This window comes from Nesterenkonia sp. HG001, assembly GCF_034438835.1.
GTDB lineage: Bacteria > Actinomycetota > Actinomycetes > Actinomycetales > Micrococcaceae > Nesterenkonia > Nesterenkonia xinjiangensis.
On sequence record NZ_JAOSZD010000006.1, the window covers coordinates 171,107 to 227,589 of the forward strand.

Consider the following 56,483-nt stretch of genomic DNA (forward strand, 5'->3'; position numbering starts at 1 on the left):
GCCCGTGCCGGAACGGCGGCCCTGAGCCGACGGTTCACGTCGGGCGTCCCATCGCCACCCGGGCCCACCGATGCAGACCGTGGGAGACCTCTTCCTGGACCCGCGTGGCGAGTTCGGGACCCCATCGGTCCTGCGGCAGCACCTCGAACCCGAGCCGGGCGTAGTACGGCGCGTTCCACGGCAGCTCGGAGAACGTGGTGAGCGTCAGAATCGCCAGCCCCTGCCCCGCCGCCCAGTTTGCGGCGGCGTCGAGAAGGTCGGCTCCGATGCGCCGCCCGGCGAAGGCCGGGTCCACGGAGACCTGTTCGACATGCCCGGCCTCATCGAGGCGCTCGGCCAGCAGGTAGCCGACCACTGTCCCACCCTGCCGGTGGATCCATGCCGCATCGTCGTCGACGAAGGTGCGGAACTGCTCCAAGGAGACCGCCTCGTCAGCGGCGATCTCCTGCATCGGGGTGCCCAGGAACATCTCCCCGGCCCGCCGCTCCACGCGCACGACGGCGGGGTGGTCCATCAGGGTCGCCGGCCGGGTGCCGTCACGCATCTCTCCTCCTCAGCGGCTCTTCCGAGGAGCCTCGCGGTATGTCATGCTCACTTCATGATCACAGAGCAGGCGATCCTTCCGGTGCTCCCCGGCCGGGAGGCGGACTTCGAGGACGCCTTCCGTCAGGCGCGGCCGCTCATCAGCGGCATGGCCGGCTTCCTGGGCCTAGAACTGCTCCGCTCGCAGGAGACCCCGCACGAGTATCTGCTGCTGGTGCGCTGGGAGACTGTAAGACACCATACGGAAGGTTTCCGCGGGTCGCCGGAGTATGCCCGGTGGAAGGCACTGCTGCACGACTTCTATGACCCGTTCCCCCGTGTCGAGCACTTCGTCGAGGTGACATCATGAGTGATCCGTTCCGCATCGTCGCACTGCTGTTCCCCCATGTGACCCAGCTGGACTTCACCGGTCCGGCCCAGGTGTTCTCCAAGATGCCTGGAGCCGAGCTGCATGTGGCCTGGCACCGCGAGGAGCCGGTACCCACCGATGCGGGCTTCAGCATCCTGCCGACCACCACCCTGGACACCGCCCCACAGGCCGACGTGCTGTTCGTCCCCGGGGGCCGCGGCGCCTTCGAGCTGCTGGAGGATGAGGCCGTGCTGGACTTCCTGCGTCGCCAGGCGGCGGAGGCCAGGTGGATCACCAGCGTGTGCACAGGCTCATTCCTGCTGGGCGCCGCCGGGCTGCTGCGCGGACGGCGGGCCACCAGCCACTGGGGCTCCCTGCATCTGCTGGAGCGCCTCGGTGCGACGCCGGTCGCCGAACGGGTGGTGCGCGACGACCATGTGATCACCGCGGCCGGCGTCTCCGCCGGCATCGACTTCGCGCTGCGGCTCACCGCCGAGATCTACGGCGACGACGTGGCCAAGCGTCTCCAGCTGCAGCTGGAATATGACCCGGAGCCGCCCTTCGACGCCGGGGCGCCCTCCCGTCCGGACGCCGATCACGAGCTGGCGAACGCACAGATCGCCTCGATGACTGAGCTGCGCGGGGACGTGGTGGACCGTGCCGCGGCCCGCCTCGACGCGGACTGAGGGGTCAGTTCAGCGCCTTCTCCTCCGCACCCTCTGCTTCCCGCTGCGCTCCGGGATCGGTGCCGCGCAGCTTCGCGATCGTGCTCATCCCGTGATGGATGGCCAGAGCGGCGAAGCTGCCCAGGGCGATGCCTTCGAAGACGATGTCTCCGAAGACCATGGTGAAGTTCGCGACGGCGATGATCAACGGCACGCCGGCCACCGCGAGGTTGATGGGATTGGCGAAGTCGACCCGGTTCTGCACCCAGATGCGCACGCCCAGGATGCCGATCATGCCGTAGAGCACCGTGCCGGCGCCGCCGAGCACCCCGGCGGGGACCGTGGCGATGAGCGCGCCGACCTTGGGCAGCAGGCCGAGCGCGATGGCGAAGAGGCCGGCCACCCAGTATGCGGCCGTGGAATAGACGCGCGAGGAGGCCATGACGCCGATGTTCTCCGCATAGGTGGTGGTCCCGGAGCCGCCGCCTGAGCCGGCGAACATGGTGGCCACGCCGTCGGCCATCAGCGCTCGACCGGTGACCGGGTCCAGGTCCCGGCGGGTCATCAGCGCCACGGACTTCACATGGCCGACGTTCTCGGCGACAAGCACCAGCACCACCGGCAGGAACAGGCCGATCACTCCGATGTGGAACGTGGGGGCGGTGAAGTCAGGGAGCCCGAACCAGGAGGCCTCGCCCACGCCGGAGAAGTCCACCTCTCCGCGCAACCAGGCCACCAGATAGCCGACGACGACGCCGACCAGGATGGACAGCCGGCCGAGCAGCCCGCGGAAGAGCACCCCGGCGAGCAGCATCGACACGATGGTCACGGTGGCCGTGACAGGTTCGACGTTGACGTTGTCCCAGGCCGCCGGAGCGAGGTTGAGACCGATGAGCGCCACGATCGCACCGGTGACCACCGGAGGCATGAGCACCTGGATCCATCGGGTGCCGGCCAGGTGGACGAGGAGACCCACCAGGAACAGCCCGGCGCCGGTCATCACGATGCCGCCCAGCGCCCCGGACATCCCGTACTGCCCCATGGAGGCTCCCACCGGGGCGAGGAACGCGAACGAGGAGCCCAGGTAGGAGGGGACGCGTCCGGCGGTGATGATCAGGAACAGGATGGTGCCCAGACCGGAGAAGAGCAGAGTGGTGGCCGGAGGGAAGCCGGTGATCAGCGGCACCAGGAAGGTCGCGCCGAACATGGCCACCACGTGCTGCATGCCGATGCCGGTGGTGCGGCCCCAGCTGAGCCGCTCGTCAGGGGCGACGACGTCACCGGGACGGATGGTGCGGCCGTCGCCGTACAGGGTCCACCCGAGGCCTGGGATGAGAGTCTTGGTCACAGAAGAGAACCTTACCGGGGCTCACTGACGGTGGAGGCACGACCATGAAGCTTGAGATCGCGGTGCAGGATGTGGAAGGGATCGCCGTGGCGCGCCAGCAGGGTGCGGACCGGGCAGAGCTCTGCCAGGCGCTGGGCACCGGTGGGCTGACCCCGACCACCGGCATGGTCGGCCGCGCAGCAGAGCTGGGGCTGCCCGCCCGGGTGCTCATCCGGCCGCGCGGCGGAGGCTACCTCTACACCGGGGCCGAGGTGGCGGCCATAGACCATGATGTCCGTGCGCTGCTCGACGCCGGCGCATCCGGGGTCATCATCGGCGCCCTGGACGATCGCGGGCTGGACCACCGGACCCTGGACAGGCTCGTCCGGGCGGCCCAGGGCATGCCGGTGGTCGTGCATCGCTGCGTGGACGTGGTGCTCGCCGCCGGCCTCGCCGAGGCGGACTCCCTGGTGGCGCAGCTCGTGGAGCTCGGGGTCGACGGGCTGCTGACCTCCGGCGGGGCGCCCACCGCACCCGAAGGCGCGGAGACCATCGCTGAACTGGTCGGGGCCTCGGCCGGACGACTCGAGGTGATCGCAGGAGGCGGGGTGCGAGCGCAGCACGTGACGAGCCTGGCCGAGGCCGGTGCCGACGTCGTGCATCTGTCCGCCGGTGCGCCCACGTCCCACGGCTCTGCCGGGCCCGGCGGCGGGGAGGGAAGCTACATGACCACGAGTCCCGAGCTTGTGGCGGCGGCACGTGCGGCCGTCGACGCCCAGCCGGGGCGCTCGGCACGACCACGGCCCTGACCCCTGAGAAGCGGAGATCCACGCTCTCTTCATGACGTGGATCACATGCACTGCTGATCCCTATCCTGAACAATGATCACAGCACGATCACAGTATTTGATTTGATCTGCCATTCTCCGCCCGTGTCGGCGGATCCCTCTCAGGGCAAGGATGCCGCCCTTGCTAAAAAGGCTCAGAGAATGGATCGACGGGGTCGATTTCACCCCGATTTCACACCGGGGAGGCTTGATCCCTCCGTGTGGCTCACTACTGTGGAACAGATGCCACATTCCGCAGACACCCCTGCCCAGACCGGGGAACGTGTCGAGATCCGCGCTCTCGAGGTCGCCGACGGCGCCGCCCTGTGGCGGCTGGCCGCCGGCACCGGAGTACTGGATGTCAACACCCCGTACGCCTACCTGCTGTGGGCCCGCGACTTCGCCGACACCTCAGTGATCGCGCTCGTCGACGGCCGACCGGCAGGCTTCATCTCCGGCTACCGACGGCCGGACGACCCGCAGACGCTGTTCATCTGGCAGGTCGCGGTGGACTCCGCCTTCCGCGGACGCCGCCTGGCCTCCCGGATGCTCACCGACGTCGTCGCCCGCTCCGGAGCCTCCCGTCTCGAGACCACGATCACCGCGGACAATGCGGCCTCGATCGCGCTGTTCACCGGCCTGGCCCGTGACCAGGACGCGGAGATCACCCGCTCCGACTTCTTCACCGAAGACCTGTTCCCGACGTCCTCGGAGAGCGGCGAGGCGCACGCCGCGGAGGACCTGTACACGGTCGCTCCGCTGAACGCCCAGCAGGCCTGAGGGCCTGACCCTGACGTCCACCTGACCCCCAGCGGCGGAGAGCCCGCCGCATCACCGAGGAGACCCGCCACATGGCCACCGACATCTTCGAAACCCGTGAATCCCAGGTCCGCAGCTACTGCAAGAACTGGCCCGCCGTCTTCGAGAAGGCATCTGGCGCCTACCAGTACTCAGAGGACGGCTCCCGCTACCTCGACTTCTTCTCCGGAGCCGGCGCGCTGAACTACGGCCACAACCATCCGGAGCTGCGCGACCTCGTGGTCGACTACGTCGCCAACGACGGTGTCACCCACTCCCTGGACATGAAGACCCCGGCCAAGCGCCGCTTCCTGGAGACCTTCGAGCGGATCATCCTCGAGCCCCGGAACCTGGACTACAAGGTCATGTTCCCGGGCCCGACAGGCACCAACACGGTGGAGGCCGCGCTGAAGCTGGCACGCAAGGTGACCGGCCGCCAGCACATCCTGTCCTTCACCAACGCCTTCCACGGGATGACGCTGGGTGCGCTCTCGGTGACGGGCAACTCGATGAAGCGCCGCGGTGCAGGCATCCCGCTGACGAACTCCTCGAAGATCCCCTACGACGACTACTTCGACGGCGACATCCCGGACTTCATCTGGCTGGAGAAAGTCCTCGAGGACTCCGGCTCCGGCGTGGACAAGCCCGCCGCGGTCATCGTGGAGACGGTCCAGGGCGAGGGCGGCCTCAACACCGCCCGCATGGAGTGGCTCAAGGGTCTCTATGACCTGCTGCGCCGCCACAACATCCTGCTCATCGTGGACGACGTCCAGGCCGGCTGCGGCCGCACCGGCACCTTCTTCTCCTTCGAGAAGGCCGGAATCCACCCGGACATCGTCTGCGTCTCGAAGTCGATCTCCGGCTACGGGCTGCCGATGGCGCTGACCCTGTTCCGCCCCGAGCTCGACGTCTGGGAGGGCGGCGAGCACAACGGCACCTTCCGCGGCAACAACCTCGCCTTCGTGACCGGCGCCCGAGCCCTCGAGCTGTTCTGGGCCGACGACTCCTTCGAGAAGGAGCTGGCGGTCAGGATCGACGAGCTCACGGAGGGGCTGGAACAGATCGCCGAGCATGTCAGGGGCGCGACCCTGCGCGGGCGCGGCTTCCTCAGCGGCATCTGCTTCCCGGACCCGGACACCGCCGGCAAGGTGGCCGCCGAGTCCTATAAGCGGAACCTGCTGGTGGAGACCTCCGGTCCCGAGGACGAGGTCGTGAAGATCATGCCGCCGCTGACCATCGACTCCGAGGACCTGCAGAAGGGGATCAAGATCCTCGAGGACGCCGTGCTGGCGGCCACCGGCCAGATGGGCGAGCCGTCGCGGCTGCGCGCTCCGCACTGAGCCGATCCCCACTGGGCCGATCCCCACAGGCGGCTCCGCCGCGCTAGAATCCGGGCGAGCACCCGGTTCCCCAGATCCTCCCCGCAGACAGGAGACCCTGCATGTACACCCTGCACATCGACGACCTCAACGGCACCGAGCGCGACATCACGCACGGCAACTGGCGCTCACGCCGCATGGTCCTCGGCCGCGAGAAGGTCGGCTTCTCCTTTCATGAGACCACCATCTACGCCGGCACCACCAGCGAGTTCTGGTACGCCAACCACATCGAGGCCGTCTACTGCGTGGGCGGCAAGGGCACGCTGACCAATCTGGAGACCGGCGAGAAGCATGACGTCACCGACGGCTTCCTCTACCTGCTCGACGGCCACGAGAAGCATCGCGTGGAGGTCGAGGAGGAGCTGCGCATGATCTGCGTCTTCAACCCGCCGGTGACCGGCAAGGAGGTGCACGACGAGAACGGCGTGTACCCGCTGGTCGTCGAAGAGGCCTGAGCTCCGCCTCTCGTCATCTCACGACGGCGTCCGCCCCGGTGCTCACCGGGTCGGGCGCCGTCGTCATGTCCGGGGTCTGCCGACCAGGGCCGCGCCCCACGACGCCGCCTGGGATCCCGGCGGCAGCATCTCCACGCGCTCGTCGAGACGCAGCGACCTGAGGAAAGGTGAGCTGTCCGCCTCACGCGTGAGCTCCCCGGTGACCCGATCCAGCAGACGGGGCCCCATCCCTGCGACCCCGCCGCCGAGCACCACGACGGGCACATCCAGAGAGAGCACCATGAGTCGGACGGCGGCGGCGACGGCCCAGGCGAGCTCATCGCGCAGCCGCCGGGCGTGGGGGTCACCCGCCTCGGCCGCGTCGAACACCTCGTGGACCGCGCCGGAACCTGCGCCCCGCCACCGGCGGGCCACCGCTCCTCCGCCGGCGAAGGCCTCGATGCACCCCCGCTGCCCACAGGCACATCGCGGCCCCCCGGGGTCGATGGACGCGTGCCCGATCTCTCCGGCGGCCCCGCTCGCACCCCGCCAGATCTCGCCGCGCAGCACCGCCGCGGCCGCCACACCCGTCCCCAGGTTCAGGTAGCCGAGCGTCTCAGACCCGGATCCTCGCAGGGCATAGGCGCCGAGAGCAGCGGCCTTCACGTCGTTCTCGATGCTCACCGGAACGCCGAGCTCCGCCTCCAGCACGCCGCGGAGGTTCAGATCCGACAGGCCCAGGTTCAACGCGTGGCGCACGGTCGATCCCGAGGGGTCCACCTGCCCTGGGATGCCGATCCCGATCGAGAGGAAACCCCGGGCGTCGGTGTGGCTCCGCAGGGCGGACAGCGCCGCGCGCACAGTCTCCAGGACTCCCTCGACGCCCGGCTCCGTGCTGATCCGGACCTGGGCGATGACCCGCTGACGTTCATCCAGGACCACGGCATCAGTGTTGGTGCCTCCGATGTCCAGCCCGACCCGCAGCGTCGACGGCGGCGCGTCCTCCGCGGCCTGCACCAGGTTCATGAGATGCCGAGCTCCGACTCGAGGACCATCACCAGGCCACCACGGAGCACGATGTCATCGCTGTGTTCGGGAAGGCGGATCCGCACCTGGGTGTGGAAACGGCCCAGGATGTGGCTGCGCAGCGCCTCCTGGGCCGCGTCGAGGAACCGTCCCCCGAGGAGATCCGCCGGTCCGGCCAGCACGACGTCAGAGAGGTTGAGGGCACCGACGATGGGGGCGAGCATGATGCCCAGGCGGGTGCCTGCCCCGCTGAGGACGTCCTCCGCACTCCCCCCGTCACGGTCGGCTTCGTGCAGAAGTCTGGTCAGGCTCGGCACGGAGATCCATGCCTCCAGGCATCCACGCTTCCCACAGGCGCAGGGAGGCCCGCCGCCCTCTCCGACCGGAACATGCCCGATCTCGCCCGCCGCGTTGTACCGCCCGACGACGAGCTCTCCACGGACCATCAGCGCACCGCCGACCCCTCGTCCGACTCGCACCAGGAAGAGATCCGGGTCGGCGTCTCCGAGAGTGTACTCCGCCAACGCCGCGGCATTGGCGTCGTTGCGGACCACCACGGGATCCTCCAGGTCTCGCTGCAGGAGGTCCCGCAGCGGAACCCCCTCCCACCCGATATTGGGCGCCGCCAGCACGACCCCCTCGTCAGAGATCACGCCCGGAGAGCCCACCCCGACGCCGAGGACCCGACGGTCGGCCCGCCCTCGCAGGCGTCTCGCAAGCGCGAGCACGGCCTCCTGAGCCTGTCGGCTGCTCTCGCCGCTGCGGCGTGGCTCCTCCTCACGAGCCAGCACCTTGCCCGTGAGATCCATGAGGGCGCCCCGGTACGCGTCGACTCCCGAGAGGTCGAGGGAGATGACCTGGAGGCCTTCCCGATCCAGGTCCACCAGCACCCCGGGCTTGCCGGGCCCGGAGGGCGCACGCAGGCCCCTCTCCACGACCGTCCCGCGATCGACGAGCTCCCCCACGAGTGCTGACGTGGTCACCCGGGTCAGTCCAGTCGCCCGCGCGAGGTCGGCCCGACTCATCGCCCCGGCATGGAAGAGCTCCCGCTGGACGAGCGCCAGATTGTGGATGCGGGCGTGTCCGGGAAGCACGGGACGTGCGTCCCGGACACCGCGGGACAGGGCGCCGTGTGAGGAGGCCAGAGAACTCATGTTTGTAAGTATGACTTACAAAGAGGGGATTCGCCTAGCCCTTCACAGCAGTCCACACTCCCGTCAACCCTGCTTCTGATGGCCAGTCGCGATGTGTCGGTCCTCACCTGAATTTCCGATGAGCCCTTCCATTTTGTTAGTAAAGGACCCATACTTTTTCTACGACGGCACCGACGAGTGGCTGGTTCGCTCTGCGGCGTCCTTCTCTCCGCACCACGAAAGGAACCCCATGCGACGGCTCCCGCACCTGGCAGTTGCCTCCACCCTGACCATCGCCCTGGCCGCCTGCGGCGCCGGCGGCGGGGAGGAGGAGGCCGACGCGACCGGCTCCGCCGACCTCACCCTCTGGCTCATGGAGGACTCCGTCCCCGACGCCGCCCAGGAGTGGCTGGTCGAGGAGTTCGAGTCCACCCACGAAGGCTCCACCCTCACCGTCCAGATGCAGCCATGGGCGGGAATCGTCGAACTGCTGCAGACCTCTCTGCCTGACTCCTCGCAGACTCCCGACCTCGTGGAGATCGGCAACACCCAGGCCTCCACCTTCACCTCTGTGGGCGCCTTCTCCCCGGTCGACGAGATCCTCGAGGACCTCGGAGGGGACTCGCTGATCGAGTCAGGGCTGGAGGCCGGCACCTGGGAGGGAACCACATACGCACCGCCTCTCTACGCCGGATCCCGCATCATCTTCTACCGCCAGGATCTTCTCGACGCGGCAGGGATCGAGGTGCCCACCACGCTCGACGAGCTCAATGAGGCGGCAGTCGAGCTCAACGAGGCCAACCCCGAGGACACCGACGACTTCTCCGGCATCTATCTGGCCTCCTCCGACCCGAAGACCTTGGAGGGCTGGCTGTTCACCTATGGCGGCGACTACGCGACCCAGCAGTCGGACGGCACATGGGAGGGCGCGCTCTCGACTCCGGAGTCCCTGGAGGGGCTCCGAGCAGCCCAGGAGCTCATGGAGGACGGCTCAGAATACGTCTCCGACCCCAACGAGGCGGTGCCGGTGGCCTACGAGCTCTTCAACTCCGGCAGGATCGGCTTCTACTCGGGGCTCGCCCTGAAGGAGTACGACATCGACGATGAGCTCTGGGAGAGCGGCCAGGCTCAGGTGATGGCCCTGCCGGGCCCCGATCCGGAGACCCCCGGGACCACCTTCGCAGGCGGGTCCAACGTGGCGATCTCCGCGGCCTCCGAGAACCAGGAGCTCTCAGAGGAGGTCCTCAAGCTCATCTACTCCCCGGACTTCCAGACCCTGCTCGCGGAGGAGGCCGGCTGGGTGCCCGGCAACCTCGACTACGCCGACGCCCTCTCCGGTCACAGCGCCGACCCCTTCCAGGACGCGGTGGCGCACTCCCAGCTCACTCCCAACACTCCGTCCTGGGGCGTGGCGGACAGCGCCCAGCTTCCGCTGGAGATCTGGACCCGCATCGCCGACGGCGAGGACGTCGAAGATGTCGCCGCCGACGTCGACGCCCAGCTCGAAGAGATCCTGAACGACTGATGACCGCACTCGCACCGCCACGAACCACCCGGGACGGCGCCTCGGCGCCGTCCCGGGCCAGACCCCCTGGCCGAGCTGCCGCCACCCGCCGACGGCGCCAGAGCCTCACCCCGTACCTGCTGCTCCTGTTGCCCGCCGGGCTGGTGGTCCTCGCCCTGGGCTATCCGATGGGCCGTCAGCTGGTGATGTCCTTCCAGGAGTTCGGCATCGCGCAGCAGTTCGGCCAGCCGCCGGAATGGGTGGGTCTGAGCAACTACACCACCATCGTCACCGACACGTACTTCTGGACGGTCACTCTCCGGACGCTGGCCTTCACCGCGGTGGCGGCCGGAGCGACGATGGTGGTCGGCGTCGGCCTCGCCGTGCTGATGCAGCGTGTGGCGGCCGGCCTGCGCATCGCGCTGCAGCTGGCGCTGCTCTTCGCCTGGGCGACACCGGTGATCGCCGCCGTCGCGATCTGGAAGCTCATGGCCGACCATCGACACGGTGTCGTGAACACGCTCCTGACCGGCGTCGGCCTCAGTGGATTCGACGGCTTCCACTGGCTCCAGGCGGGGACGATCCCGTTCCTCCTCGTCGCGGCGACCGTGGTGATCTGGGCCAGCACCCCGCTGGTCTCCCTGGCCACCTTCGCCGCCCTCAGCCAGGTCGACGAGGCGACGGTCGAGGCCGCTCAGATCGACGGCGCCAGCACGCCGCGCATCCTCTGGCACATCGTGCTGCCCATCATCCGCCCCGTGCTGGTGCTCCTGGCCATCCTGCAGGTGATCTGGGACCTCCGCGTCTTCGCACAGATCTATTCGCTGCAGCAGAGCGCCGGCAACACCAGCGACACGAACCTCTTGGGGACCTACATCTATCAGACCGGCATCGCCGGCGGAGACTACGGCATGGCCTCAGCCCTGGCCATGATCATGCTGCTGATCCTCGTGCTGCTCACCTGGCGGTACGTCAGGATCCTCAGCCGACAAGGAGACCTGACATGAGCCCGACGACGACACCGATGCGTCCTCGTCGCGCCGGCGGCCGCCTCGCGCTGAACATCGTGGCGGGCGCGCTCGCCCTGGTGTGGATCTTCCCCATCTACTGGATGGTGAACGTCTCACTGCAGCCGAACGCCCAGATGAGGCTCGACGGGCCGACATGGCTCCCCTTCTCCTTCACCCCTGACGCGTATCTGGGAGTCCTGCAGGACAGCAGCTTCTGGACCGCTCTGCAGATGAGCCTTCAGGTGAGCCTCCTCGCGGTCGCGGTGGCACTGTGCTCAGCGACGCTGGCCGCCGTCGCCCTGAGCCGTTTCCGCTTTCGCAGCCGGACCGCCATCGTGGTGACCGTGCTGATCGTGCAGATGATCCCGGCCGAGGCGCTGTTCATCTCCCAGTTCAGGATGTTGTCCAACTGGGGCCTGGTCAACACCGCCCTGGGACTCTCACTCCTCTATGTGGGCACGGTCATGCCGTTCATCGTCTGGATGCTGAAGGGATTCGTGGACGGCGTGCCCGTGGACCTGGAGGAGGCTGCCATGATCGACGGCTGCACGAAGGTGGGGGCCTTCTTCCGGGTGACCTTCCCCCTGCTGGGGCCGGGCCTGGTCGCCACGGGGGTCTTCGGCTTCCTGGTCTCCTGGAACGAGTTCACGCTGGCCCTGGTGATCCTCTCCTCCGGGGGGAGAGTGACGCTGCCTGTCTGGCTCCAGGGCTTCCAGGAAGGGATGACCGGCACCGACTGGGCCGGGGTCATGGCAGGCTCCGCGCTCATCGCGGTCCCGGTGCTGATCCTGTTCTGCCTCGTCCAGCGACGCATGGCCTCAGGCATGGTCGCCGGTGCCGTCAAGGGCTGAGCCCCACCCCCGAACGCACGTCTCCACACCACAGCTGCCCCTGCAGCGACCGACAAGCGAGGAACTGACAGATGTCTCTGAAGCTCTACCCCATGCCGCGCCGCATCGACGTCCAGGACGGGCCCGCCCCGCGTCCGCAGGCCGAGGTCGTCGTCGCTCATGACCCGGACCTTCCGCCCCAGGGATACCGGCTGGACTACGGTCCGACCATCCGGCTGACCTACGCCGACGAAGCCGGACTGCGCTACGCGCAGCAGACCCTCGACCAGCTGCGCGGCACTCCGATGACCGAGCAGCAGGCGGTGCACATCGAGGACTGGCCCGATTTCGCCCGGCGTGGCTTCATGCTGGACATCAGCCGGGACCGTGTCCCCGCCCGAGCGGGCCTTCGCCGGCTGGTGGAGGTGCTCGCCCAGGCACGGTACAACCACCTCGAGCTCTACACCGAGCACAGCTTCGCCTACCCGGGGCACGAAGAGGTCTGGCAGGACGCCTCCCCGCTCACCGGGAAGGACCTGCGCTGGCTGGACGATCTCTGTGCTGCCCGCGGGATCGAACTGGTGCCGAACCAGAACACCTTCGGCCACTGGGAACGATGGCTCGCCCATGACAGCTACCGGTTCCGAGCGGAGAACCCGGAGCCCCAGGAGTTCGCCGGCACCCTGCGGCCGCCCTCCACGCTGGCGCCCACCGAGGAGAACGCCCGGTTCATCACCGGCCTGCTGGAGGACCTGGTGCCCCACTTCCGCTCTGACCGCCTCAACATCGGCGCCGATGAGACCTGGGAGCTCGGCACCGGAGAGAGTCGGGCACGTGCCGAGCAGGAAGGCCTGGGCACGGTGTTCCTGGACTATGTCGAACGCGTCGCGCGGCCCTGGACCTCGCGAGGGCACCGCGTGGAGTTCTGGTCCGACATCTTGGGAAGCCACCCGGAGCTCATGGCTAGGCTTCCGGAGGGGACGGTGCCGGTGGTCTGGCTCTATGACTCCCCCGAGCACATCGCGACCGTCATCGACCGGATGAGCGAGAAGGAGCTGGCCTTCTCCCAAGCCCACGGGGTGGATCCTGAGGAGCTGCGCAGCTTCGCGACGCGGGCTCAGGCGCTCATCGACGCGGACGTCCCCTTCTGGGTGGCTCCCGGGACGGGGACCTGGCTGTCCTTCGTCGGGCGGCTGGACAACGCTCTGGGCAACATCACCGACGCCGCCCTGACCGGGGCCGAACACGGCTCCGAGGGGTTCCTCCTCACCAGCTGGGGAGACTGCGGTCACTACGATCCGCTGGTGATCTCCTATGCGCCCATCCTCTTCGGCGGAGCGGCCAGCTGGTCTCTTGAGAGCAACCGCGAGCTCACCCATCACCTCGACGGGCTGCTCGATCGCCTCGTCTTCATGGATGAGGCCTGCGTGCTCGGCTCGGCGCTCGTCCAGATCGGACGAGTCGCAGACGCCCTCGATGCCAAGACGGCGAACTCGAGTCCGCTGTTCCGCGCCGTGCAGCAGCCAGGCACCCTGGAGCCGCACCATGTGCCCTCGGAGGACAGACTGGAAGCGGCCCGCAGGACTCTCGACACTGCTCTCGAGGCGCTGCAGGATGCCCGACCGGCCGCCCCGGAGGGCCCTGTCGCCGTCGCCGAGACGGCTCAGGCCATCCGGTGGGCGAGATTCGGCGTGGACCTGCTGCGCTCGGGGTTGGTCCCCGGCGCCGAGCAGAACCACGGCTCGTCGCGCGCCGCACGCCGCCTGCTCAGCCGCTTCGACCAGCTGGTCGCCGAGCAGCGACGGACGTGGCTGCTGTCGTCCCGCCCGGGCGGCCTGGACACCAGCATCGACCGATTCCAGCCCTTACGGCGCTTCCTGGTGGCCGCCTCCAGCGAGAGGTCCTGATCCGGGTCCACGCTCATCAACGCGTGCTGATCGTCCATCGCCGTCACCTGCCCCGAAGCGCTCCGGTGACGATGCCCACAGAGCAGTGGACAAGACCCACATACTATGATGTGATTCACATGGTTGTGTTGCAGATCACGCGACACGGCCTACAACTGAGCAGATTCGGAGAGCGCTGTCCGTCGTGGACGGCACTCACCGCACAAGCTCCCATTCACCACGGATCGTCGGGCACGTACCTGCCCGTGAAAGGGAAATACACCATGGCCTCTGTGACCTATGACGCCGCGAGCCGGATCTACACCCCCGGTGCCCGCCCCGCCATCAATCAGCTCCAGCTGGAGATCGCCGATGGCGAGTTCCTGGTCCTCGTCGGACCCTCTGGCTGCGGAAAGTCCACCGCACTGCGCATGCTCGCCGGCCTCGAAGAGGTCAACGAGGGCCGCATCCTCATCGGGGGCGAGGACGTCTCCCACGTCTCGCCCAAGGACCGCGACATCGCGATGGTCTTCCAGAACTACGCGCTGTACCCGCACATGTCGGTCTCGGAGAACATGGGCTTCGCCCTGAAGATCGCCGGAGTCCCGAAGGACGAGCGAGCCAGGCGCGTCAGGGACGCCGCCAAGCTCCTCGACCTCGAGCCCTACCTCGACCGCAAGCCGAAGGCCCTCTCCGGTGGTCAGCGTCAGCGTGTGGCCATGGGCCGTGCGATCGTCCGCTCCCCCAAGGTCTTCCTCATGGACGAGCCGCTGTCCAACCTCGACGCCAAGCTGCGCGTGCAGACTCGCACCCAGATCGCCGCACTGACCCGCAAGCTCGCGGTCACCACCGTCTACGTCACGCACGACCAGGTCGAGGCGATGACCATGGGCGACCGCGTCTGCGTGCTCAAGGACGGCGTGCTGCAGCAGGTCGACTCCCCCCGCAACCTCTATGACACCCCGGCCAACGTCTTCGTGGCCGGCTTCATCGGCTCCCCGGCCATGAACCTCTTCCAGGTCCAGCACGACGGCGACAGCCTCATCCTCGGCGGTGAGCGGTACCCCATCTCCGACGGCTCCCTGAAGAAGGCCAACGGCAACACGGTCACCCTGGGCGTCCGCCCCGAAGACATCCACATCGACGAGGTCCACGGCATCGAGATGATCGTGGACCTCACCGAGGAGCTCGGCGCCGACGCACACATCTTCGGCTCGCCGGAGGGCCTGGAGTCCTTCCAGCCGCTGGTGGTCCGCGTCGACGGCCGCCGCCCCCCGCTGAAGGGCGACCGTGTGAAGGTCGTCCCGCAGATGGACCACATCCACCTGTTCGACTCAGAGACCGGCCTGCGCCTCAACGGCGACATCCCGGACCACACTCCGCACGCCCAGCTCGCCGACGTCGAGGCCCTGCAGGACGAGGAGGAGTGAACGAGCGAAGCGAGTTCACTCCGACGAGCAAGTGAGCGTCAGGGACCCCATGCGGCGGCCACGCCGCTTGGGGCCAGGCGCGAACGGGAGTGAACGAGCGGCACTCCCACCTGAGCTGACCAACCGCTGAGGGCGGGTCCCGGAGATCATCCGGGGCCCGCCCTCAGCGTCGTTCGGGCTCATCGCCTAGGCTGACCTCATGAAACAGCTGCTGTCTGTCATCCTGACCATCATCCTGGTCATCGTGGCGATCCGCGTGGTCCTCTGGATCCTCGGCGCCGCGATGAGCCTGGTCGCCAACCTGATCTTCATCGCGCTGATCGCCGCCGCGGTCATCTGGCTGATCCAGGCGGTGAGGTCGAATCGCTGAGCGGCCCGCTCAGGACGAGCAGGCCTGAGGACCTCGTACACTGATCACCCAAGAGTGATTCAGGCCACATTCACACGGGGTCCAGGGGCTGCATCCAGCGAACACCCAGGCCCACCCTCTGTGCTGGAAGATCTGGCGGGTACACGCCAGCTGCCGTCGAGACACCAGAGAGGGTGACATCTATGCGCGGCATCTACATCCCCATCGGTCTGGGCACACTGATCCTGATCGTGGTCGTGATCATCCTGCTGACATGACGTGAACCCTCAACCCACCGACCTCTCCAGCAGAGCCCTGGCCCCCTGCTCCCGGAGGGTGGTCAGGGCTTCTGCGTAGGGGCGGGTGAAGGCCTGGTGCTCCACCAGGTCCCCGAAGAGCTCCTCATCGCGCAGAAAGACCAGGATGTCGTCGTCATGCTGAGCGGCGGCGGCCATCACCCGCTCCCGCAGGCGGTCCACCACCGGCCATTCCTCACCGTTCTCCCCGACGCCTTCGGCGTAGCGCGCCCAGGACGCGACGACGGCGGCGCAGGCGCTGACTTCCCGCCCGGCGGCCAGATTCTCGCGGATCACCGGCACCATCCAGGTGGGGATGCGGTCCGAGGACTCGGCGGCCAGCCGGGCCAGAGTGTCGCGGACGTGCTCATTGCCGAAGCGAGCGATCAGCTGGTCCTTGTACGCCTCCAGGTCGATCCCCGGCACCTCGGGCACCGTGGGAGTTCCCTCGCGGTCCATGTAGAGCTCGCGCGTGAATCGGACCAGGACCTCATCCTGACACGCCTCATGGGCATAGGTGTGGCCCAGCAGCAGGCCGAAGTAGGCGATCACCTGGTGACTGCAGTTGAGCAGCCGCAGCTTCATCAGCTCATAGGGTTCCACGTCGTGGACCATCTGCACCCCGACCTCCTCGAAGGCGGGGCGTCCGGCGGGGAAGCGGTCTTCGAGCACCCACTGCAGGAAATCCTCGCTGACCACCGGCCAGGCGTCGTCGACGCCGCATTCCTGCGCGACCATCGCACGATCCGCCTCGGTGGTGACCGGCGTGATGCGGTCCACCATGCAGTTCGGGAAGGCGACGTCCTGCCGGATCCAGGCCGCCAGCTCGGCGTCGCGGTGCTGGGCGAAGGCCAGGATCATGCGCTGCGCCAGGTCGCCGTTGCCGCGGATGTTGTCACAGCTGAGCACCGTGAACGGCTCCGTCCCCGCGGCCCGCCGGCGGCGCAGCGCCTCCACGATGAAGCCGAAGAACGTCTCCGGGTGCTCGCCCTCGCCCCGGGCGAGATCCCGAGCCGCCGCTGGGGTCTCCGTCAGGAACTCGCCGGTGGTGGGGCTGTAGTTGTAGCCCCCCTCGGTCACGGTCAGCGAGACGATCTTCACGCCCTCGTCCGTCATCCGCGCCAGAACGGCCTCAGGATCTTCGGGCGCATAGAGATACTCGGCGATCGAGCCGATCACCCGGGCGTCACGGGTGCCGTCCGGGCCGGTGGAGACCAGCGTGTAGAGGCCGTCCTGAGGCACCAGCGCATCCCGCATGCGCACATCCCCGGGCAGCAGGCCCACTCCGCAGACCGCCCAGTCTGCGCGCCCCGCGCCGGAGAAGAGACGATCCAGGTATAGGGCCTGGTGTGCCCGGTGGAATCCGCCCACGCCGAAATGGACGATGCCCACGCGCCGGCCCTCCAACGGGTAGTCAGGGGTGCGGAGGGCGACACCGGAGGGGGTGTCAGGGCCCAGCTCGGTGACGGTGCGTGCGGAGAGCGGAGTGGCGGCGGTCATGACGATCCTTCCACGACGGGTGGTCGATGTGATCGCCACCATATCAAATGAGTGTCCCTCGGCGCTCATCTGAGCATGGGGAGGTCGCCACTGTCAGTCCCAGGTGATGATCCACCAGATGATCCGGCACGGGCAGGTGGGACATCAGGATCACGCTGCGACCGCGGCCGCCATCTCGCTCCGGCGTGCGCGAGGCAGCCCCGAGCAGATCCCGGATCAGCTGATCGCCCAGCTCCGGGTCCACATGCGCGGTGGGCTCGTCCAGCACCAGTACGTCGGCCCGGGAGAGGAGCCCGCGAGCGACAGCGATGCGCTGCGCCTGCCCTCCGGAGACCAGGGCGCCCTCGCGGCCCACCCTCGTATCCAGACCGTCCCGGGATCGCGCCCACTCCCCCAGCCCGACAGCCTCCAGAACCTCCCAGAGCTCCTCATCAGCACACCTCTCAGGCCCTTCGGGGTGGGCGAAGCTCAGATTCGCGCGCAACGTGGAGTCGAACAGATGCGCCCGCTGCTCGATCAGGCACACGCGCCGCCGCACCGCAGCCGCGGACATCTCGCGGATCTCGACGCCGTCCAGCCGGCACGAGCCCTCATGCTCCAGCAGACGCACGAGCGCCTGGGCCAGCGCCGTCTTCCCCGCCCCGCTGGGACCGGTGACCAGCGCCCGCTCCCCCGGGCCGAGACGCAGATCCACCGGCGCCGCCGTCGCGACGCTCTGGCCCGGCCAGCGCACTGTCATCTGATCGAGCTCCAGCAGCACACCGCCGTCCGGATCCTCCGCCGAAGTGTGGGCGTCGTCGGCAGCTGAGTCCTCGCCGTCGTCGGCCGGGATCTCCTCCGGTAGGGGCCGTTCGGTCAGCTCTGCGATCCGCTCCGCGGAGGCAAGCACCCGGCGTCGGGCGGACCAGGCCGCGGGCACGGCGGCGGCGATCTCGAAGACCGCCAGCGGCACCAGGGCCAGCACCGCCAGCACCGGACCGTCCACCACCCCCGGGCTGAGCAGGAACTCCGGACCCAGCGGCGCGCTGGGCCGCAGAGCCGGGATGCCGAGCAGCAGCATCGCCAGCACGGCCGCCCCGGTGAGCCCGGTCAGCACCGCCGAGACCACCCCGGCCCCGACCGCGCTGCGCAGCTCCGCAGCCCGCAGCCGCGCATCGGCCCGCTCCACCCGGCGGACCTGCTCCCCCGCCGCGCCATAGGCCAGCAGAACGTCCACGTCGACCACCAGATCCGTGACCTCGTCGGCGAGCGCCCCACGCAACATGGCGGTCCGGCGCTCGGCGGACCCGCTGATCCTCGCGTTCAGCCAGGTCCCGGCCAGCAGAGCCAGCCACAGCAGCGCGGCGAGCGCAACCGCCGCCGGCGGGGAGAACCAGGCCAGCCCGGCCAGGGTGCTCACCACGACGACGCCGGAGCTCACCAGGGGCTGGATCACCCGTGTAGGCAGGTCGAGCAGCTGCTCCACATCCCGGACCAGCCGGGAGAGCAGGTCACCCCGCCCGCGGTCTGCCAGTCCTGCCGGGGCCAGCGGCATGAGCCGCTCGACCAGCCCCACGCGCAGGGTGCTCAGCGTACGGAACGCGGCGTCGTGGGAGCTCAGCCTCTCCAGGTAGCGGAAGAACCCCCGGGAGAGCGCGAAGGCCCGCACCCCGACCACCAGCAGGCCCAGGTACAGGATGGGCGGCTGCTCCGCGGCACGCGTGATCAGGTACGCCGAGAGCCCCAGCAGCAGGACAGCGCTCAGCCCGGAAAGCACCCCGAAAGCCAGCGCCGGGAGCATGGTACGGACTCCGGGGCGGGCCAGGCGGAGCAGGTCACGAGCGGGTGCAGAGCTCATCGGACTCCCTCCAGCTGATGGACGACGTCGGCGGACTCCAGCACCCCAGGCCGGTGGCTGATCACCAGGACCGTCCGGCCGGAATCGGCCTCGGCCCGCAGGAGCCCGATCAGCGCCTGCTCGGAGCGGTCATCCAACGCGGCAGAGGGCTCGTCGAGCAGCAGAACGGGAGCATTCCGGGCCCGAGCCCGATGCACGGCCCGGGCGACGGCGATCCGATGGGCCTGCCCACCCGAGAGCCCGGCACCGCGGACGCCCAGAGGGTGATCGAGCGGCAGTTCCGGCAGGTCCAGAGCGTCGAGGATGCTGCGCGCCTCACCGGAGTGCAGCTGCGGCTCGCCGAGCGCGATGTTCTCCCCCACCGTGCCGGAGCGCAGCCCATGGCGCTGCCCGGCCCAGGCGACGTCGTCACGGGTGATCGGCCTCGAGCCCCCCTCGCCGCTCAGCGTGAGCTCCCCCGTGTGCGCGACCAGCCCGACGACGGCGGCGGCCAGCGTGGACTTCCCCGATCCGGAGGGGCCGGCGAGCGCGGTGATCCGCCCCGGGGAAGCGGTGAGGTCGACGTCGTCGACGATGGCGGACCCGCTCCGGGCGACACCGACCCCACGCAGCTGCAGCTCGGAGCGCCGCCGCCGCGTGGCCTCCCCCGGTCCCGTCGGCACTGTCCGCGGCTCGCTCTCCAGCAGCGCGAACACCTCCTCGGACGCCGCGATCCCATCCGCCGCGGCATGATACTGGGCGCCCACCTGCCTCAGCGGAGCGTAGGCCTCCGGAACGATGAGGAGCACGAACAGCCCCACGAAGAGCCCCAGCTCGCCGTCGATCAGCCGGACCCCCACCGAGACCGCCACCAGCGCCACCGAGAGGCTGGCGGCCAGCTCCAGGACGAATCCGGAGAGGAAGCTGACCCGCAGAACCTTCATGGTGGCGGACCGGTGCTGCTCGGTGAGCCGGTGCAGGTTCTGCCGCTGCCGGTGCTGCCGGTTGAAGATCTTCAACGTGGAGAGGCCCTCCACCAGGTCCAGATAGGCGGTGCCCAACCGGTCCAGACGCCGGCGCTGCCGCAGCTGGGCGGACTGGGTGGACCAACCCACCAGCACCATGAACACCGGCACCAGCGGCATGGTGAGCGCCACGATCAGCGCCGTGGTCAGATCCTGGGTGGCGAGCACGCCCAGCAGGAACGGCACCGCCAGGGCGGTGAGCACCAGCTGCGGCAGATACCGGGAGAAATAGGCGTCCAGGACGTCCAGGCCGGAACCGAGGACGCTGACCGCATGGGCAGGGCCGGCGCCGCCGTCGTCGTCATCGTGGAGACCGCGGTGCACCAGCGCCTCGGCGGCCTGGCGCCGCAGCTGGGACTTCACCCGCGCCGCCGCCCGCGCCGCGACCCACTCCATCACCCAGGAGACCGCCGCACGGGCCGCCGCCACCGCCGCCAGTCCGCCCAGCAGCGGAGCGACCAGACCCAGCAGCTCCACCCCGGAGGCCGGCTCCTGGACGACCAGCTCCTCGGTCACCCAGTCCCCCGGAAGCACCCCGACGGCGGCGATCACCGTCGCCAGCACCCCGGCCAGCAGGGCGCTGAACGCCAGCACCAGCAGCACCTGCACGAGCCCCAGCGCCACGGACAGGGCGAGGAACCCGCGGGCGGCGTGGGCGTGACGGAGCAGGCGGGGGTCGAGGGGCTTCATGGCTGTCCTGTCCTCACGGGCGGGCTGTCCTCGTCACCGGCAGACTCAGTGCGCCGCGGTGGGGATGTGATCGCGGGTGAGGCGACGGCGGAAGACCCAGTAGGTCCAGATCTGATAGCCGATCACCAGCGGGGTGACCACCAGCGCCACCCAGAGCATCACCGTCAGGGTGTAGTCGGTGGAGCTCGCGTTCGCGATGGTCAGCCCACCCACCCCCGTCGTGGAAGGCAGCACATGCGGGAACAGGGAGAGGAACAGAGTCACCACGGCCAGCCCGATGGTCGCCGCCATCGCACCGAAGGCCAGACCCTCCCGCCCCAGCGCGTTGGCGAACAGCGCCGCCACCAGGGCCAGCGCGGCCCCGACGGCCGCGGCCAGCGCGGGACCAGGCTGCCCGGAGAAGGACTCCAGACGCAGAGTCCAGACCAGGAAGATGACGGCGATCAGCGCCGTCGGCAGCCCGGCGAGTCCGGCGAGCCGGCGGGCCCGCCCGCGGATCTCGCCGTCGGTCTTCAGCGCGATGAACACCGCCCCATGGACCAGACACAGCAGGGTCAGGGTGAGACCGCCCAGCAGGGCGTAGGGGTTGAACACGTCCCCCAGGCTCGCCACGACGTTGTGCCCCTCATCCATAGGCAGGCCGCGGACCACGTTGGCGAAGATCAGGCCCCACAGGAAGGCTGGGAGCAGCGAGCCGATGATGATCATCCGGTCGAAGGTCCGGGTCCACTGCGGATGTTTGCGCTGATGCCGGTACTCGAAGCTCACCCCGCGGGCGATCAGCGCCAGCAGGATCAGCAGCAGCGGGAGGTAGAACCCCGAGAACAGCGAGGCGTACCACTCCGGGAAGGCCGCGAAGAGCACCGCCCCGGCCACGATCACCCAGGTCTCGTTGAGGTCCCAGACCGGGCCGATGGTGTTGATCATGACCCGCCGGTCCGTGTCATCGCGGCCCAGCAGCGGCAGCGACATGCCCACCCCGAAGTCGAAGCCGTCGAGCACGAAGTAGCCGACGAAGAAGAACGCGACCAGCACGAACCAGATCGTCGGGAGGTCGACCTGTGAGAGGTCCAGCAGTGCGAAGTCCATGGATGGCTCCTGATCAGTACACGACAGCGAGGTCGTCGGAGTCGGCGTCGACATCCTCGTCCAGTTCAGGGGGCCCCTCCTGGGCGGCCTTGAGGATGAGCTTGAACTCGACGACGGCGAGGATCCCGTAGATGAGCGTGAAGGCGGCCAAGGAGATCGCCACGTCGAGGCCGGAGACGTTCGGGGAGACCGCGGCTTCTGTCTTCATCAGCCCGAAGACGATCCACGGCTGACGGCCCATCTCGGTGAAGATCCAGCCCACCAGGGAGGCGAGCAGCGGCAGCGGGGCGGCCCAGATGAAGATCCGCCACATCAGCTGCTCCTGGCGGGCCGGCAGCTGCCGCGCGTTCTTCCGGGTCAGCCACAGTCCCACCAGGGAGATCAGGGCGGAGACCGCCCCGAGGCCGATCATCCACCGGAAGGACCAGTAGGTGACCCAGATCAGCGGCGTGTAGTCCCCGGCTCCGAACTGGGTGACGTACTGGGCCTGCAGATCGTTGATGCCCTCCACCTCGCCGTCGAGCGTGTGGGTGGACAGCAGGGAGAGCAGATACGGGATCCGGATGGAGAACAGCTCGGAGGCGCCGTCGGGGGTGCCGAGGGTGAAGATCGAGAAGCTCGCCGCGTTCGTGGTCTCGTAGAGCCCTTCGGCGGCGGCCATCTTCATCGGCTGGGCGTCCACCATGGCCAGGGAGAGCTGGTCGCCGGAGACTCCCACCCCCAGGAAGGCCAGCACGTTGGCCCACAGGCCGGTCTTCAGCGCCGGGCGCATCGTCTCGGTGTGCTGGCCGCGGCGCAGGTGCCAGGCGGCGACGGCGATCATCACCGTGGCGGCGAACATGATCGCCGCGAAGATGGTGTGCGGGAACGCCGCGAGCACTACGGGGTTGGAGAGCACCTCCCACAGGCTGGTCAGCTCGGCGCGCCCGCGCTCGTGGTTGAAGCTGTAGCCGACGGGGTTCTGCATGAAGGCGTTGGCGGCCAGGATGAAGTACGCCGAGAGCGTGCTGGCGACGAACACGGTCCAGATGCACGCCAGGTGGGCCAGCCGCGGGATGCGGCCCCAGCCGAAGATCCACAGGCCGATGAAGGTGGCCTCGAAGAAGAACGCGGCCAGTCCCTCGATGGCCAGCGGGGCACCGAAGACGTCCCCGACGAAGCGGGAGTACTCGGACCAGTTCATCCCGAACTGGAACTCCTGGACGATGCCGGTGACCACGCCCATGGCGAAGTTGATCAGGAAGATCTTGCCGAACAGCTTGGTCAGCTTCAGGTACTTGACGTCGTCGGTGCGGTGCCAGGCGGTCTGCATGATGGCGGCCATCAGCGCCATCCCGATGGTCAGCGGGACGAAGAGGAAGTGGTAGAGCGTGGTCAGTCCGAACTGCCAGCGCGCCAGGGACAGAGGGTCGAAGAGTTCTTCCACGGGCTCACCTGAGTCTTCGCAGGGCCGCGTCACGGGGTCGTGGCGTGGAGGCGGCCGTCCTCGCGGCCTCGCCTCCCTCTGAATTCTACAGCTTGTAGAAGACTTTTCTACAAGTTGTAGAAATGTGACCTTCGGGACCTCTGGGCGATCAGCCCAGGGCGTCGAGCCGCTCGGCGGCCAGCAGGTCCATCAGCTGATCCGCCAGATCCGCCGAGATCACCAGATCGTCGACGAAGCCGCCCCGGGCCGCGGCCAGCACCGCCTCCGGGTAGCCGACGGCGGGGGCCACCGCGAGCACCCGGGTGCGCCGCAGCTGCTCCGGAGTCACCCCGATGACACGCTTCTCCATGCCGGTCCTCGCCACGCGCCCCTGCGCATCGAGCAGGATGCCGGAGCACTCCGCGATCGCTCCGGCGTCGCGCGCCAGCTGCTTCTCCTCGTCGCTCACCCTCGCCCAGACGGTCGAGATCCCCGCGTCCCAGGCGCCGATGGCGATCACGGCGACGTCAAGTTCATCGGCCGCATCCAGAGCTGAGCGCACCTCGGCGGAGGAGCGCAGCGCGGCAGCGACCTCCGGGGAGTCCACGATCAGCGGGGTCGGCAGCGGCCAGATCTGCCCGCCCGCCCGTGACGCCAGGCGATGGACGAGGGTCGAGGACTCCCCCGTGGTGGACCCCGGGGCGCTGACCGGCCCGACGAGCTGGACGACGTCCACCTTGGGCAGCTCCCCCAGATGCTCGGGCAGGTGCATCAGCGTACGCGACCACGCCACCCCGAGGCGCGCGCCGTCATGCAGGCGACGAGGGAGGAGGTCCGCGACCTGGCGGGCCAGCGCCGAGCGCAGCGTCTCATCTGAGCGCTGGGCGACCACGGTCACCGAGGAGACGCCGAGCCTCTCGGCGAGGCCGTCATGCTCGGTCCCTCCGTCGGAGGGGTTGACGATGGTGATCCGGACGATGCCCTCATCCCGGGCCTGATCCAGAAGTCGCGCGACCTGAAAGCGCGAGAGCCCATGACGACGAGCCATCTCGACCTTCGAGAGCCCCCCGAGATAGTACTCCGTCGCCAGGTCGGCCAGCAGCGTCAGATCACGCCGCTCATCCTGCGGGTCGGACGTCATGATGCCTCCAATGCTTGCTCATTCGAGCATATATGACTACGATCACGTATCAAATGAGCGATAGATCACTCTCATATGAGCATGGACATCGTGCCTCCGCGAAGAACGGACTCCCCATGACACCGCATCCTCCCTCCAGCAGGTCCTCCGGCTCGGCCCTGAGCAGACGCACTCTCCTCGGCGCCGGCTTCGGCGCGGGGCTCGGCGCTGCGACCCTCGGCCTGAGCGGCTGCGCCACAGGGACGGCCGCCGGCACCCGAGAGACCATCGTCGTCGCCATCGTCTCCAACCCCCAGATGCAGGACGCGATGGGGCTGATCGACCACTTCCGCGCGGCCCACCCCGACGTCGACGTCCGATTCGTCTCCCTGCCCGAGAACGAGGCCCGGGCGAAGATTACCGCCTCCGTCGCCTCCGGCGGCGGCGAGTTCGACGTGGTGATGATCTCCAACTACGAGACACCCATGTGGTCGGCGAACGGATGGCTCACCGACCTCGAGCCCTACATCGCAGAGACCCGGGGCTATGACGCGGAGGACTTCATCCCGACCATCCGTGAGGCCCTCTCTCACGAAGGGCGGCAGCATTCGGTCCCGTTCTACGGCGAGAGTTCGTTCCTGGCCTACCGTCGGGACCTCTTCGAGGCGGCAGGCCTCGAGATGCCCCGCCAGCCGACCTGGGATCAGGTCCGCGAGTTCGCCGCCGAGCTGAATGCCCCCGAGGACGGCGTCTCCGGCGTCGCGCTGCGGGGCCTCGCCGGCTGGGGCGAGGTCCTCGCGCCGCTCAACACGGTGGTCAACACCTTCGGCGGCCGATGGTTCGACATGGACTGGCGTCCCATGCTCGACTCCCCTGAAGTCCACGCGGCCGTGTCCACCTACGTCGACACAGTCCGCACCTGGGGCCAGCCGGGAGCCGCGACCTCCGGGTTCGGAGACTGCCTCACCCGCGTCAGCCAGGGCAACGCCGCCATGTGGTACGACGCCTCCTCCATGGTCTCCGGGATCGAGAACCCCGCCTCGTCCACCGTGGTGGGCGACGTCGGCTACGCGCTCGCCCCCGTCATGGAGAGCAACCATGCGGGCTGGCTCTACGCCTGGAGCCTCGCGATCCCAGAGACCAGCCAGCACAAGCAGGCGGCCTGGGACTTCATCTCCTGGATGACTCACCCGGACTACTTCCGGCTCGTCGGAGAGGAGCTCAGCTGGGAGGTGCTCCCCCCGGGTTCACGCCAGTCCACCTATGAGATCCCCGAGTATGCCGCGCTGGCCGAGAACTACGCGGAGCCCACCCTGTACTCGATGGATCACGCGACCCAGGAGAACTGCATGCTCCACGAAGTCCCCTACCCCGGACTGCAGTTCGTCGGCATCCCCGAGTTCCAGGACGTCGGCACCCGCGTGGCCCAGCAGATCTCTGCCGCGGTGGCGGGCCGGCAGAGCGTGGACGAGGCGCTGAGCCAGTCCCAGACCTTCGCCGAGTCCGTCGCCCGCACCTATGGATGGGAGGGATGAGCCATGGCCACCCCTGCTGACACCCGCATCGCTCCGCACAGCGGAGGCGACAAGGTCCGCCCACGGACCTCCGCCCTCGATGATCGTCTCCGTGCCCACCGCGCCGCAGAGAAGGCGGAGGCACGACGTCGTCGGCTGCCGCTGCTGCCGGCGCTGCTGTTCGTGATCGTCTGCACGCAGGTTCCCTTCCTGCTGACCATCTGGTACTCGCTGCGGTCCCGGAACCTGCTCCGTCCCGAAGGCGACCAGTTCGTCGGACTGCGCAACTTCGCCGACCTCTTCGTGGACTCCACCTTCCGCACCGCGGCGATGAACTCGGTGCTGATCACTCTCGGCTGTGTCTTCGTCTCCGTGCTGCTGGGACTCGGACTCGCCCTGCTGCTGGACCGGAGGTTCGTCGGACGGGGCCTCGTCCGGACCCTGCTGATCACCCCGTTCCTCATCATGCCGGTGGCCGGCGCGATGCTGTGGAGCATCTCGATGTTCAATCCCAGCTACGGGCTGGTGAACTGGCTGATCGGACTGGTAGGGATCTCCCCTGTGGACTGGACCTCCCAGTTCCCGGTCTTCTCGATCATCGTGGCCCTGGTCTGGCAGTGGACTCCCTTCATGATGCTTCTGCTCCTGGCAGGGCTGCAGTCCCAGTCCAAGGACGTCCTCGAAGCCGCCTCCATCGACGGCGCCGGCGCGTGGAAGACGTTCCTGTTCGTGACCCTGCCCCACCTGCGGTTCTACCTGGAGCTCTCGGTGCTGCTGGGGGCGATCTACGTGGTCAACACCTTCGACCACATCTACCTGATGACTGCCGGAGGTCCCGGCACCGCCAGCGCGAACCTGCCCTTCTACATCTACCAGCGGGCCTTCCTCGGGTTCGACATCGGTCAGTCCGCCGCCATGGGCGTGGTCACCGTCATCGCCACCATCGTCATCGCCATGTTCGCCCTGCGGCTGATCTTCCGCAGCATCAACTCCAAGGAGCAGTCATGACCGCCGCAGTCGAGACGCCCGCCGCACCCCGGAACCGCTCGGTCACCGGACCACAGGGTGGCAGCCGGCCCCGCGCCGTCGGGAACCTGCTCACCGGTCTGGCCTGGGCGGCAGCGTTCATCTTCTTCGCCCCGGTGCTGTGGATGGTGCTCACCAGCTTCAAGCAGGAGTCCGACGCCGCCTCCTCGCCCCCGACCTTCCTCTTCAGTCCCACCCTGGACCAGTACCGAGCAATCTTCACCTCAGAGGCCGGCGGTTACTTCCTGAACTCGCTGGTGGCCACCGCCGTCTCCACGCTGCTGGTCATCGCCATGGCCGTGCCGGCGGCCTATGCGCTGAGCATCCGCCCGGTGAAGCGCACCCAGGACGTGCTCTTCTTCTTCATCTCCACCAAGATGCTGCCCATCGTGGCGGTAATCATGCCGATCTACGTGATCGCCGGTCAGCTCCGCATGCTGGACAACATCATCACGCTGATCATCCTCTACACCGCGATGAACCTGCCGATCGCGGTATGGATGATGCGCTCCTTCTTCCTAGAGGTGCCCGGCGAGGTACTCGAGGCCGCCTCCATGGACGGAGCCTCGCTGATGCTGACCATGCGCCGGGTGCTCATCCCCATGGTCACCCCGGGAATCGCGGCCACCGCGCTGATCTGCGTGATCTTCGCCTGGAACGAGTTCTTCTTCGCGTTGAACCTCACCGCGGCCAATGCCGCCACCGTGCCGGTCTACCTGATGAGCACCATGACCTCGGAGGGCCAGTTCCTCGCTCAGCTCTCCGCCGCCTCGGTGCTAGCCTCCCTGCCGGTGGTCCTGGCCGGCTGGTTCGCCCAGAAGCAGCTCGTCCGAGGCCTGTCCATGGGAGCCGTGAAATGAGCCGCATGCGCGCCGCGGTGCTGCGCACCCCCGGTGACATCGTCCTCGAGGAACGCCGGATCCCCGTCCCGGGCCCCGGTGACGTGCTGGTCCGCGTGACTGCCGTCGGCATCTGCGGCTCTGACGTGCACTACTACAGGCAGGGCCGGATCGGACCGTTCGTCGTGGAAGACCCGCTCATCCTGGGGCACGAGAGCGCCGGGGTCATCGCCGCAACGGGAGACGGCGTGGACTTCTCCCGGCTGGGGGAGCGCGTCTCCGTGGAGCCCCAGCGCATCGACTGGTCCTCCCCCGAGGCGCGGGCCGGTCGCTACAACCTCGACCCTCGCGTGCAGTTCTTCGCCACACCTCCGGTGGACGGCGCCTTCGCCGAGTACGTGACCATCCCGTCGATGTTCGCCCACAGGCTGCCCGATGAGATCTCGGCGGAGGCCGGGGCGCTGCTGGAGCCGCTCTCTGTGGCGGTCGCGGCCACCCGCAAGGCGCGCCTCGGCATCGGCGACCGCGTACTGGTCACCGGTGCCGGACCGATCGGGCTGATCCTCACCCAAGTCGCCCGCGCGCTGGGGGCCTCCGAGGTCGTGGTCACCGACGTCTCCGAGGACCGGCTGAGGCTGGCGGAGACGTTCGGCGCCACACGCGCCGTCGTCGCCGACACCGACCTCTCGGAGATGCGCGCCGATGTCCTCCTGGAGGCCTCCGGCGCACCTCCAGCCATCCATGCCGGGTTGCGGGCGCTGGGCCCGGCCGGACGGGCCGTGCTCATCGGCATGGGCGCCGATGACGTCATGATCCCGCTCACCACGGTGCAAAACCGTGAGCTCGAGGTCACCGGAGTCTTCCGATATGCCAACACGTGGCCGACCGCCATCGAGCTGGTCCGTTCCGGACGTGTGGATCTGGACCGGCTGGTCACCGGCCGATTCAGCCTGGAACAGACCGCCGAGGCCCTCACGGCCGCGGCCGACCCGCGCACGCTGAAGGCGATCGTACACCCGTCCTAATGCGTTGCCTCCGGAGCCGTTGTCGCTAAACGTGGCTTAAGTGAGCGTATTCCGACAACGGTTCCGGAGGCAACGGGCGATGACCTCCTCCACAGCGTTCCCAACACGCCCGGGAGCTCCACAGCCGGGGCCTTGCCCCTCCTCACGTGCGACATTCACCCGGAGACTCCAGGGCATGCGTCGACCGTCGCCCCTCCCCACAGAACTCCTCGAGGGAGTCTTCTCTCGACGACGCGCCCTGGAGCTCGGGGTCTCGCCGCGGCGCCTCCGCGCAGGCGACATCACCCGCGTCGGCCATGGCCTGTACCGATGCACAGCCCAGCCAGTCTTCTCCCCATCGACCCAGCATGCGCGGTTCATGAGCACGCTGCGAGCCCTGCACCACGAGTACCCCGGATTCTGGTTCAGCCACGCGACCGCCGCGGCCCTCTACGGCCTGGACCTGCCGTCCTGGCTGGACGGTTCATCCCCGATCCACCTGAGCCGGGCCGAGTCCTCGACGACGACCCATCGCCTCCCAGGCCTCCGATCGCACGCGGTGGTCGTGGAGGACGGCGAGGTCACGGAGCACCTGGGGCTGCCGGTGAGTCGGCCGGCGCGGGTGTACTTCGATCTCATGCGGGACTTGCCCCTGAAGGAGCTCGTCGCCCTAGGGGATCAGCTGGTCCGACATCCCCGGCCGGCCCTCGAGGGACGCGACGATCCCTGGGAGACGCCGTCATCGTTGGCCGAGCTGGTCGGGGCGCACCGCAAGACCAAGGGCATCGTCAAGGGGCGCGCCGCACTCGAGCTGATTCGGATCGGTGCGGATTCCCGTCCCGAGAGCTTCCTTCGGCTCGCCCTGCTCGATTCCGGGCTCCCGGAACCGGAGCTCCAGGTCCGACCGCGGCCCGGGAGCCCCTGGTCGGGCGACCTCGGATACTCGGAGCTGAAGATCGTGATCCAGTACGACGGCAGCGGGCACTTCTCTGCGGCCGAGCAGGCGAAGGACCAACGTCGCGACCGTGCCTTCGAACAGGACGGCTGGCGGATCATCCACGCCAACGCGGAGGATCTCCGCGACGGGTTCCGCCGCATCGTCGCTCGCGTGGCCCACGCCCTGACGTTGCCTCCGGAGCCATTGTCGGAATACTCGCACTTACGCGAGTTTTAGTGACATTGGTTCCGGAGGCAACGCAGGCGCAGCAGGGGAGCGCTACTCCCGCGAGAGGCCCGCAGCAGGCTCGGTGCGACCCAGCGCGCGGGCCGGGATCGCCGAGGCGACGACGGCGGCGAGCAGCGTCGCACCGACGATCAGCCCCAGCCGGCCCCAGGGGACCGCGAGCGCCACGCCCATCACGTCCTCGGCCACCAGGGAGGACACTCCGGCCCAGCCGAAGAACACGCCCAGCCCACCGCCGAGCAGCAGCGCCACGACCGCCATCAGCACCGCCTCGGTGGACACCAGACGACGCACCCCGCCGCGGGTGAGACCCAGCGCCCGCAGCAGGGCGGCCTCGCGCCGGCGTTCGAAGACCGACAGCGCCAGGGTGTTGGACACCCCGATCACCGCCACCACCACGGAGGCGGCCAGCAGCACCAGCACCACCAGCAGCACGGTGTCGATCACCTCCGAGAAGGAGGCCCGCGACAGCGCCGCCTCCACCGTCGAGGGGGTCTGCTCCCCCACGACATCGGTGAGCGTGGAACCCACGCGCATCACCTCATCAGCGGAGGCCGCATCACTGATCCGCAGCCAGGTCTGTCCGGCGGCCTCCTCCAGGTCCCACCCGGATCCGGAGGCCACCAGCACGGTCCCGGCGGGCAGCCACCCGGCCAATTCGGCCTCCACCTGCAGCGACTCCTCCCCCGGGGTGCTCAGCGTCACCCGAGCGGTCTCGCCCCAGGCGGCCACCGGCTGCTCACCCTCATAGAAGGAGGACGCCATCAGCGCCTTCCCCGACTCGGGCAGCACCTCTGCGCGTCGAGCCACGGTCTCCACGTCCTCCGCGGAGCCGGACACCACCTGCACCGGGGCGGTCTCCCCGTCCTCCGTGGCCAGTTCGGCCTGCTCCCCGGCGAGGGTCACGCTGCCGGTCACGGCGTCATCTGCGGACAGGGCGGCGTCAGACTCGGTGGAGGCCACGGCGGCGTCGACCGGATACCGTTCCGCGAGATCCTTGTCCAGCGATCGCTGGGCGGTCGCCGCGCCGACCGTCATGGTCACGACCAGCGTCACCCCGATCAGCAGCGCAGAGGTCGTGGTGGCGAGTCGGCCAGGGGTCTGCCGGGCGTTCTGCGCCACCAGCCGGGGCACCTCTCCGCCGGTGATCCGCGCCAGCAGCAGTCCAAGTCCGCGCACCGCGGCAGGGACGATCGCCCGGGCGGCCAGCAGCACCCCGAGGAACCCCGTCATCGCCCCGGCGACGCCGAGCAGCGAGCTGTGGAGCAGCGCGGCGGCCACCACCGTGCCCAGCCCCAGCACGGCCAGCACGGCACCGATTGCGGTCCGCACCCGCGGCACCCCGCCCTCGGCGGGAGCGACGTCGACCGGGCGCAGCGCCTGCATCGGCGAGGTGCGCCCGGCACGCAGCGCGGGGAACAGGCTGGCCGCACTCGTCACCAGTGTGCCCAGCACCAATCCGACGACGACGGCGGCCCCGGTGAGCTGCACGGCCGCGAACTCCTCCAGCCAGAAGCCACGAGCCGCAGCACCCAGGCCGTAGGCGGCGCCGAGGCCCAGCAGCACACCCACCGCGGAGCCTGCCAATCCCAGCAGCGCCCCTTCGGCGATCGTCGCCTGCTTGATCTGGCGGGCGGTGGCTCCGATGGCGCGCAGCAGTGCCAGCGTCGACATCCGGGAGGCCACCAGCACCCCGAAGGTGTTGGTGATGACCAGCCCGGCCACGAAGACGGCGATCGCTCCGAAGCCCAGCCCGATGCTCATCAGAATGTCACCGCTGCCGGAGAGGTCCTCCAGCCAGGCTTCAACGATCTGTTCGTGGGTGAGCACCTCGAGCTCAGGGGCGAGCTGCTGGATCTGCTCCTGAGCGATCCGCTGCGCGGCCGGGTCCCCATGCAGATCCCCGGCGAGCACCACGCGGACGGAATCCGCGTATGCCTCCTCCGGGAAGGCGTCCATCCCCTCGGCGGTGACGAAGGCCGCACCGGCGCCCTGGACGCCGCTGATCAGCCCCACCACGGTATAGGGCACCCCCGTCGTGTCACCGTCGAAGTCCGAAGAGGTCACCGTGTCCCCGACGCTGAGGGCGTAGGCGCTTGCGAACTGCTCGGAGAGGACGATCTCACCGGCGGCCCGCGGCGCGTTCCCTGCGGAGAACTCCGTCGGGAGATGCTCGGGCAGCTCGGAGACGGACAGGTACCCGTCCCGCCCTCCCAAGTCAGCGGGAGCGAAGCCGGTGCGGATCAGCTGGGCGGAGGCCACCCCGTCGAGCTCCCCCACCTCCCCGGCCAGCTCCTCGGCTTCGTCGGGATCCTCGATCACGCCACCGACGCTGACCATCAGGTCGGCACCGGCGGCTTCGGCCTCCGCCTGGGACTCCATGGTGCGGCTGAAGGCGTCGACCATCAGCAGAGAGGTCACCACGAAGGCGACCGCCACCGCGATGGCGGCACCCGCCGCGAACAGCCGGGTGCCGCCCGAGCGCAGGTTCGTGCGCAGGATCGTGTTCATCGGCCGGCCTCGATCATCGCGGCCGCCAGCTGCTCGGCGGTGGGCGCCTCGAGGGTGTCCACCACTTGACCGTCGGCCAGCAGCACCGTCCTGTCAGCCCGGGCGGCGGCCGCGGCGTCGTGGGTGACCATGATGACGGTCTGCCCGAACTCGTCGACGGCGGCACGGAGCAGCTCCAGCACCTCGGCGCCGGCCGCCTGGTCCAGGTTGCCGGTGGGTTCGTCGGCGAAGATCACCTCAGGCCGGGAGACCAGGGCGCGGGCGACGGCGACGCGCTGCTGCTGCCCGCCGGAGAGCTCGAAGGGCCGGTGATGCAGCCGTCCGGTCAGTCCGAGCCGCTCCACCACGAGGTCCACGAACTGTCGGTCCACGGGGGTTCGTCCCAACCGGGAGGGCAGCAGGATGTTCTCCTCGGCGGTCATCGCCGGCACCAGGTTGTAGGCCTGGAAGATGAACCCGAGGCGTTCCCGGCGCACCCGGGTCAGCCGCTTGTCCTCCAGCCCGGTGAGCTCCACGTCCCCGACGACGACGCTGCCGCCGTCGGCGACGTCGAGGCCGGCGAGCACGTGCATCAGGGTGGACTTGCCGGAACCGGAGGGCCCCATCACAGCGGTGAACCGAGCAGCCGGGATCTCCAGGCTGAGGCGCTTCAGCGGCCGGACGGCGGTGTCGCCGGAGCCGTAGATCTTGGTGAGGTCGGTCGCACGGACGGCGACGGAAGGTGCGTGTGTCATACCTCCACGCTATGGTCCGCCCAGGTCAGCCCACATCGGAACAGAGGATGGTTCCCCTCTCATCCTGCAGGATGAGAGATCAGTCCCCCACCAGCCCGGAGTCGTAGGCGAACACCACTGCCTGCACCCTGTCCCGGACCTCCAGCTTGGTGAGCACATGCCCCACATGGGTCTTCACGGTGGCCTCGGAGAGGAACAGTCGACGGGCGATCTCTCCGTTGGAGTCTCCGGTGGCCATTTCCTGCAGGATCTCAGCCTCTCTTGCGGTGAGTGAGTCCAGCTTCGCCCGCTGTGCGGCGGTGGGCAGCCGGCGTCCGGCACCGGACAGCAGCGTGGAGTCGAGAAGACGCCGGGTGGTGGTGGGCGCGATCACCGCCCCGCCGGTGGTGACCGTGCGGATGGAGTCCAGCAGGATCTCCGGCTGGACATCCTTGAGCAGGAAGCCGGAGGCTCCTGCCCGCAGCGCCTCCACGGCGTACTCATCGGTGTCGAAGGTGGTCAGCACGATGATCTTCGGCGCATCCCGCCCCGCCGTCCCCGAGGTGAGTCGGCGGGTGGCCTCCAATCCGTCGAGCACCGGCATGCGGATGTCCATGAGCACCACGTCAGGGGCGTGCGTCGCCACCGCCTCGAGGGCCTGCTGCCCGTCACCGGCCTGGGCCAGGACCTGCATGTCGGGCTGGGAATCGATGACCATCGCGAATCCGGCGCGCAGCAGCGCCTGGTCGTCGGCCAGCAACACACCGGTGGTGGTCATCGGATCTCCTCGTCACTCATCTTGGTCTGTCAGCGGGAGCCGAGCGACGACGTCGAAACCTCGGGTGTGCGCCGTCGTCTCCACGGTGCCTCCATGGAGCCGGGCTCGCTCTGCCATGCCCAGCAGCCCGGAGCCGGCTCCGTCCGTCTCAGCCCGAGAGCCGCGGCCGGTGTCCCGCACCGCGACGATCAGCCAGCCGCCCTCGGCCTGGAGGGCCACCGTGGCCGAGGCCTCCGGGCCGCCGTGCTTCAGCGTGTTCGTCAGGGCCTCCTGCACGATGCGGTGCACCGCCAGCCCGGCGCCCTCGGGCAGAGCGGGCGGCCTGCCGAGAGTCTCGGCCACCCGGTCGTTCAGCTCCACGGGCAGGCCGGCGGCACGCACGTCGGCGATCATCCGGCCCAGGTCCTCCAGACCCGGAGAAGGCCGAAGCAGCAGGGATTCACGCTCCTCACGCAGGACACCGAGCATGCTGCGCATCTCGGTGAGCGCCTCCCGACCGGTCCGTCCGATGGTCTCGAAGGCCTCCCCCGCGCGCTGCGGGTCCTGGGCGACCACGTACCGGCCGCCGTCGGCCTGGGCGATCATCACCGACATGGAATGGCTGATCACATCGTGCATCTCCCGGGCGATGCGCATCCGCTCGGCGTCGGCGGCCAGCCGCGTCTCATGCTCACGCTCCAGCTCGAGCAGCTCGTTGCGCTCGGTGATGGCGGCGATCTCCCGACGGCGACGCCCCCCGAGATCGCCCAGCAGCCAGGCGACCATGACCACCGCCGCCGAGAATCCGGTGAGCAGCAGGACCAGGACGAACGTCATGGGGTCGACCGGCGGACCGCCGAGGAAGATCATCTGCTGGACGAAAACCTGCCCGCCCAGCAGGACGGCGCCGATCAGCGCCACGATCAGGTACAGCCGGGAAGCCCGCCGAGTGCCGAACTTCGCCACTGAGTAGAGCACGATCGGGACGGTGAGCGCGGTGTACCCGGGCCCGGTGAGGGTGAGCACCTGCCCGAGCGCGCCGAGGGCGATGAGCCCGGCGGCCCACGCCGGTCGGGAGCGACGGGCCGCCAGCGGCAGGGTGGTCATCAGGTCCAGGGACAGCACGAGCAGCCAGGGCCCCTGCCCGCCGAACAGCGTGCGTCCCTCCGCGCCCACGGCGGTCAGCACGGCGATCAGCGCCAGCGGGAGGGCGATCAGCCCCCCGTCGAGGATCCATGGGCGCCGGCCCAGCGTCTGCCAGAGCCGCACGTGGAGAGGCTGCATCGTCGTCATCGCTGGGGCCACACGGAGCGGGTGCGCATCACCTCGGCGAGCGCCTCGGCGTCGTCGGTCATCAGTCCGTCCACACCCAGGTCGATGAGCCGGTGCATCTCCTGCGCGTCGTCCACCACCCAGACGTGGACCTGCAGTCCGGCCCGGTGGCAGCGGCGCAGGAATCCTGGGGTGATGATCCGGATCGGGCCCTGCCGCACCGGCACCTGGAGACAGTCGACGGCGGCGATCCGGCCGGACATCGCGCGCATCAGCCCCAACGGGCCGAGCAGGACGAACGCGGCGGTGGAGGCCAGCCCGGCCGAGGTGAGCATGCGGCGGGTCAGCCGCCGGGTGACTCGCCGGCGTCGAGCGTCGTTGAAGCTGGCGACCAGGACACGGTCATGGGCCTGATGCTCCTCGACGATGCGGACGAACTCCTCCACCGCCTGGGCGTCCTTGAGGTCCACATTGAGGTGGACATCGTCCCAGGTGGTGAGCAGGTCCTCGAAGCGGACCAGCCGCGCGTCGTCGTCACCGGCGCGGCCCGTGACGCCGACGCGCAGCCGGGAGAGCTGCTCCCAGGTCTTCTCCCGCAGCTTGCCGGTGCCGTCGGTGACCCGGTCGAGGATCTCGTCGTGGAAGACCACCAGGGTGCCGCAGGCGGCGGTTCGGACGTCGATCTCCAGGTAGCGGAAGCCCAGCTCGACGGCGCGGCGGAAGGCACCCATCGTATTCTCCCGCTCGGGGTCCGCGCCTCGGTGGGCGAAGGCCAGCACCTGACCCTCCAGGGGCCCGGGCACCGTGTTCAGGAGGTACGCCACAGGACACCGTCCCCGCCGTCGAGCAGGTCCTCCAGCACCAGCGCGACGCCGTCGGCGTCGCAGTCCGCGGTGAGATGCCTCGCGGCCGAGCGGGCCATCGGGTGGGCCGAGCCCACGGCCCAGGAGGTGCCGGCCCATTGGAGCATCTCGATGTCGTTGGGCATGTCCCCGAAGGCGATGACCTGGTCCCTGGTGATCCCCTCGGCGGCGGCGAACCGCCTCAGTGCGGCCGCCTTGTCCACACCCTTGGCGGAGATCTCCAGGAGGCTGACCCCGGGGGCGGAGTGGGTCACGGTGACCAGCTGGCCGACCCGAGACCGGACCGTCTCCAGGAACGCGTCGGCGTCCATGGCGGTCGTCTTGGCCAGCAGCTTCACCACACCGGGGCGGGAGCGGCTGTCATGGCGACCGAGGGTGTCGTCGAGCCGCCCCAGGCGCAACATGTCGTCGGTGACACCAGCGGCGCGGCGGCGGTCCTCCTCGAAGAACAGCGAGTCCACCAGGAAGGGCGGCTCGGCGTGCAGGTTCTGAAGGGTCTCGGCGGCGAAGCTGGCCTGCGCATCGATCTCGAGGATGTGATCCTTCACGGCGAAGAGGGTGGCCTCCTCCATGGGGTCCTCGCGCAGCAGCCGCTGCTCAGCGAGGTCGTAGACCACCGCCCCATTGGAGCAGATGACCGGACCGATCCCGCCCAGCGCGTCGGCCACCGGCTTGAGCCAGCGCACCGGGCGACCGGTCACCAGCACGATGCGCACACCGGCGTCGCGGGCCGCGCGGAAGGCGGCCACGGTACGGTCGGTGACGATCCCGGTCTCGGCCGAGGCGTAGCTGAGGATGGTGCCGTCGATGTCGCTGGCGATCAGCCGGGTCCTCTCCAGCGTGGTCACCGGTGCGCTACGCAGGCTCTGCACCCTCTTCGAGCGCGGCCCCGAGCTCCGCGGCGGTGGGCGGCTGGGCGCCGAAGCGTGAGGACGTGATCGCGGCCGCGCGGGCGGCGGTGCTGAGCACATCGGTGAGCTGGGAGGCGGTGATGTCCTGCAGAGCCTCGCGACGGGCCGCCCCGAGGAGCCCCAGGCCGCGCAGCGTGGACAGGGTGGCCGCCATGAACGAGTCTCCGGCGCCGACGGTGTCGGCCACCTCGATGGAGAACGCCGGCTGGTCCACGAAGCCGGAACGGGCCAGGCCCATGGCTCCGGAGGAGCCACGGGTGATGATCACGACGCCGGGGCCCAGCTCCAGCCAGGCCCGCATGGTGTCCTCGTGGGTGCGCTCCGGGTAGAGCAGGTCGATGTCGTCGGTGGAGGCCTGCACGACGTCGGCCAGGGAGATGAACTCCTCGGCCTGGTCCCGGGCCTCCTCCCGGTTGGGGATGATGGAGGGCCGGTAGTTGGGGTCATAGCTGATGGTCGCGACGTCGCGCGCACGGTGCAGCAGACCCTTCACGGTCTCCGCCCCGGGCTGCATCATGGCCCCGATGGAGCCGGTGTGCAGCAGGTCCAGTGCGGGAGACTCCTCAGCCCGGGTCTCCTGCACCAGGGCGCAGAAGGACTTCTCCAGGGCGGCGGCCGGAGGCAGCGTCCAGTCCAGGGTGAACTCGTAGCTGGCCTGACCCGCCGGATCGAGCACGGCCTTGGCCACAGAGGTGGGGCTCGCGTCGGCGTCGAGCAGTGCGGTGATCCCCTGGGCGCGCAGACTGCGGGCGATCATCCGCCCATACTCGTCCTCACCGTGCCGACCGGCGAACACGACGTCATGCTCAAGCCTGGCCAGCCCGACGGCCACATTGAAGGGGCTGCCTCCGACGTGGGCTTTCGGGGCGGAGGTCTCCGAATGGACGACATCCACCAGGCACTCGCCGATGACCGCCAGGTATGCACTCATGCCCCCTAAACTACCGCAGTTGTGCGGACTTGCGGAGGTCGCCGACGGGCGGCGGGTGCTGACGGTAGGTGCGGAACGCCTTGCCCTGCATGGCACGGTGGTAGAGGGTCCGCCGCAGGTCACTGTCGACGTCGTAGAAGAAGGGATTGACGATGCGACCCTGCTCGGCGAGCGCGGTGATGCGTCGGAGCTGATCCGCGCTGGCGTGCTTCTTCACCAGCGGCAGCGGCAGCGTGGTGTGCAGGGCGGGCTGCTTGGCCACCTGGTGGTCCGGTCCGCCGAGACCGCCGCGCAGGTGCTCCTCCACGTAGAGCCGAGCCGGGTTCACTCCGGAAGCGGTGAGGTAGTGGTGGTTGCGCCCCAGCCGCGGGTTGAGCTCGAAGAACTTCGCAACGCCGTCGCGCGGGTCCACCTTGATGTCGAACATCGCGAAGCCCCGCCAGCCGATGGCGCGCAGCAGCGCCGCGCCCTGCTTCTCCACGGCCTCGTCCCGGGAGGTGAGCACCGCCGGGGAGTTGCCCTCCAGTCCGGGGGCGTGGTCCTCGACGATGACCTCCCCGAAGGCGGTGAGCCGCACCCGGCCGGTCTGGTCGGAGAAAAAGGTGGCCAGGCGCAGCTGGGAGTCCGGGCCGGGGATGTGCTCCTGGGCGATGAGCACGCCGGTGTAGCCGGCGCCTGCAGCCTTGCCCAACAGCCCGGTGAGCTCCTCGGCGTCGTCGACGTAGTGGACCTTGCGCCGTCCCTCGAAGCTGATGTCCGCCCAGGCTCCGCCGTCGCCGGCCTTGAGCACCAGGGGGAAGGAGACCCCCGCCTCGGCGAGCTCTTCGGCGGCAAAGGACTGTGCGCGCTGCTCGGTGTGCGCGGCGCAGTCGTAGGCGGCGGTCTTCGGGTAGGGGACCCCGAGCTCTTCGCAGAGCGCGTAGAAATTCTCCTTCAGCGCGACCCTGTCGAGCAGCTGGGCCGAGGGGTAGGGGATCGTGTAGCCGACCGCCTCCAGCTCGGCACGGTGGTCCACGGCGAAGCGGACGAGGTGGTCGTAGTTGGCCAGCAGGAGCAGCGGGCGGGGCCGAGCGCCGTCGTCGGTGAGGAGGGCGGCGACCTCCTTGAGCTTGGCGATGACCGGTTCGGCGGTGGTCATCGACCCGGCCGGGAAGGCCTCCAGGATACGGGAGTGCTTCAGGTTGCGATTGACCGTGGTCGGGATGATCGCCGAGATCGCCCCGAAGGCCTCATGGAACTCGCGCGCCAGGGAGTAGGTGCCCACGTCTCCACCGGTGATGACCGGGACGAAGGCCTGCTCCTGAGGTATCCGCATGGCCACGACGCTAGCAAAGAACGGTGGACGATTCCTGGATACGTCGCTGTTAGGGTCGGCCCATGGAGGACACCCCGCGAGAGACCCTTCCCGAGGATGCCCGAGACGCCCTGGTGCGGGCCCACCGGTCCTATGCGGAGGCGCCGATCCGATCGGCCGCACAGAAGGAGCGCGGGGCAGTGCTGGCCGAGCTGGCGGTGGCCGGGCGCGCCGCCGGATGGCCGATGCGCCTGCTGGCCGAGCCCTGCGGTGTCAGCGCGGAGCGGCTGCGTCAGCTGGCCTCCCGGCACAGCGGGGAGGTCGCCGACGCCGCCGCGGCCCTCTTCCCGCCCTATGAGCGCCCCGCGCCGGCCCGCCGCCGACCGGCACAGCACCCGCATCTGAGCCCGGCCGAGGCCGAGGAGCTGCGGGGTCTGGCCGCGCTGGCCACCCGGCGCACCGGCTCGCACGCCGCTGACGCGCCGGAGGCACTCGCCAGTGAGCGGTTCACCGCCATGGTCCGTGAGCACCACGCACGCGGAGTGATCTGGGCGGAGATCTCGGATGCGACGAAGCCGTGGTCGAGCTGGCCGCTGAGCGAGACGGAGCGGCAGCTGGAGCCGGTGGTGCGGGTCAGCGGACTGCGCCAGCGGGTCAGCCGCGCGGCACGGCGCCGATGAGCAGCACCGCGTCGAAGAGGCGGAGGCAGGGGGCCTCGACATCCTCCTGGCCCGCAGCGCCGGGGCCTGGACCTCGTTGCGGCAGCCGCGAGACCATGGCAGGCAGAGTGTCGAAGAAGGGAGCCCTCTTCTGTGAAGACATCGCTGACCTGTCTCCTGGTCGTCCTCGCCGGGTTCACTGTCGGCGTAGGGCGCGAGGCCGCCGTCGCCTTCCTCCAGGCCGAGCCGCTCACCGGGATCGTCTCCGTGCTCGCCCTCGCAGCCGCCGGGTCGGCCGCACTGTACGGCGCGCTTCGACGTGGCAGGCCGGACGCGGGACTGGAACGCATCCTGGCACGCCCTCTCGTCACGGCTGTGACGGCGGCGACGGCGGTGCTGGCCTTCTACCTGCCGAGGATGGTCTTCCGCGGTGAGGCGATCCTGGACCTGCTGGTGGCTGTCGCGGTGGCCACGACGATCGTCGTCCTGGCCGGCGTCACCATGAGCGTCTTCTACCGACGGATCGTCCTGGAGGACCCGGAGGGTTTCGACTGATCCTCGTCAGGCCCCGCGGACCGAGACGATCTCCCCGGTCTCCACGTCCATGGTCACGATGGTGGGGGCACCGGAGTTGAGCAGCTCTCGCTCGGAGGCGCTGAGCAGTCCTGGAGCGCCGGGGGCCTCAGGCACGGCCACGTCGGTGATCTGGCTGGACGCCACGTCCACGGTGACCAGCAGGTCCTCGTCGGTGTCCAGCAGCGACTGCTTCTCCGGGCTCAGCGAGGCCGTGACGGCCTCGGGGCCCTCCTGTGGGGAGACGGCGGCGGCCGACCCGCCGAACACGGCGGTCAGGCCCAGGGCGGCGGCGATCGCGGCGAAGCGGCGCGGCATCACGTGTTCAGCGTCAGTGCTCATCAGTTCCCCCTTTGAACTGACTGTACCCGATCACATCGGAGTCACATAGGCTCCCGCGATGCCGCCGTCCACCAGGAATTCGCCGGCGGTGATGAAGGAGGCGTCGTCGGAGGCCAGGAAGGCCACCGCGGCGGCGATCTCCTCCGGCTCGGCGAAGCGACCCATGGGGGCGTGCACCAGACGGCGGGCCGCCCGCTCCGGATCCTTCGCGAAGAGCTCCTGCAGCAGGGGCGTGTTCACCGGGCCGGGGCACAGGGCGTTGACCCGGATCCCCTGCCGGGCGAACTCCACGCCCAGCTCCCGGCTCATCGAGAGCACCCCGCCCTTGGAGGCGGAGTAGCTGATCTGGCTCGTCGCCGCGCCCATCACCGCCACGAAGGAGGCGGTGTTGATGATCGAGCCCCGTCCCTGGGCCTGCATGTACGGGATCACCTGCTTGCAGCAGTGGAAGACGCTGGTGAGGTTCACCTCCTGGACACGCCGCCAGGCGTCGAGCCCGGTCTCCAGGATGGATGCGTCGTCGGGTGGGGAGATCCCGACGTTGTTGAAGGCCACGTCCACAGCGCCGAGGCGCTCCTGTGTGGTCGCGAACAGCTCGATGACCTGCGACTCGTCGGTGACGTCGGTGCGCAGGAACAGCCCGCCCACCTCCTCCGCGAGACGGGCCCCCTGGTCCTCGTCGCAGACGTCGGCGATCACCACGGTCGCTCCCTCGTGCGCGAGGCGACGGACCGTGGCCAGGCCGATGCCGGAGGCCCCGCCGGTCACGGTCGCGACTCGGCCGGCGAGCCTGTTGGTGACCAGCCCACGGAAGGGGGACTGGGATGCGGTGTCAGTCATGGGTGCTCCTCACAGTGAAGCGGACGGGGTCAGCTGGTGGAGATGAAGACGTTCTTCACCTCGGTGAAGGCCTCCAGGGCGTCGGGGCCGAGCTCACGGCCGATCCCGGACATCTTGAAGCCGCCGAAGGGTGTGGAGTGGCGCACCGAGGCATGGGAGTTCACCGAGAGGTTTCCGGCCTCCACGGCGCGGGAGACCCGCAGCGCCCGGCCGACGTCGCGGGTCCAGATCGAGCCGGAGAGGCCGTAGTCGGAGTCGTTGGCGATCCGCACCGCGTCGGCCTCGTCCTCGAAGGGCACGACGGCGACCACCGGCCCGAAGACCTCCTCGGTCAGGAGCCGATCCGCCGGGCCCTGCGGCATGACCACCGTGGGAGGGAACCAGAAGCCCTCGCCGGAGGGCGCCTCCCCCTGGAAGGCGATGTCGGCCCTCGGGGTGCCGTCGGGAGCCTGGACATAGCCGGCCACCCGGTCCCGGTGCCGCGCGGAGATCAGCGGGCCCATCACGGTGTCCTCACAGCGGGGGTCCCCCACCCGGACATCCCGGACGGCGGGCTCCAGCAGCTCCATGAACCGGTCGAAGACGCTGCGCTGCACCAGGATCCGGGAGCGTGCGCAACAGTCCTGGCCCGCGTTGTCGAAGACCCCGCCGGGCGCCTGGGCGGCGGCCACCTCCAGGTCGGAGTCGGCGAAGACGATGTTCGCGCTCTTGCCGCCGAGTTCCAGAGTGACCCGGGTGAGCTGCTCGGCGCAGCCGGCCATGATCCGCTTGCCCACGGAGGTGGAGCCGGTGAACACGACCTTCCTCACCTGCGGGTGAGTCACGAAGCGTTCCCCGACGACGGCACCCCGGCCCGGCAGCACAGTCAGCACCCCCTCCGGGATTCCTGCCTGCAGCGCCAGCTCTCCGAGCCGGATCGCTGTCAGCGGGGTCAGCTCCGCCGGCTTGAGCACCACGGTGTTGCCGGCGGCCAGGGCTGGGGCGAACCCCCAGCCGGCGATGGGCATAGGGAAGTTCCAGGGGACGATGATCCCCACCACTCCCAGCGGCTCGTGGAAGGTCACGTCCACTCCGCCCGAGACGGGGATCTGGTGTCCGAGGTTCCGCTCCGGGGCGGCGGCGTAGTACTCGAGCACATCCCGGACGTTGCCGGCCTCCCAGCGGGCGTTGGTGATGGTGTGGCCACTCCCTGTGACCTCCAGCTGAGCGAGGTGCTCGATGTCCTCGTCCACCAGGCGCGCGAACCGGCGCAGCAGGCGGGCACGATCCTGCGGGGCCACGTCGCGCCAGGCGGGGAAGGCGGCCGCCGCACGGGCGATGGCCGCGTCGGCCTGCTCCAGGTCCGCCAGCGGGACCTCACGGACGGCTTCTCCCGTGGCGGGGTTGATGACAGTGTGCGTGCTCATGCTGCGACCTCCTGACGTGCGGCCTCGATGAATCCCTCGAAGAGGCGGATGTCGTGTGGATTCTCCTCCGGGTGGAACTGGACTCCGAGGACCCAGCCGGGCGCCTCAGGCATCTCCACGATCTCCACGGTGCCGTCGGCCGCCCGTCCGGTGACCTGCAGGCCCGGGGCGAGCCGGTCGAGGCTCTGGTGGTGGTAGCAGGGGGAGCTCGCCGTCTCACCGAGCAGTCCGGCGGCCAGAGAGCCGGGCTGCACCGTGAACTGGACGGCTCCGTACTGCCCGGGCGCCGGCTGGTACTGCGGCCCGGCCTCGGGGACCAGGTCCGGCAGGTGCTGATGCAGGGTTCCGCCGCAGGCGACGTTGAGGACCTGCAGGCCGCGGCAGATCGCGAAAAGCGGCAGGCCTCGCTCCAGGGCGGCGAGGGTCAGCCGCGCGTCGTGCTCATCCCGGTCGGGCTGGGCCACCGTGGTGGAATGGGTCGGGTGACCATACCGCGCAGGATCGACGTCGGTGCCGCCGATGACGACCAGCCCGTCCAGGACCTCCAGGACAGCGGGATCGGTGCCCACCGGAGGAAGCAGCATCGGCACTCCGCCGGCCTCCACCACCCGGCGGACGTAGTTTCCGGGCACGATGGCGGCGGTGTCCTCCCACACGCCCCAGCGTCCCTGCTGCCAGTACGTGGTGAGCCCGATGCGCGGGCGCGGGGTCGGCGTCCTCTCCTCAGTGTCGCTCGAACCCACGCGTCACCTCCCAGTCGGTGACGGCCGCGTGGAACTGCTCCAGCTCGACGTCGGCATAGTGCGTGTAGTGGGCGACGACCTCTTCGCCGAAGAGCTCCCGGACCGTCTCCGAGCCGGCGAACAGGTCACGAGCCTCGGCCATGGTGGAGGGGACCTGGTCGGCGTCGACGTCGTAGGCGTTGCCCGCGATGGCCTCCGACAGCTCGAGCTCCTGCTCCACACCGTGGAGACCACCGGCGAGCATGGCCGCCATGGCCAGGTACGGGTTGGCGTCCGCCCCGGGCACCCGGTTCTCCATCCGCGCGGAGGGGCCCTCCCCGACCAGCCGCACCGCACAGGTGCGGTTGTCGAGTCCCCAGCCGATCGTCGTCGGGGCGAAGGAGCCCTTGGCGAAGCGCTTGTAGGAGTTGATGTTGGGGGCGTAGAAGAGCGTCATCTCCCGCATCGTGGCCAGCACCCCGGCGATGAAATGGTCGTAGAGCCTGGTCCGGCGGCCGTGCTCCGCGTCCCAGAAGGCCAGCTCGCCGTCTAGCCCGCGCAGGGACATGTGGATGTGGCAGCTGGAGCCCTCTCTGGCGTTCGGCTTGGCCATGAAGGTGATGGACTGCCCACGCTGGGAGGCCATGTGCTTGGCGGAGAGCTTGTAGAAGGTGTGGTTGTCGGCGGTGGTGATGACGTCGTCGTACTTGAAGGCGATCTCATGCTGGCCGAGGTTGCACTCCCCCTTCGCCGACTCCACCGTCATTCCGGCCTGGTACATGGCGTTGCGGATGTCCCGCAGCAGCGGCTCCACGCGCAGGGACCCCAGGATCGAATAGTCCACGTTGTAGCGGTTCGCCGGAGTGAGGTCGAGGTAGTGCCGCTGTGAGGCCTCCTCATAGGAGTCCTCGTACATGACGAACTCCAGCTCGGTGCCGGCGAGCGCGGTCAGTCCCCGCGCGGCCGCCTTGTCCTGCTGGGCCTTGAGCAGCGAGCGCGGAGAGACCGGCACCGGGCGGCCATCGGTGGTGGCGAGGTCCACCTGCATGATCGCCGTGCGGTCCATGTAGGGGACGCGGCGGATGGTGCTGTGATCGAGGATGAACTCCATGTCCCCGTAGCCGGTCTCCCAGCTGGTCAGCGAGTAGCCGTCCACGGTGTTCATGTCCGTGTCGACGGCGAGCAGGTAGTTGCAGGCCTCGGTGCCGTGGGCGAGCACGGAGTCCAGGAAGAACCTGCCATGGATGACCTTGCCTTGGAGGCGGCCCTGCATGTCGGTGAACGCGAGGATCACCGAGTCGATCTCTCCGGAGGTGATGTCGGCGGCGAGCTGGGCGGCGCTGAGCATGCGGCCGTTGCGGGGTGCGGGCAGCTGGTCGAGGTCGAGGGGGTTCATGGTGCTCCTTGGGCCGTCTGTCGGCGGATGAGGGAGGGCAGGTCTGGGCTCGCTGGCCGGTCAGTGCAGCTGGCTCTCCTCCTTCTCCAGCAGCGCGAACTCCTCCTCCGGGGCGTCGGCCACGAGCCGGTGCCGGCTGTAGAACCAGAAGTAGGCCAGCGCCAGGCAGAAGACCCCGGCGGTGATGCCCGCGGCCCGCACGTCGACCACGAAGGTCGCCACGAGCGCGACGACGGCCAGCACCAGGGCGATGGAGGTGGTGACCACTCCGCCGGGGGTCCGGTATCCGCGCTCCAGATGCGGCTCCCGGATGCGCAGCACGATGTGGCTCAGGTTGAGCAGCACATAGGACACGGCGGCGCCGAAGACCGCGATGTTGATCAGCAGCCCGCCGTCCCCGATCACGGCGGCCAGGATGAAGCCGACGGTGCCCGGCACGATGAGCGCCACCCACGGGGTGCGGCGGGAGGAGGTCAGCGAGAGGAAGCGCGGCAGGTAACCGGCCCGGGAGAGCGCGAAGAGCTGCCGGGAGTAGGCGTAGACGATGGAGAAGAAGCTGGCCACCAGCCCTGCCAGACCCGCATAGTTCACGAAGGCCGCCAGCCAGGACCCTTCGCCGTACACGGCGCGGAGCGCCTCGGGCAGCGGGGACTCCGAGGAGCCCATCGCCTCGGCGCCGGCGGCACCGGGGACGAGGACCAGCATCAGGGCGCCGAAGACCAGCAGCACCATCATGGCGACGATGATGCCGCGCGGCAGGTCCCGCTTGGGGTCGGCGGTCTCTTCGGCGGCCAGCGGCACACCCTCGATGGCCAGGAAGAACCAGATGCCGAAGACCAGGGCCCCCAGCACACCGGTGATGCCGAAGGGCAGGAAGGCGCTGGAACCTGCTGAGCCGTCGGCGGCGATGTCGAAGAGGTTGCTGACCTCCACGTGGGGCAGCAGTCCGAAGACGGTGGCCGCGAGCGCGACGACGGCGATCAGAGTGATTCCGAGCATCACCTTCAGGGCCTCGCCGACGCCCCAGAGGTGGATGGCGATGAACAGCAGGTAGGCGGCCAGGTAGATGGGCCAGGAGTTGGTGAGGCCGAACAGCCCGAGGGCCTCCACATAACCTCCGATGAAGGTGGCGATGGCCGCGGGGGCGACGGCGTACTCGATGAGCACCGCCATCCCGGTGGCGAACCCGCCCAGTGGCCCGAAGGCTCGGCGGGCGAATCCGTAGCCGGCACCGGCGGTGGGTATGGCGGAGGACATCTCTGCCAGCCCGAAGACCATGCAGGTGTACATCAGGCCCATGAGGACGAAGGCGATGAGCAGCCCGCCCCAGCCGCCGACGGAGAGTCCGATGTTCCAGCCGGAGAAGTCTCCGGAGATCACGTAGGCCACGCCGAGGCCGGCGAGCAGGATCCATCCGGCCGCCCCTCGTCGCAGCTGACGGTGCTTCATGTAGCTCTCGCCGAGGTGCGTGTAGTCCACGTGGGCCGTGGATCCTGGTGCTCGTGACATGACACCCTCTCCCAATGGACTGCTTTCAGTCCTTTGAACAGCACCACTGTGAGGTGACACACGATCGAGTGTCAAGAGCCAGCGAGAAGATCGCTCGTAATTTTCTAGAGAAGAGACCTTTGTGGCTAGCCATATGGAATGCTGATGGCATGTCAGATGCGTCGTCTCCCGCGGAGCCCATGGCCTCGCTGACTCCTGTGCTGGGATCTGTACTGGGTCAGGCGCGGCGCGGCAACGTGCTCGAGGAGACGATCGCCCGGGTCCTGCGCGGCATCCGACTCGGCACCTTCGCCCCGGGCGAGAAGCTGCCGCCGGAGCGTGAGCTGGCCGAGTCCCTCGGCGTCTCGCGCAGCACGCTGCGCGACGCGCTGGCGGAGCTGCAGGCCGCCGGCTACCTCTCGGTGCGACGGGGCCGCTACGGGGGCACGTTCGTCGCCGAGGAGCTGCCCGCCCCGGCGACCTCCCTCGGCGCAGAGGATGCGGCCGCCGTCGAGGATGTGCTGACCTTCCGTGGCGTCGTCGAGCCGGCGGCCGCCGTGCTGGCGGCCTCGGCCACGCTGAGCACCGCACAGCGCTCCGCCCTGGTGCAGGCCCTGGAGGCGGTGGATGCCGCCGAGGCGTCCCAGTATCGGCCGCTGGATGCCCGCCTGCACTGCCTGATCGCGGAGCTCTCCGGCTCGGCGATGCTCTCCGCCGCAGTGGCCGAGGCCCGCGCGGCCGCCAGCGGCCTGCTGGACCGCATCCCGTTCTTGGACACGAACATCGCCCACTCCCAGGAGCAGCATCAGGCGATCGTCTCAGCCATCCTGCAGGGCGAGCCGACACGGGCGGGCGAGCTGATGAAGGAGCATCTGGAGGGCACCGCCTCGCTGCTGCGCGGCTTCCTCGCGGATGAGGGACCGGCTAGCCGCCCGCAGCCTTGACCTGCTCGTATCCGCCCACCAGGTTCCGCAGCCCGGCGTCGGGGTTGCGGTGGCGCAGCACGGCGAGCGCCTGCCGGGAGCGGACCCCGATCTTGCAGTAGAGCACCACGGGTCGCTGTTCGCTGGCCTCGTCGATCCCGGGGACCTCGCTGCCGTGCCACAGCTCGCCCAGCGGGACGTTGACGGCTCCCTCCACATGCCCGGCCGCGTACTCCCACGGCTCCCGGACGTCGACGACGCCGGCGATCCGCCCGGCCTCGACAGCGGCCTGCAGCTCGCGGATCCCGATGTCCTCCGGACCGAAGGGATGCCCGGTGTAGGGATCGGTCTCGCCCTCCACCGGGTGCAGAGCGGGATCCTCCTCCACCGCGCAGGCGGCTCCGGCGGAGGCCGCACCACCGCCGGGCCCGCCGCCCAGTCCGGCGACGTCAGCGCCGATGCTGGTGACCGGCTCCCGGTCCGGGTCCGGCAGCAGCCGCACCTCCCGGAAGGAGGCGGTCAGCGCGTCATAGGTCATCACCCGGCCGAGCAGGGTGTCACCCACTCCGGCCAGGAACTTGATGGTCTCAGTGGCCATCAGCGTGCCGATCACACCGGGCAGCACACCGAGCACCCCGGCCTCGGCGCAGGTGGGCACCTCCCCGGCGTCGGGGGCCTCGGGGTAGAGGTCCCGATAGGTGGGGCCGCGCTCCCCCGAGGGAAGCCGCGACCAGAACAGGCTCACCTGCCCGGCGAAGCGCAGGATGGAGCCGTAGACCAGCGGCTTGCCGGCGATCTCGCAGGCGTCGGAGACCACGTAGCGGGTCGCGAAGTTGTCCGAGCCGTCCACCACGATGTCCACCGGCTCCACCAGCGCCAGCGCGTTCTCGCCGGTGATCGGCTCCCGGTGCTCGTGCACGGTGATCTCCGGGTGCAGCCCGCGCATCACCGCCGCGGCGGACTCCGTCTTCGGCCGGCCGATGCCGGCCTCCGAGTGCAGGACCTGCCGGTGCAGGTTGGAGCGGTCCACGACGTCATGGTCGACGACGTCGATGGTCCCCACCCCGGCGGCGGCCAGGTAGGTGAGGATCGGGGCGCCGAGGCCGCCGGCGCCGATGACCAGCACTCGGGCATCGAGCAGCCGCAGCTGCGCATCGGGTCCGAAGCCGGTCAGCGAGAAGTGCCGCTGGAACCGTTCCAGCTGGGTCTGCGAGAGATCTTTCAGCTCAGTCAACGGGGTCGATCCTTCCTTCCATCGCGGAGGAGGCCAGGGCATGACGGCGGCGGGGGATCCGCCCCGCACCGGCACAGAGCCAGCCGGAGGAGACTGCCAGGCGCATGGCGTGGGCCATGTCGGAAGGCCGCTGGGCGCGGGTGACCGCGGAGGCGACCAGCACGGCGTCGCAGCCGAGCTCCATGGCCAGCGCGGCCTCGGAGGCGGCGCCGATGCCGGCGTCGAGCACCACCGGCACGTTCGCCCGGGAGGCGATGAGCTCGATGTTGTGCGGGTTCAGGATGCCCAGCCCGGTGCCGATGGGCGCCCCCAGGGGCATGACGGCGGCGGCTCCGGCCTGCTCGAGGCGCACGGCCGCGGCCGGATCATCGGTGGTGTAGACCATGGGGATGAAGCCCCGGTCGGCGAGCTGCTCGGTGGCCTCGAGGGTTTCGATGACGTCAGGGAGCAGAGTGTGCTCATCGGCGATGACCTCGATCTTGATGAGGTTCGTCTCGAGCGCCTCGCGGGCGAGCTCGGCGGTGAGCACCGTGTCCTTGACGGTGTAGCAGCCGGCGGTGTTGGGCAGCACGTCGATGCCGAGCCGCTCGAGCATGGCGAACACGCTGGTCTTGGTCTCCGGGCTGTAGCGGCGCATGGCCACAGTGGTCAGCGTGGTGCCGGAGGCGAGCAGCGCCTGCTCCAGGGCGTCCAGGTCGGTGATCCCGCCGGTGCCCATGATGAGGCGGTTCTGCAAGGTGTAGTCGCCCACCTGCAGGGACGGAGGAGTGGTGGCTGTGGTCATGGTGCTCTCTTCGGGTCAGGGGCGGCTCAGCCGCCCTGCACGGCGGTGACGATCTCAATCTCCTCGCCGTGGCTCAGCACGGTGGCGGCCCAGGCGCTGCGCGGGACGACGGCGGCGTTGATCGCCACCGCCACACCCAGGCGGCCGCCGTCGGCGGGGGTGCCGTCGGGGCTCAGCTCGCGCCCGGTGGTCTGCCCGACGGCGTCGACGACTGTCGCCCCCTCGGGCAGCTTCACGTCTTCTTCGTTGATGGTCACGGTGAGCATGGGTCTCACAATCCTGTGGGGGTCATCTCTGGTGCGGTCAGCGACCGTGTGGGGCTCATATGGGCGAGCATCTGCCGGTCCGCCGCGCTCAGTGCGGCCTCGCCGTCGTCGCTGAGCAGCGCGGCGGCCAACCGTGCGGCCAGCGGTGCCAGCAGGATCCCGTGTCGAGAGTATCCGGTGGAGATGACGACGTCGGGCGCCCCTTCCAGCCGGCCCAGGTAGGGGATGTCGTCAGGGGTGCCGGGTCGGGCCCGGGTGGTGATCTCTTCCAGCTCCATCTCCTTGACGGCGGGCAGCACGGCGACGGCGTCGTCGAGCAGCTCCTGCACGGAGCCCGCGTGGGTGCCGGGCATGCCATCCTCTCGCGAGGAGGCGCCGATGACCAGCCCGCCGTCGGCCCGTGGCACCAGGTAGACGCTGCGGCCGGCGACCTTGGCCCGGACGGTGGCGCCGAGGACGTGGTCCTCCCCAGCGAGCAGCTGCCCGGGACGCACCCGCAGGCGCAGCACGTCTCCGTGGACGGGCCGCAGATCCAGCGGGGCGCGTGCGGGCAGGCCGGCGATGTCGGCGCAACCGAGCCCGGGCACCAGCAGGACCTTCTGCGCGGTGCGCTGCGTGCCGTCGTCGAGGGTGGGCGTGTGGGAGCCCTCCGCGTCGGGGCCGCCGACAGCGGTGACCCGCGCCTCCACGCGTCGGGCGGGCGGGCCGGCGTCGGGGAAGCGAGCAGGATCCAGCGGACTCTCGAGGGCGGCGAGCGCGCAGCTGGCCAGCATCCGGGGGTCCACCTGGTGGTCGCTGGGCACGTCCCAGCCCTTGGAGATGCCGGGGGCGAGTGCGGGCTCGCGGCGGCGCAGCTGGCCGGAGGTCAGCGGCTCCACGGCCATGCCGTGGGCCTGCTGGACGGCGACGAGGTCGGCGACGGCGTCGCGGTCGGAGCGGTCCGCGGCCAGCAGGATGGTGCCGTTCTCCCGCCACCCGGTGGGGGCGTCGACGGCGGCGGCCAGCGTGGCCAGGAAGGCCGGGTACTCGGCCCGGGCGGCGGTCATCAGCGGATAGAGCCTGTCCTGCCCGTACTGGACCTCACTGATCGGGGCCAGCATCCCGGCGGCGGCGTAGCTGGCGTCCCGGGCGATCTCGGGGGCGATCAGCGTGACCGCGTGCCCTTCGCGCCTCAGCTGCCAGGCTGACAGCAGCCCGACGACGCCGGCTCCCACGACAGTGACGCCCACAGCTCCTCCTCACGGCGGCATGATCCGCATCGAGTCCGAGTGGTCGGCGGGTTCGCCCTCTCAGCCCGGCCGGCCCGGGCTCCCACGGAATGCAGGTTCCATTCTAGTGGGTCAGCCCTTCACTCCGCCCGCTGCGATGAAGCCGGTCCCCAGGCTGCGGCCCACGAAGAGGTAGAGCACGATCACCGGCAGGGAGTAGAAGAGCGAGAACGCCGCCAACTGGCCGTAGGCGACCTGGCCGTACTGTGAGGAGAACGTATAGAGGGTGACGGCCGCCGGCAGGTTGTCCGGACTGAGCAGCAGCATGAAGGGGACGAAGAAGTTCCCCCACATCATGACGAAGGTGAACATCGTGGCCACTCCGAGCCCTGACCGCATCAGCGGCATCACCACGGCCCACAGCGTCCGATAGACTCCGGCACCCTCGGTCCAGGCGCTCTCCTCGATCTCCATGGGCACGGCATCCATGAACCCCTTGGTGAGGAATATGGCGTACGGCAGCGAGGAGGCGCCGAGGAACAGGATCGCGCCGAACATGGAGTCGATGAGGTTGACCTGCACGAAGAGCGAGTACACGGGGATCATGATCGCTGTGATGGGCAGGCCGGTGGAGAAGATGATGGTCAGCAGCAGGGACCGCTTGCCACGGAACCGATACCGCGAGATCGGGTACGCACACAGCACCGCCGCGGTCATGGTCACCAGAGTGGCGCCGCCGCACAGGATCAGCGAGTTGGCGATCGGCCGGAAGGTCGTCTCGGCGTTCCAGATGGCGCTGAAGTTGCCGAGGCTCCATCGCTCCGGCCATGAGACGGCGAGGGACGCGTCTGTGTCGAAGGCGGCGAGCCCCACCCAGAGCAGAGGGATCAGGAACATGGCCCCGATGAACGCCATGACGAGTGTCGAGGCCGTCTCCGTGGTCCGTGCCCTGCGGCCCTTGCCGCCCCTGGCCGGCGCGGTCCGACGTGCTGAGGTGGTGGTCATCGCTTGTCCTCCTCGGGAAGCAGCCGCAGATAGGCGATCGAGGCGACCGCGCCGATCAGCAGGAGCAGCAGTGCCACGGCGGTTCCGTAGCCGAGCTGCCCGTAGGAGAAGGCCTGCTCATACATGTAGAGCGGCAGGGTCTGGCTCTGCTGCGCGGGCCCTCCCCCGGTCATGATGAAGATGAGCCCGAAGACGGACAGTGTCTGCAGGGTGATGAGCATCAGGTTGGTGGCGACGGCGGGGCGCAGCAGCGGCAGGGTCACCGACCAGAACCTGCGCAGAGGGCCGGCCCCGTCCACTGACGCCGATTCCTGGATCTCCGCGGAGATGCTGCCCAGCGCCGCCGAGTAGACCAGCATGGAGAACGCCGTGCCCCGCCAGATGTTCGCGAAGGCGACTGCGAGGATCGGAAGGCTGAAGAGCAGGTCCTGCTGCGGAAGCCCGATGGACTCCAGGATCACATTGAGGCTGCCCTCGTCGGCGAAGAAGGTGTAGAGCAGGTATCCGGCCACGACCTCGGGCAGGATCCACGCCGCGATGACGATGGCGGTGATGACGAACGTCACTGCCCGGTGGGCCTTCTCCATCAGCAGTGCGAGGAACAGCCCGAGGAGGTTCTGGCCGATCACCGCAGACACCACGGTGAAGACGAGCGTCAGCCCGACCGAGTTCCAGAACTGCGAGTCGGTGAAGGCGTCGGTGAAGTTCTCGAACCCGATGAAGGAGGTCTCCGCCGCCCCCTCGCCGCGGATCGCGGAGTCGGTGAAGGCCAGCCAGAGCGAGTACAGGATGGGGCCTGCCATGAACAGCACGAGCAGCGACAGCGCGGGAACCATGGGGACGGCCCGGCCGAACGTGAGACGGTCCCCGATGGTGCGATTCTGCCGTGGAGGCCCTCCTTCGCCGCTGGCGGCGTCGGGCCGATGGATCTGGGACTGCGTGGCGGTCGGCGCGCTCATGACGACTCGTCCTGCACGTTCTCAGGGCCGACGATGTCGGTGACGGCGGCCGCGTAGGCGGCGGCCGCCTGTTCAGGGGTCTGGGATCGGGTCATCACGGCCTCCATGGCCTCCTGGATGGCGTTGGACACCTCGGGATAGGCCGGCAGCGCAGGCCGGTAATAGGCGCCCTCGAGCAGCGAGGTGAAGAACTCTGCGGTGGGCGAGTAGCTCTGGTATCGCTCGTCCGCGGCGACGTCTTCTCGGACGGTGATGTAGTTGTTGGCGATGGTGAAGTCGACCATCACGTCCTTCTCGCAGAGCGCTTCGATGAAGGAGAAGGCGATCTCCGGGTCCGAGGAGTACTCCGGCAGGGTCAGGCACCAGCCGCCGCTGAGGGTGACGAAGCCGGGGTCCTGTCCGTGCTGGGTGGGCATCCGGGCCAGACCCATGGTCTCGGTCCATTCCGGCCAGGGGCTGGTGCCTCCTTCCACCCAGTTCTGGGAGACCCAAGAGCCGTCGATGACCATTCCCAGCTGAGCCTCCGGCAGCAGCCGGGAATAGATGGTCTCGCTGATGTTGGGGTCGAGGTTCTGAGCGAGGCTGAGGGTCAGCTCCTCCTCGAAGACGGTCTCCAGCAGCTGGAGCGACTCCAGGAACCCGGCGGAACCGATCACCCACCGGCTGGTGTCCTCGTCATAGAGGGTGGAGGCGGTGCCGTAGAGCAGCATCTCGAATCCCTGCATGGAGGCCTTCTCCCCCTGGGGCTTTCCGGAGTAGATGACCATCGGCGCGACGTCGGGCAGCTCGGCCTTGATGGTCCGGGCCGCCTCGAGGATCTCCGCCCAGTCCTGCGGCGCCCACTCCTCGGGGAGGCCGGCCTGGGCGAAGACCTCCTTGTTGAACCAGATGGCTCGCGTGTCGGTATGGGTGGGGACGGCGTAGGTGAGGCCGTCCTCCGCCTTGACCGCATCGCGTGAGGCCTGGGCGATCTCCTGCCAGTCGCCCCACTGTTCGACGAACTCGTCGACGGGCTGCAGATAGCCCGCCCCGACGTCGGAGAGCAGGATGAAGGTGTCCGCGTAGGCGACGTCCGGCGAGGTCCGCGGGGAGGACATCAGCAGCTCGTTCTTCGTGTAGTAGTCGTTCTCTGCCGCGACGATCGGCACCAGTTCGACGATCCGATCAGGATGCTGGCTCGTGTAGCGCTCTGCCGCAGCGTTGATCCAGTCCTCCCACAGCGTGCCGGAGCCGAACTGCTGGTAGGCGATGCGTATGACGTGGCCCTCTGCGGCCGCGGAACCGCCGCAGCCGGTCAGCGCCGCCAGCGGGAGGACCGCCCCGACTCCGCCGGCGAACCGCAGGAACGTCCGTCGATCGACCCCTAGTCTCGGATCTCTGCTCACCTGACTCGTGCCGTACCCGCTCACACGCTCATCTCCTCCACCATCGATTCCGCCGCCTGACGAGGGGACAGCCGCTCGAAGAAGACCTCCAGCTCATAACGCTGCACGATCTGACCGAAGTCGGCTCCCCCAGAGGGCGGCAGGGGCGGCGGATCCCCCACCTCCCCTTCCATGCCTCGCAGGAACTCCGCGATGTCAGCGTCGAGACCAGTGAGGCCCGGGAGCACCGCGTCCAAGACGTCGGCGTTCGGCGGCACGCCCCGCTCTGTCCGCAGGATCTCTCCCGCCGCAGTCGAGTTCGCGAAGAAGTCGATGAAGTGCTGGACCTCCTCCGGATGCTCCGTCCCGGCGGAACCGGAGAGATACATGCTGGACTTGTAGTACGTGTCAGGACGGCTCGGCCCCTCGCTCTGCCTGGGCAGTCGAAGAGGGGTGAACTCATCTCCTGTGGCGGTCGCGATCGCCAGCAGCTCATTGGAGGACCAGGTGCTCAGGGCCGCGCGCCCCTGTCCGGCCAGGGACTGCTCATGACCGGCCGACTGGTTCTCGGAGATCACATCAGCGCCGGGATAGGCCCCCTGCTGCATCAGCTCGAGCTGAAGCTCGAAGTAGCGTGCGGCATCCTCCACGGTGAAGCCGACATCGTCACCATCAGGACTGCGGATCTCCTTGCCCTGCTGGCGCAGCCACATCTCCAGGGTCGCGATGCCGAAGGGCCCTTCGGCTCCGTGCGAGTCAGGCAGCGCATCGTCCAGCTCGCTGCTGACCTCGGCATAGTCCTCCCATGTCCACGTCGTGTCATCGGGAAGGTCCACGTCGGCCTCGTCGAACAGGGTGACGTTGGCCGCCATCACCGTGGCGTTGATGCCGATGGTCACCGCGAACAGCTCGTCGTCGATCATCCCGTTCCTGACGACGCTCTCGTCATGGCCCGAGGTGTCGACCGTCTCCAGCTCCAGAAGACTGCCCTGATCTGCGTATGTCCTCAGATAGCCGCTGTCCATCTGGACGATGTCCGGGAGGTCCCCGCCGGCGGCCTGAGTGGCCAGTGCGTCCCAGTAGCCGCCCCACTCGCGAAAGCTCGGCTCGATGCTGACGTGGGGGTTCTCCTCCTCGTAGAGGTCGATGACCTCCTGGGTGAGCTCGTGCCGTGCGTCGGGCCCCCACCAGGTGAAGCTCAGGGTGACGTCACCGTCGTCAGCCCCACCTTCTCCGCAGCCGACGAGGGCCAGCGACAGCGCCGTCCCTACCCCGAGGCTCCGAACAACCCGGCTGCGGCACTGACGCTCCTTCGCCCTGACGTTCACCCCAGCTGGCCCTCCAACTCCGCCACGAGATCCTCCGCCGCCTGCTCCGGGCTCAGCCGGTCGAAGAAGACCTCCATCAGGTACCGGTCCACCGTCGGCTGGAAGTCGGAGCTGCCGACTGGGGCGAGGGGCTCAGGCTCTGCTTCCTCCGCCTCCAGCCGCTCGATGAAGGCGACCGTCTCGGCGTCCAGGTCATCGAGGTCGTCCACCACCAGCTCGCGGACTGCCATGTTGGGAGGCACTCCCCGTTCGACCTGGGCGATCTGCGCCGCGTCCTCGGAGTTCACGAAGAAATCGATGAACTGCTGCGCCTCCTGGGGGTGGTCCGTGGTCGCAGGCACGGAGAGATACATCGACGACTTCAGCCACAGGGGGTCGTCGTCCGAGTCGCTCATCCCGGGATACCGGAGCAGCTCCAGTGACGCCCCGCTCGCCTGTGCCGAGCCGACGGCCTGGTTCGTCCATCGTGTCGCCAGCGCCTCCCGTCCCGTGCCGCTCAGCGTCTGCTCCTCGGGAGCGGCGCGGTCCTCCTGGATCACGGCCGCCGGCGGAAGCACCTCGGCGTCGAGGAGGTCCTTGAAGTACTCGAAGTACGCCTGCGCCTCGGCAACGGAGAACCCGAGCTCACCCTCATCGGTCGCCAGATGAGCTCCAGACTGGCGGAGCCAGACCTGGAACGGCGCGATCCCCAGCGGCCCCGCGCTGCCCCAGACGTCGTCCGAGCCCTCGCTGATCTCT

54 protein-coding genes and 1 riboswitch (1 of these 55 cut by a window edge) are annotated in these 56,483 nt (G+C 69.2%); of the genes, 20 read left to right on the forward strand and 34 right to left on the reverse strand.

What is annotated here, in order from left to right; all coding sequences use genetic code 11:
- Positions 1-34 precede the first annotated feature (34 nt).
- Positions 35-544 carry a GNAT family N-acetyltransferase gene (locus ODE13_RS11895; RefSeq protein WP_322479472.1) on the reverse strand — a complete coding sequence of 170 codons (510 nt, stop codon included), beginning with the start codon at positions 542-544 and terminating at the stop codon, positions 35-37.
- A 54-nt stretch (positions 545-598) separates the two neighbouring features.
- Between ODE13_RS11895 and ODE13_RS11900 the strand changes: the two genes are divergently transcribed.
- Together ODE13_RS11900 and ODE13_RS11905 are read left to right on the forward strand one after the other, a co-directional pair.
- Positions 599-892: an antibiotic biosynthesis monooxygenase gene (locus tag ODE13_RS11900; protein ID WP_322479473.1), complete on the forward strand. Its 294-nt coding sequence runs from the start codon at positions 599-601 to the stop codon at positions 890-892.
- Positions 889-1,578 (forward strand): DJ-1/PfpI family protein, encoded by a 690-nt coding sequence (locus ODE13_RS11905; protein ID WP_322479474.1) that lies wholly within the window; start codon positions 889-891, stop codon positions 1,576-1,578. Before ODE13_RS11900 ends, ODE13_RS11905 begins: the two co-directional genes overlap by 4 nt.
- 4 nt (positions 1,579-1,582) lie before the next feature.
- Here ODE13_RS11905 and ODE13_RS11910 read toward each other — a convergent pair whose 3' ends face one another.
- Positions 1,583-2,905 carry a uracil-xanthine permease family protein gene (locus ODE13_RS11910; protein WP_322479475.1) on the reverse strand — a complete coding sequence of 441 codons (1,323 nt, stop codon included), beginning with the start codon at positions 2,903-2,905 and terminating at the stop codon, positions 1,583-1,585.
- Between the two features lie 44 nt (positions 2,906-2,949).
- On the opposite strand from ODE13_RS11910, the gene ODE13_RS11915 reads away from it, so the two are divergent.
- The 4 genes from ODE13_RS11915 (at position 2,950) to ODE13_RS11930 (ending at position 6,342) form a co-directional block, all read left to right on the forward strand.
- A complete protein-coding gene (locus tag ODE13_RS11915) occupies positions 2,950-3,693 on the forward strand; it encodes a copper homeostasis protein CutC (protein ID WP_322479476.1) in 744 nt (247 codons plus the stop codon).
- A gap of 260 nt (positions 3,694-3,953) precedes the next feature.
- Positions 3,954-4,490 (forward strand): diaminobutyrate acetyltransferase, encoded by a 537-nt coding sequence (gene ectA, locus ODE13_RS11920; RefSeq protein WP_322479477.1) that lies wholly within the window; start codon positions 3,954-3,956, stop codon positions 4,488-4,490.
- 71 nt (positions 4,491-4,561) lie between these two features.
- A complete protein-coding gene (gene ectB / locus ODE13_RS11925; protein WP_322479478.1) occupies positions 4,562-5,848 on the forward strand; it encodes a diaminobutyrate--2-oxoglutarate transaminase in 1,287 nt (428 codons plus the stop codon).
- A 101-nt stretch (positions 5,849-5,949) separates the two neighbouring features.
- Complete coding sequence (locus ODE13_RS11930) at positions 5,950-6,342, forward strand: ectoine synthase (RefSeq protein WP_179541506.1); 393 nt, start codon at positions 5,950-5,952, stop codon at positions 6,340-6,342.
- Between the two features lie 63 nt (positions 6,343-6,405).
- Here the strand turns inward: ODE13_RS11930 and ODE13_RS11935 are convergent, their stop codons facing one another.
- Positions 6,406-7,347 carry an ROK family protein gene (locus ODE13_RS11935; protein WP_322479479.1) on the reverse strand — a complete coding sequence of 314 codons (942 nt, stop codon included), beginning with the start codon at positions 7,345-7,347 and terminating at the stop codon, positions 6,406-6,408.
- Complete coding sequence (locus ODE13_RS11940) at positions 7,344-8,501, reverse strand: ROK family transcriptional regulator (RefSeq protein WP_322479480.1); 1,158 nt, start codon at positions 8,499-8,501, stop codon at positions 7,344-7,346. Before ODE13_RS11940 ends, ODE13_RS11935 begins: the two co-directional genes overlap by 4 nt.
- Positions 8,502-8,730: 229 nt before the next feature.
- On the opposite strand from ODE13_RS11940, the gene ODE13_RS11945 reads away from it, so the two are divergent.
- The 6 genes from ODE13_RS11945 (at position 8,731) to ODE13_RS11970 (ending at position 15,510) form a co-directional block, all read left to right on the forward strand.
- Positions 8,731-10,005, forward strand: coding sequence for an extracellular solute-binding protein (locus ODE13_RS11945; protein WP_179541504.1), 1,275 nt, complete (start codon positions 8,731-8,733; stop codon positions 10,003-10,005).
- Positions 10,005-10,991 carry a sugar ABC transporter permease gene (locus tag ODE13_RS11950; protein WP_322479481.1) on the forward strand — a complete coding sequence of 329 codons (987 nt, stop codon included), beginning with the start codon at positions 10,005-10,007 and terminating at the stop codon, positions 10,989-10,991. Before ODE13_RS11945 ends, ODE13_RS11950 begins: the two co-directional genes overlap by 1 nt.
- Positions 10,988-11,845, forward strand: a complete 858-nt coding sequence (locus tag ODE13_RS11955; RefSeq protein ID WP_179541502.1) for a carbohydrate ABC transporter permease — start codon at positions 10,988-10,990, stop codon at positions 11,843-11,845. The genes ODE13_RS11950 and ODE13_RS11955 overlap by 4 nt, the downstream gene beginning before the upstream one ends.
- A gap of 71 nt (positions 11,846-11,916) precedes the next feature.
- Positions 11,917-13,731, forward strand: coding sequence for a family 20 glycosylhydrolase (locus tag ODE13_RS11960; RefSeq protein ID WP_322479482.1), 1,815 nt, complete (start codon positions 11,917-11,919; stop codon positions 13,729-13,731).
- 263 nt (positions 13,732-13,994) lie between these two features.
- Positions 13,995-15,140: an ABC transporter ATP-binding protein gene (locus tag ODE13_RS11965; protein WP_179541500.1), complete on the forward strand. Its 1,146-nt coding sequence runs from the start codon at positions 13,995-13,997 to the stop codon at positions 15,138-15,140.
- 199 nt (positions 15,141-15,339) lie between these two features.
- A complete protein-coding gene (locus tag ODE13_RS11970) occupies positions 15,340-15,510 on the forward strand; it encodes a hypothetical protein (protein WP_179541499.1) in 171 nt (56 codons plus the stop codon).
- 266 nt (positions 15,511-15,776) lie between these two features.
- Here the strand turns inward: ODE13_RS11970 and ODE13_RS11975 are convergent, their stop codons facing one another.
- The 6 genes from ODE13_RS11975 to ODE13_RS12000 form a co-directional block, all read right to left on the reverse strand.
- The gene (locus ODE13_RS11975; protein ID WP_322479483.1) at positions 15,777-17,285 is read right to left on the reverse strand and encodes a mannitol dehydrogenase family protein; all 1,509 of its coding nucleotides are present in this window, start codon (positions 17,283-17,285) and stop codon (positions 15,777-15,779) included.
- 43 nt (positions 17,286-17,328) lie between these two features.
- The gene (cydC, locus tag ODE13_RS11980; RefSeq protein ID WP_322479484.1) at positions 17,329-19,122 is read right to left on the reverse strand and encodes a thiol reductant ABC exporter subunit CydC; all 1,794 of its coding nucleotides are present in this window, start codon (positions 19,120-19,122) and stop codon (positions 17,329-17,331) included.
- Positions 19,119-20,816: a thiol reductant ABC exporter subunit CydD gene (cydD, locus tag ODE13_RS11985; protein WP_322479485.1), complete on the reverse strand. Its 1,698-nt coding sequence runs from the start codon at positions 20,814-20,816 to the stop codon at positions 19,119-19,121. Before cydD ends, cydC begins: the two co-directional genes overlap by 4 nt.
- Before the next feature lie 45 nt (positions 20,817-20,861).
- Positions 20,862-21,905 (reverse strand): cytochrome d ubiquinol oxidase subunit II, encoded by a 1,044-nt coding sequence (gene cydB, locus ODE13_RS11990; RefSeq protein WP_322479486.1) that lies wholly within the window; start codon positions 21,903-21,905, stop codon positions 20,862-20,864.
- 13 nt (positions 21,906-21,918) lie between these two features.
- Entirely contained in the window at positions 21,919-23,331 is a 1,413-nt protein-coding gene (locus tag ODE13_RS11995; RefSeq protein ID WP_322479487.1) for a cytochrome ubiquinol oxidase subunit I, read from the reverse strand.
- A 148-nt stretch (positions 23,332-23,479) separates the two neighbouring features.
- Complete coding sequence (locus ODE13_RS12000) at positions 23,480-24,451, reverse strand: sugar-binding transcriptional regulator (RefSeq protein ID WP_322479488.1); 972 nt, start codon at positions 24,449-24,451, stop codon at positions 23,480-23,482.
- A 116-nt stretch (positions 24,452-24,567) separates the two neighbouring features.
- On the opposite strand from ODE13_RS12000, the gene ODE13_RS12005 reads away from it, so the two are divergent.
- The 5 genes from ODE13_RS12005 to ODE13_RS12025 all read left to right on the forward strand — a co-directional run bounded on the left by ODE13_RS12005 (position 24,568) and on the right by ODE13_RS12025 (position 29,987).
- Positions 24,568-25,965 (forward strand): sugar ABC transporter substrate-binding protein, encoded by a 1,398-nt coding sequence (locus ODE13_RS12005; protein ID WP_322479489.1) that lies wholly within the window; start codon positions 24,568-24,570, stop codon positions 25,963-25,965.
- A 3-nt stretch (positions 25,966-25,968) separates the two neighbouring features.
- Positions 25,969-26,952: a carbohydrate ABC transporter permease gene (locus ODE13_RS12010; protein ID WP_179541491.1), complete on the forward strand. Its 984-nt coding sequence runs from the start codon at positions 25,969-25,971 to the stop codon at positions 26,950-26,952.
- Positions 26,949-27,830, forward strand: a complete 882-nt coding sequence (locus ODE13_RS12015) for a carbohydrate ABC transporter permease (protein ID WP_322479490.1) — start codon at positions 26,949-26,951, stop codon at positions 27,828-27,830. The genes ODE13_RS12010 and ODE13_RS12015 overlap by 4 nt, the downstream gene beginning before the upstream one ends.
- Positions 27,827-28,834, forward strand: a complete 1,008-nt coding sequence (locus ODE13_RS12020; protein WP_322479491.1) for an NAD(P)-dependent alcohol dehydrogenase — start codon at positions 27,827-27,829, stop codon at positions 28,832-28,834. The genes ODE13_RS12015 and ODE13_RS12020 overlap by 4 nt, the downstream gene beginning before the upstream one ends.
- A gap of 175 nt (positions 28,835-29,009) precedes the next feature.
- Entirely contained in the window at positions 29,010-29,987 is a 978-nt protein-coding gene (locus tag ODE13_RS12025; protein ID WP_322479492.1) for a type IV toxin-antitoxin system AbiEi family antitoxin domain-containing protein, read from the forward strand.
- Positions 29,988-30,029: 42 nt separating this feature from the next.
- Here ODE13_RS12025 and ODE13_RS12030 read toward each other — a convergent pair whose 3' ends face one another.
- The 8 genes from ODE13_RS12030 to ODE13_RS12065 form a co-directional block, all read right to left on the reverse strand.
- Positions 30,030-32,507, reverse strand: coding sequence for an FtsX-like permease family protein (locus ODE13_RS12030; RefSeq protein ID WP_322479493.1), 2,478 nt, complete (start codon positions 32,505-32,507; stop codon positions 30,030-30,032).
- Positions 32,504-33,241 (reverse strand): ABC transporter ATP-binding protein, encoded by a 738-nt coding sequence (locus ODE13_RS12035; protein ID WP_322479494.1) that lies wholly within the window; start codon positions 33,239-33,241, stop codon positions 32,504-32,506. The genes ODE13_RS12030 and ODE13_RS12035 overlap by 4 nt, the downstream gene beginning before the upstream one ends.
- A gap of 79 nt (positions 33,242-33,320) precedes the next feature.
- Complete coding sequence (locus ODE13_RS12040) at positions 33,321-33,998, reverse strand: response regulator transcription factor (protein WP_322479495.1); 678 nt, start codon at positions 33,996-33,998, stop codon at positions 33,321-33,323.
- A gap of 12 nt (positions 33,999-34,010) precedes the next feature.
- A complete protein-coding gene (locus ODE13_RS12045; protein WP_322479496.1) occupies positions 34,011-35,261 on the reverse strand; it encodes a sensor histidine kinase in 1,251 nt (416 codons plus the stop codon).
- A gap of 5 nt (positions 35,262-35,266) precedes the next feature.
- Positions 35,267-36,073, reverse strand: coding sequence for a glycerophosphodiester phosphodiesterase (locus tag ODE13_RS12050; protein WP_322479497.1), 807 nt, complete (start codon positions 36,071-36,073; stop codon positions 35,267-35,269).
- Positions 36,058-36,984 carry a Cof-type HAD-IIB family hydrolase gene (locus tag ODE13_RS12055; RefSeq protein ID WP_322479498.1) on the reverse strand — a complete coding sequence of 309 codons (927 nt, stop codon included), beginning with the start codon at positions 36,982-36,984 and terminating at the stop codon, positions 36,058-36,060. Before ODE13_RS12055 ends, ODE13_RS12050 begins: the two co-directional genes overlap by 16 nt.
- Entirely contained in the window at positions 36,968-37,954 is a 987-nt protein-coding gene (locus ODE13_RS12060; protein WP_179541483.1) for a carbohydrate kinase family protein, read from the reverse strand. The genes ODE13_RS12055 and ODE13_RS12060 overlap by 17 nt, the downstream gene beginning before the upstream one ends.
- A 10-nt stretch (positions 37,955-37,964) precedes the next feature.
- On the reverse strand, positions 37,965-39,269 hold the full coding sequence (locus tag ODE13_RS12065) for a carbamoyl-phosphate synthase (RefSeq protein ID WP_322479499.1): 1,305 nt from the start codon (positions 39,267-39,269) through the stop codon (positions 37,965-37,967).
- Between the two features lie 62 nt (positions 39,270-39,331).
- Here ODE13_RS12065 and ODE13_RS12070 point away from each other — a divergent pair, with 62 nt between their 5' ends.
- Positions 39,332-39,928, forward strand: a complete 597-nt coding sequence (locus ODE13_RS12070) for a hypothetical protein (RefSeq protein WP_322479500.1) — start codon at positions 39,332-39,334, stop codon at positions 39,926-39,928.
- Here ODE13_RS12070 and ODE13_RS12075 read toward each other — a convergent pair.
- The gene (locus ODE13_RS12075) at positions 39,903-40,070 is read right to left on the reverse strand and encodes a hypothetical protein (RefSeq protein ID WP_322479501.1); all 168 of its coding nucleotides are present in this window, start codon (positions 40,068-40,070) and stop codon (positions 39,903-39,905) included. The genes ODE13_RS12070 and ODE13_RS12075 overlap by 26 nt on opposite strands.
- On the opposite strand from ODE13_RS12075, the gene ODE13_RS12080 reads away from it, so the two are divergent.
- Positions 40,061-40,462, forward strand: a complete 402-nt coding sequence (locus ODE13_RS12080) for a hypothetical protein (RefSeq protein ID WP_322479502.1) — start codon at positions 40,061-40,063, stop codon at positions 40,460-40,462. The two genes, ODE13_RS12075 and ODE13_RS12080, sit on opposite strands and share 10 nt — an antisense overlap.
- A 6-nt stretch (positions 40,463-40,468) precedes the next feature.
- Here ODE13_RS12080 and ODE13_RS12085 read toward each other — a convergent pair whose 3' ends face one another.
- From ODE13_RS12085 to eat, 6 genes are read right to left on the reverse strand one after another with little or no spacing between them, the layout of a single operon-like run.
- Entirely contained in the window at positions 40,469-40,822 is a 354-nt protein-coding gene (locus ODE13_RS12085; protein WP_322479503.1) for a hypothetical protein, read from the reverse strand.
- A gap of 30 nt (positions 40,823-40,852) precedes the next feature.
- On the reverse strand, positions 40,853-41,662 hold the full coding sequence (locus ODE13_RS12090) for a 3-oxoacyl-ACP reductase (protein WP_322479504.1): 810 nt from the start codon (positions 41,660-41,662) through the stop codon (positions 40,853-40,855).
- Between the two features lie 29 nt (positions 41,663-41,691).
- The gene (locus ODE13_RS12095) at positions 41,692-43,068 is read right to left on the reverse strand and encodes an aldehyde dehydrogenase family protein (RefSeq protein WP_322479505.1); all 1,377 of its coding nucleotides are present in this window, start codon (positions 43,066-43,068) and stop codon (positions 41,692-41,694) included.
- The gene (locus ODE13_RS12100; protein WP_322479506.1) at positions 43,065-43,811 is read right to left on the reverse strand and encodes a gamma-glutamyl-gamma-aminobutyrate hydrolase family protein; all 747 of its coding nucleotides are present in this window, start codon (positions 43,809-43,811) and stop codon (positions 43,065-43,067) included. The genes ODE13_RS12095 and ODE13_RS12100 overlap by 4 nt, the downstream gene beginning before the upstream one ends.
- On the reverse strand, positions 43,792-45,186 hold the full coding sequence (locus ODE13_RS12105; protein WP_322479507.1) for a glutamine synthetase family protein: 1,395 nt from the start codon (positions 45,184-45,186) through the stop codon (positions 43,792-43,794). Before ODE13_RS12105 ends, ODE13_RS12100 begins: the two co-directional genes overlap by 20 nt.
- 60 nt (positions 45,187-45,246) lie before the next feature.
- Complete coding sequence (gene eat / locus ODE13_RS12110; protein ID WP_322479508.1) at positions 45,247-46,695, reverse strand: ethanolamine permease; 1,449 nt, start codon at positions 46,693-46,695, stop codon at positions 45,247-45,249.
- A gap of 149 nt (positions 46,696-46,844) precedes the next feature.
- On the opposite strand from eat, the gene ODE13_RS12115 reads away from it, so the two are divergent.
- A complete protein-coding gene (locus ODE13_RS12115) occupies positions 46,845-47,618 on the forward strand; it encodes a FadR/GntR family transcriptional regulator (protein WP_322479509.1) in 774 nt (257 codons plus the stop codon).
- On the opposite strand, the gene moeB is transcribed toward ODE13_RS12115, so the two are convergent.
- The 9 genes from moeB to ODE13_RS12160 all read right to left on the reverse strand — a co-directional run.
- Positions 47,599-48,831: a molybdopterin-synthase adenylyltransferase MoeB gene (gene moeB / locus ODE13_RS12120; RefSeq protein ID WP_322479510.1), complete on the reverse strand. Its 1,233-nt coding sequence runs from the start codon at positions 48,829-48,831 to the stop codon at positions 47,599-47,601. The genes ODE13_RS12115 and moeB overlap by 20 nt on opposite strands.
- The gene (locus tag ODE13_RS12125) at positions 48,824-49,615 is read right to left on the reverse strand and encodes a thiazole synthase (protein WP_179541471.1); all 792 of its coding nucleotides are present in this window, start codon (positions 49,613-49,615) and stop codon (positions 48,824-48,826) included. The genes moeB and ODE13_RS12125 overlap by 8 nt, the downstream gene beginning before the upstream one ends.
- Positions 49,616-49,641: 26 nt before the next feature.
- Positions 49,642-49,881, reverse strand: a complete 240-nt coding sequence (gene thiS, locus ODE13_RS12130) for a sulfur carrier protein ThiS (protein ID WP_322479511.1) — start codon at positions 49,879-49,881, stop codon at positions 49,642-49,644.
- A 5-nt stretch (positions 49,882-49,886) separates the two neighbouring features.
- Positions 49,887-51,110, reverse strand: a complete 1,224-nt coding sequence (gene thiO, locus ODE13_RS12135; protein ID WP_322479512.1) for a glycine oxidase ThiO — start codon at positions 51,108-51,110, stop codon at positions 49,887-49,889.
- Positions 51,100-51,206: riboswitch (TPP riboswitch) on the reverse strand. (Overlaps the previous gene by 11 nt.)
- Before the next feature lie 15 nt (positions 51,207-51,221).
- A complete protein-coding gene (locus ODE13_RS12140; protein ID WP_179541468.1) occupies positions 51,222-52,094 on the reverse strand; it encodes a carbohydrate ABC transporter permease in 873 nt (290 codons plus the stop codon).
- The gene (locus ODE13_RS12145) at positions 52,091-53,053 is read right to left on the reverse strand and encodes a sugar ABC transporter permease (protein WP_322479513.1); all 963 of its coding nucleotides are present in this window, start codon (positions 53,051-53,053) and stop codon (positions 52,091-52,093) included. The genes ODE13_RS12140 and ODE13_RS12145 overlap by 4 nt, the downstream gene beginning before the upstream one ends.
- Positions 53,050-54,462: a substrate-binding domain-containing protein gene (locus ODE13_RS12150; protein ID WP_322479514.1), complete on the reverse strand. Its 1,413-nt coding sequence runs from the start codon at positions 54,460-54,462 to the stop codon at positions 53,050-53,052. The genes ODE13_RS12145 and ODE13_RS12150 overlap by 4 nt, the downstream gene beginning before the upstream one ends.
- Entirely contained in the window at positions 54,459-55,745 is a 1,287-nt protein-coding gene (locus ODE13_RS12155) for an ABC transporter substrate-binding protein (protein ID WP_322479515.1), read from the reverse strand. Before ODE13_RS12155 ends, ODE13_RS12150 begins: the two co-directional genes overlap by 4 nt.
- Positions 55,742-56,483, reverse strand: partial view of an ABC transporter substrate-binding protein gene (locus tag ODE13_RS12160; protein WP_322479516.1) — the 3' portion only. It continues 527 nt past the right edge of the window; only the last 742 of its 1,269 coding nucleotides appear in the window; its start codon lies beyond the right edge, outside the window; the stop codon is at positions 55,742-55,744. The genes ODE13_RS12155 and ODE13_RS12160 overlap by 4 nt, the downstream gene beginning before the upstream one ends.

Coding starts and splice junctions, on each gene's coding strand:
- ODE13_RS12005 (WP_322479489.1), top strand. CDS start 24,568: ATGACACCGCATCCTCCCTCCAGCAGGTCCTCCGGCTCGGCCCTGAGC.
- ODE13_RS11915 (WP_322479476.1), top strand. CDS start 2,950: ATGAAGCTTGAGATCGCGGTGCAGGATGTGGAAGGGATCGCCGTGGCG.
- ODE13_RS12085 (WP_322479503.1), bottom strand. CDS start 40,822: ATGAGCACTGACGCTGAACACGTGATGCCGCGCCGCTTCGCCGCGATC.
- ectB (WP_322479478.1), top strand. CDS start 4,562: ATGGCCACCGACATCTTCGAAACCCGTGAATCCCAGGTCCGCAGCTAC.
- ODE13_RS11960 (WP_322479482.1), top strand. CDS start 11,917: ATGTCTCTGAAGCTCTACCCCATGCCGCGCCGCATCGACGTCCAGGAC.
- ODE13_RS12020 (WP_322479491.1), top strand. CDS start 27,827: ATGAGCCGCATGCGCGCCGCGGTGCTGCGCACCCCCGGTGACATCGTC.
- ODE13_RS12035 (WP_322479494.1), bottom strand. CDS start 33,241: ATGACACACGCACCTTCCGTCGCCGTCCGTGCGACCGACCTCACCAAG.
- cydC (WP_322479484.1), bottom strand. CDS start 19,122: ATGAGCTCTGCACCCGCTCGTGACCTGCTCCGCCTGGCCCGCCCCGGA.
- ODE13_RS11930 (WP_179541506.1), top strand. CDS start 5,950: ATGTACACCCTGCACATCGACGACCTCAACGGCACCGAGCGCGACATC.
- ODE13_RS11975 (WP_322479483.1), bottom strand. CDS start 17,285: ATGACCGCCGCCACTCCGCTCTCCGCACGCACCGTCACCGAGCTGGGC.
- ODE13_RS12000 (WP_322479488.1), bottom strand. CDS start 24,451: ATGACGTCCGACCCGCAGGATGAGCGGCGTGATCTGACGCTGCTGGCC.
- ODE13_RS11970 (WP_179541499.1), top strand. CDS start 15,340: ATGAAACAGCTGCTGTCTGTCATCCTGACCATCATCCTGGTCATCGTG.
- ODE13_RS12060 (WP_179541483.1), bottom strand. CDS start 37,954: ATGAGTGCATACCTGGCGGTCATCGGCGAGTGCCTGGTGGATGTCGTC.
- ODE13_RS11895 (WP_322479472.1), bottom strand. CDS start 544: ATGCGTGACGGCACCCGGCCGGCGACCCTGATGGACCACCCCGCCGTC.
- ODE13_RS12075 (WP_322479501.1), bottom strand. CDS start 40,070: ATGTCTTCACAGAAGAGGGCTCCCTTCTTCGACACTCTGCCTGCCATG.
- ectA (WP_322479477.1), top strand. CDS start 3,954: ATGCCACATTCCGCAGACACCCCTGCCCAGACCGGGGAACGTGTCGAG.
- ODE13_RS12010 (WP_179541491.1), top strand. CDS start 25,969: ATGGCCACCCCTGCTGACACCCGCATCGCTCCGCACAGCGGAGGCGAC.
- ODE13_RS12145 (WP_322479513.1), bottom strand. CDS start 53,053: ATGAGCGCGCCGACCGCCACGCAGTCCCAGATCCATCGGCCCGACGCC.
- ODE13_RS12070 (WP_322479500.1), top strand. CDS start 39,332: ATGGAGGACACCCCGCGAGAGACCCTTCCCGAGGATGCCCGAGACGCC.
- eat (WP_322479508.1), bottom strand. CDS start 46,695: ATGTCACGAGCACCAGGATCCACGGCCCACGTGGACTACACGCACCTC.
- ODE13_RS12090 (WP_322479504.1), bottom strand. CDS start 41,662: ATGACTGACACCGCATCCCAGTCCCCCTTCCGTGGGCTGGTCACCAAC.
- ODE13_RS12105 (WP_322479507.1), bottom strand. CDS start 45,186: ATGAACCCCCTCGACCTCGACCAGCTGCCCGCACCCCGCAACGGCCGC.
- ODE13_RS11940 (WP_322479480.1), bottom strand. CDS start 8,501: ATGAGTTCTCTGGCCTCCTCACACGGCGCCCTGTCCCGCGGTGTCCGG.
- ODE13_RS12015 (WP_322479490.1), top strand. CDS start 26,949: ATGACCGCCGCAGTCGAGACGCCCGCCGCACCCCGGAACCGCTCGGTC.
- cydB (WP_322479486.1), bottom strand. CDS start 21,905: ATGGACTTCGCACTGCTGGACCTCTCACAGGTCGACCTCCCGACGATC.
- ODE13_RS11955 (WP_179541502.1), top strand. CDS start 10,988: ATGAGCCCGACGACGACACCGATGCGTCCTCGTCGCGCCGGCGGCCGC.
- ODE13_RS12115 (WP_322479509.1), top strand. CDS start 46,845: ATGTCAGATGCGTCGTCTCCCGCGGAGCCCATGGCCTCGCTGACTCCT.
- ODE13_RS12125 (WP_179541471.1), bottom strand. CDS start 49,615: ATGACCACAGCCACCACTCCTCCGTCCCTGCAGGTGGGCGACTACACC.
- ODE13_RS11935 (WP_322479479.1), bottom strand. CDS start 7,347: ATGAACCTGGTGCAGGCCGCGGAGGACGCGCCGCCGTCGACGCTGCGG.
- ODE13_RS12040 (WP_322479495.1), bottom strand. CDS start 33,998: ATGACCACCACCGGTGTGTTGCTGGCCGACGACCAGGCGCTGCTGCGC.
- ODE13_RS11950 (WP_322479481.1), top strand. CDS start 10,005: ATGACCGCACTCGCACCGCCACGAACCACCCGGGACGGCGCCTCGGCG.
- ODE13_RS12030 (WP_322479493.1), bottom strand. CDS start 32,507: ATGAACACGATCCTGCGCACGAACCTGCGCTCGGGCGGCACCCGGCTG.
- cydD (WP_322479485.1), bottom strand. CDS start 20,816: ATGAAGCCCCTCGACCCCCGCCTGCTCCGTCACGCCCACGCCGCCCGC.
- ODE13_RS12025 (WP_322479492.1), top strand. CDS start 29,010: ATGCGTCGACCGTCGCCCCTCCCCACAGAACTCCTCGAGGGAGTCTTC.
- ODE13_RS11945 (WP_179541504.1), top strand. CDS start 8,731: ATGCGACGGCTCCCGCACCTGGCAGTTGCCTCCACCCTGACCATCGCC.
- ODE13_RS11905 (WP_322479474.1), top strand. CDS start 889: ATGAGTGATCCGTTCCGCATCGTCGCACTGCTGTTCCCCCATGTGACC.
- ODE13_RS12140 (WP_179541468.1), bottom strand. CDS start 52,094: ATGACCACCACCTCAGCACGTCGGACCGCGCCGGCCAGGGGCGGCAAG.
- ODE13_RS12095 (WP_322479505.1), bottom strand. CDS start 43,068: ATGAGCACGCACACTGTCATCAACCCCGCCACGGGAGAAGCCGTCCGT.
- ODE13_RS11965 (WP_179541500.1), top strand. CDS start 13,995: ATGGCCTCTGTGACCTATGACGCCGCGAGCCGGATCTACACCCCCGGT.
- ODE13_RS11900 (WP_322479473.1), top strand. CDS start 599: ATGATCACAGAGCAGGCGATCCTTCCGGTGCTCCCCGGCCGGGAGGCG.
- ODE13_RS12045 (WP_322479496.1), bottom strand. CDS start 35,261: ATGCAGCCTCTCCACGTGCGGCTCTGGCAGACGCTGGGCCGGCGCCCA.
- thiS (WP_322479511.1), bottom strand. CDS start 49,881: ATGCTCACCGTGACCATCAACGAAGAAGACGTGAAGCTGCCCGAGGGG.
- ODE13_RS12065 (WP_322479499.1), bottom strand. CDS start 39,269: ATGCGGATACCTCAGGAGCAGGCCTTCGTCCCGGTCATCACCGGTGGA.